A 41,436-nucleotide genomic window follows, 5' to 3' on the forward strand; every position below is an offset into this window, starting at 1 on the left:
ATACGTCCACATAAAGAAATCCCCATCGATGGACATGACGCTCTCCGGTCCCTGAACGGTAAGAACAGGTGAGTACGTGAAGTCCGGTTTGGATGCAAAATACTGTTTGCATTCTTCCAAGGAGATGGATTGCTCCTCGTTATTTTCTTGCATGGATCGAGTGATCCGAAAACGTTGATTCATGAAATATGCCTCCAATTAGAATTTGTGCAGAACCTGTCCCAGAATTTCGATGCCCTTCACAATTTGCTCATCGGAAGGTGTTGAGAAATTAAGTCTGATCGCATTGCAGGGTTCGTTCTCATCGACGAGAAAAGCAGTGCCCGGAACAACCGCTACACCTTCCGCAGCAGCTGTTTTGGCATAATCCAGCATCGGGATATGAGCCGGCAGATCACACCAGAGGAACAGCCCTCCATCCGGTTGAGTAAAGGTAATGGACTCACCCATATGCTCCTGCAGCTTGTCAATCATCAAGGCAGACTTCCTGCGATAAATCGCACGGATACTGCTGATATGCTCTGCATAGTTATACTCAGTCATGAACTTGTGTGCCAGAATCTGCGGCAGCATGGCTGTATGTACATCCTCTCCCTGTTTGGCAACAACCATCTTCTGAACAACCTCGGAAGGAGCCAGAACATAACCAACACGCAAGCCAGCAGACAGAATCTTGGAGAAGGAGCCTACGTAAATGACCAAACCTTCCTCATCCATCGACTTGATCGTCGCTACATCTTCTCCACGAAAACGAAGCTCTCCATATGGGTTATCTTCCAGGATCATGACTCCATACTTCTTGGCAAGATCATAGATTGCCTTGCGCTTCTCCAGGCTGGTGGTAAAACCTGTAGGGTTTTGGAAACTCGGAATGACATAGATCAGCTTTACATTCTGCTCGGTTTGCAGGGCATGCTCCAGCTTCCCGATATCCATACCGTCCGTCTCCATCGGAACGCCGACCAGGTTTGCTCCTGAAGCCCGGAAAGAGTTCAGTGAACCGATAAAGCTTGGGCTCTCACAGATAATCGTATCCCCTTCATTACAGAATACTTTACAAGCAAGTTCAATTCCTTGTTGTGCTCCAGACACGATGAACAGTTCATCCGATGCTTTGCCTGTGTCAAAGCCTGTCTTCAGATGTGTAGTCAATGTATCCCGCAGCGGGGCATAACCTTCGGTAATTCCGTATTGCAGTGCTGTTACCGGGTCCTGTTCCAGAATTGATTGGGTGAATGTGCGAATTGCCTCAATAGGGAACGTCTCCGGAGCGGGATTCCCCGCAGAGAACGGAATTACATTTTGGCCCGAAGAAGCCTTCAGGATCTCACGAATGATGGATGGCTGCAATGCAGCAATCCGGTTGGAAAATGAATAGTTCATCTTAAAATAATGCCTCCCGAATTCAAATCAGACTCTTGTCTCTATAACTACAATTAGATTCTATTATACGAGTATTTGGCAGATTTCTAAACGGTCTCGTCAAAATTGGCAAAGAAACAACAAAAAGAGGCAGGCATAAGCCGCCCCCTACTCCTACGGATTTTACTTTATGGATGTCACTTTGCTGCCATCTATGATCGATGGACATGATTGATTTCTGATAACCGTGTTGCCTTAACCAGATAAGTCGCCAGACCAGGTACCATCCGGGCCAAACCAGGATAGAATTTATTCGTTTTGGCAAAAGCCAGCTTCTGAATTCTTCGTGCACGCCGGAGCAGTCGAGAGAATTCAAGATTGGCTTCTTTCGAATACTCTTGCTGCCATTGCGTAAAGCTGATCTTCCTTTGAAGATACCTGTCAGTCCATTCAGCACACAGCAGTGAGGAACGAAGTGCAATGGACATCCCATCACCACACAGGGGAGGGATCATCAGCATCGCATCCCCAATATGAGGATATTGGGACCACGGTTCAGGAACATTGGATAGATGGAGTGGTGCAATCGAGACCTGTGTTCCTGGAACTGGGCTTCCCTCAGCAAGCCTCGCGGCCAATCTTTCGTTGGTTAGGGATGCTGCCTGCAAAATATCCTCTACAGACTTGCCGCTTCCCCGCACCGTATCAAGTGTCAGCAATGCAGCTACATTTGCGATACCATCCTCAATCGGAGAAATGCCGACATATCCTCCCTTGCAAAAATACAGCTCTACCCGTGGCGGAATGGTGATCCCCCGATAGTGTGATTTGACACCAACATATGCTGTTTTATCCCGCAGCTCTGCTGGCGAGGTCATCCCGCGCGGCTTCTTCGCGCCATGGGCTCCAATAACGGTTTTTGCTCGATACTGAATTCGGTCATTTCCTTGTTTGGCTTCGATTTCATAGCTACAATCATCTAACTGCTGAATGTTGGTTATCGTTGCCTTCGTAACGATCTCAACGCCTGCGGCTGTAGCCTGCTCGTGTAAAATCCGATCCAGCTCATATCGGCTAATGCCATAGGCCAATCCCGGCAAAGGCGCCTCGATCTCCCCTCCCCGAGGCATAATGATCTTGGCATGATCCAGCTTACTCGGCTTTATCTTTTGTTCACTAAGGTTAATCCCCAAATAATCCAGCATCTCCGTTGTCTCAGGCGACATAAATTCACCGCATGTTTTGTGACGTGGAAATTCCTGCCGATCCAGCAGCAGTGTCCGATGCCCTTGCCTGGCAAGCTGCAACGCGCAGGTACTGCCGGCAATTCCCGCTCCGATGACTATGACATCCAATGGTTTAGACACGTAAGAACACCCGCCTTTCATTGTCCATTTATGATAACTGCCTATTGATGTAATGATGCTATGATAACGTCCCATGATGGGGTATCACGACAGAATAGCGGAACAACGGCTTCCATTCATAGGTCAGCGTGTCATGGTTCAACTGCTGTTTCAATTCCCGCCAATCCCTTCCCGTGAAGCCTTTTGCAACAGACAGCGGTCCATCATGACGAATGTATCGATTGCGTGAGATTATTCGAGTGGTTACCCAGACAGCCGCATAAGATATGGGATGCCGATGGATATCGTTAATGACAACGCCATATTTGGAGGCACGCAGCATATGCGAGACCATCTCCACGAGTTGCTTTCCTTCAAAATGATGGACAAATTGCGAGCCGGTTACGATGTCTGCTGAGGCATCCGGCAATTCCTTGACATCGGCACGCCGAACCTTGATTCTCGGTTCATTCCGGAAAAGGTTTCTCGCTTGCTCACATGCCTCCTCTGTCAGATCGACCAGAGTAATCTCCAGCTTAACTCCCTTCTGGTCCGCCCAGCGCAATAACTTCTGGTTCACATCACCTGAACCTGCTCCCACATCAAGAAGGGTCAGCGTAGTTGGACTGCCAATCGCTTTCCATAACTTTTCCACCCCTGCGCGGGTTGGAGCGGGAGCAGCAAATATTTTGTTCAGCCTTCTCAGATGTTTGAGCGCTTCGCTCAATTCTTCTCCCCCCATGGAGAAATCGTCCATCAACTCGTCTTCCTTTGCCCGTACGGAAAGTGTTCTAAAGAAGGACATGATCCCGCTCCTTTACAGCTGTATATTGTGAATGATTTTCTCCAATTAACAATTATCCCCTTAACCAAGCCTTATAATCGTAAGCACTGCGATATGTTATTTTACGAAGACTTCCTCCTTCTCAGAATGCTTAATTCCATTACACTCTAAAATGAATAAATTCGATGCTGCATCCCGAGATAAAAAATAAAGAAGCCGCCAATGAGGCGACTTCTGTTTGTATATGTGATGAACCTGTTAATTTACGTTGGTTCCATCTTCCTTATCCAATTATCTTGATTATTGATGACCAACAATTCGGTGAGGCACATAGGGTTCTTCTAACGATGCTATTTCTTCAGGTGTTAGCTTAATCGAAAGAGCGGCTACACCATCCTCCAGATGCGAAATTTTGGTAGCACCAATGATGGGAGCTGTGACTGGTTCCTTTTGCAGTAACCAGGCAAGTGCGATTTGTACACGAGGAACCCCATGCTTCTCAGCAATCGCGGCAACTTGATCAATGATCAATCGGTCGGTATCTGCAGTTGCATCATATTTTTGCTTTGCAATCTGATCGGTTTCGGAACGATGTGTTTTTTCCTGAGGGTCTCTTGTCAATCGGCCTCCCGCAAGCGGACTATACGGAATCACACCGATTTTCTCAGCTTTACAGAGCGGAAGCATCTCTCTTTCTTCCTCACGATAGATAAGATTGTAGTGATCCTGCATGGATACAAAGCGGGTCCACCCATTTTGCTCAGCTACATGTAACGCTTTCAAAAACTGCCACGCGTACATCGCAGAAGCGCCTATGTATCTTACCTTTCCTGCTTTGACCACATCATGTAAGGCTTCCATCGTCTCTTCAATGGGTGTAGTGTAATCCCAACGATGGATCTGATACAAATCCACATAATCTGTTTCCAGCCGCTTCAGGCTTTTATCTATCTCACTCATAATGGCCTTACGGGAAAGTCCGGCACCATTTGGGCCTTGGTGCATACGACCATTAATTTTCGTTGCAAGTACAATTTCATCTCGATTGGCATAGTCACGTAAGGTGCGCCCAATCACTTCCTCGCTGGTTCCAGCTGAATATACATTTGCTGTATCAAAAAAATTGATGCCTAAATCCAACGCCTTTTTAATAACGGGACGACTGTTCTCTTCATTAATGACCCATAGATGACCTCCAGGAACGGCTGTACCAAATCCCATACAGCCCAAGCACAGACGGGACACATCCAGACCTGTATTGCCAAGCTTCACATAATCCATTTGCGTATTCCTCGCTTTCGGATGGTTTTTGCTACCTTTGCAGATAGCTCTGATGCCTGCATAAGATACACACGGAAGAATAACTATTCTTGAGTATAGTATTAAGCATGAGAAAAAATCTCGCAATTCCCAAATGGCTATAAAACGTGCATTAGTAAACAACACGATGGGAAATGTTCATTATTTGGTAAGCAAGATGATGAATAATGAACATTTCCCTTTTGTGTATGTCACTTAAGGTTTATTTAGCTTACATGTTGTTTTTTTACGGGGTCAAATAATCGAATTCTCAGCAAAATGGATAACAGACTTAGTACCAGGAACAATACACCTCCAAGCACGATGTACTGTGTGCCGATCCCCGAGATGAACAGCCCGCCTACAGCAGTTCCCAAGGTTATTCCCAAATTACCGCATGAAAGGAACAAACCATTCGAGAAATCGGGCGCTTCTGGCGCGGCAGAGGTGATCCAATACTGACCAATTAGATTGCTTATTGCATAACATACTCCCCATAAAATCACGGTTAAAATCATAGGTCCAGTGGATGTGCCCGTCCAAAAGGATAAAAGATATACGATGCCCAATACTACGGGAAAAAGTATAACGGTTTTACGTGTGTTTTTAGAAAGCAGCCTGCCTCCCACCACGTTTCCCACTAGACTGGCTAAACCATATATAAATAACACGATACTCAATGTTTTTCCCGAAATATGAGTGATAGAGCCCAAGTACTCTGCGATGTAACTATTCACACTTGCTGTTGCCGAAGCCATAAGGATCACTGCAGCGATGGCTAGCCAAGTGATACCTCTTTTTAAGATGCTCAATTGTGCTCCATACGCAAGTTTTTCCTTAACAGGCATAGAGGGGATAAATATCCATGTACCCAGAAATGCCAACGCGTTTACGATCGCAATGAATACCATTGCCATTTCTACCGATGTTCCATTCGCGATATAGTTTGTGATTGGTACGCCAAGTACCATTCCTGCGGTGACTCCAAGCATTACTTTAGATACCGCTTTGGGAGCTTCTTCACTGCTTACAGAGGTCGCTGCTACGGTCAAAGCCAATGAACAATAAATGGGATGGAAAAAGCCCGGAATGATACGAGCCACGAGGGCAACGGTGAACGTTGGTGCAAAGATGGAAATAATATTACATACAACAAAAATACCGAGCACGAGTAACATCACTGTTTTACGGTTTATACCGGAAAATAATAAAGGCATCGTAGGACCCGCAATCGCAACAGCGAGTGCAAAGAGACTCACGAGCAAGCCAGCCTTGGAAACACTGACATGAAAATAATCAGCTATTTGAGGTAATATCCCAATGACGCCCATCTCTGTAGTTAGGATGCCGAAAACACCGATAATTAATATATACATAAGTACATGATTTGATTTGACCACAAGCAAAACTCCTTCACTATTTCTGATTCATTCTCTAAACTTACGAATGGCGCAGATAAAAAATAAATGCACAAGAATGTATTTTTGCGCTTATGTGTATTATTATAGAAAGTACGTCTTATCTACAATGACTAAAAGATGATGATTTGTGCATTAGTGCACAGATCGTGGAAATTTGGATACAAACAGAGGAAAGTCAGGTGACTCGAAATGCCCAAAGTGGATCGAAGAATACTCAAATCTCAAGATGCCATTAAAAAAGCGTTGATTGAACTTATGTCTCAAAAGCATTTTGACCAGATTACGATTCAGGATATTTCCGACACAGCGAATGTTAGCCGCAGAACCATCTATCTTCACTATCTGGATAAGTATGATTTACTGGATAAGCTCATCGAGGAACATGTGAACGAACTACAGGTATTGTGTGAATCCGAATCTGAAACGAATGCTACAGATGGGGGAATGAGCTGGTTTGAATACTTTGAGAGCAACTATTTATTCTTTTCAGCTATGTTAACAAGTAAAGGAGCACCCTTCTTTCGCAGCCGTTTTCTCCAATTTGTCATCGAGGATATAAAGAACGGATGGGACATGAATGAGGGAAAAAATCGCGGGATAAGTGAAGATATTTTGCTTCAATTCTTTGCGCCAGCGTATGTGGGAATTGTGGAATGGTGGTTTATAAACCAAATGCCCTATCCACCTCATGTCATGGAAGAACAAGTGAATACGTTATTGGAGCTGAATCTTTCATAAATAAAAACTCACGCTGAACCTTTCTGATATTATAAAAAAAGTCGCCACCAGGGCGACTTCATAACGGTATAGCATTTTCCTCGCTTATAGCGGAGTTAACAATGCTAAGCTATTTTTTTAACATTTGCCCCTGACTATCATTATCATTGGCATTTTCTTTGATATAAATTTCGTTCAGCACGTTAACACGAACGTTGATCTTTTGCTCCAGCTTCGGAAACCACTTGGTTTTCCATTCCTTTAATTTCCCCTCCGACAGTTGGGGTCGAAATATCATGCCTACACCCAATACATCCGATTTAAAAGATTGAACCTTCCTTACCGTTTCATTAAACTGTTGGCTGATCTGTTCTTTCATTTCTTTCTCAATCACCGCGTTACCCTTACTTTCAGGGCTTTCCGTAATCACTACATTGAGAAGAATATCGGTCAGGATGGATGGCCCGTTCTCCGACCAGGAGGTCTTGTGTTTGATTTTGGTGTCTTCAATAAGAACACTCGTGTTCTGAGCCACTTCAATGGTTCCCCCTGAATATTTCCCTTTAAACAAATTAAACAAAAGCGTCTCTTCCTGATTCAGCGTTCCTACCATGCGGTCATCCCGCATCACGGCCGTGCCTTTAAAGGTGAACAAAGTTCGATCGCCGTTTTTGAGCATGGGGATGGCCATGTCTTCCGTATATGAATTCTGGTTTTGATAAGCTTCCCATATTCGGACGATGGATTGATTGGGCGTCCACCCGGCATCCTGGCTAAAAAAGTCGTAGGAAGAAATTTCAGGTGTTGGCGAAATTTGATGATACATCGTCTTCTCAAAATCACCGTCAATAACCCCTACCAAGCCTTTAATCGAGATATCATTCGCTCTCACAGCAAAATTGATGATGTTATCAATCCCCTGCTCTGCGACTTTCCTGTCGATTAGCAATAATCTCAAATGTACCAATTCAATGCTTTTTTCGGAATCCGTGCGAATCAAATCAATGGCTTTACTGATGGATTTCGCTTCTTTGTCAAGAATTTGGGTTTTGCCTGATGCATCGGGTATTTGGAGAATGATCCTGTATTTTTCCGTAGTTCCCTTTCCTATTCCCATGACAACAGGCAGATACTGTTTGTTAATATCCTTTGTATCCCAACATCCCGGGAGTAACATCATCATAGATAGGGCCACAATCAGAGTCTTGATGATGCGCATGTTCATGTACTCACCCTCTTTCGCTGCCATTGCGCCGCGAGGAATACAATGATTGGAAAACCGATAACGCTATAGACGCAAAAGAAAGAATTCAGGTACAGGTATGAATTCAAAGCGTTGACATCCGGTATCATGAGACTGAACACGTACAAGGTGAAGCACACCACGGAGAGAACCCATAATCGATTGATTTTCGGCATAAATAACTGATTCAGCAGGGACACCAGAATCCAGAGTAAAACGGAAACCTTTAGAACACCCAGCGCACTGGAGGCTACCACGTAGAAGCTTGGAAGCCAGTCAAATACAACCCACTCCAAATCAATGGTATCCGATGCCATAAGCATGGGATATTGCAAATGAATTACCGTTTCCTGACCGAATACGAGAAGCGGAACATATATAGATCCCAAAGCAAACACAAATATGATACCAACCGCAGCAGCTGCTTTACCAAAACTAAGCCGTTGCTTGGAGGGAATCATGCCAAGGAATAGGAACCCGGCTGAAATGACCGTACATACATAGAAATCCGAATTGGAGAAAAACGACATTCCACTATCCCAAATCGGAAAAATGTAGCTGATTCTGAAATTCTGGATGCTGATCATCATGGAGAAAAAAATGAATGGCATCAAGAGAATACACAATCCGATGCTCGCCCGAATCATGACCTCGAGTCCCTTCCAAACAGCATAGAAACACAGAACGATAAAGAGAGCTGATGTTGCTACTGGCGGTGTTCTCTGTAGTAATACAGCTTTGATTTCGACAGACTGGAAGTACATAAGCAATAACAGCTCGATATATAGGAAGATCAACATCGGCAGAACGATCAGTCTCGTTACCCATTTGCCCAGTGATTCATTACAGATGTCCACCACTGTTTTCCCCGGAAACTGCGACAACGCTTTTAAGTACATCCATAGAACCAGTAGCTCTGCCAAAAAGAGGATCGTTATGGGTTCCCAGTGTCCTTTTGAAGTCGCAGAGATGATCCGTTCAGGAAAGATGGCAAAGATCGAAGCAAGGTGAAGCAGAACAAACATAGTAAGAATCTGGGCTTTATTCATCCTGAGCCTTTCCTTTCACACTTAAACTTAAGTAGGGAACGGAGCAAGTACTCAACGAGGAAAAATACAATATAATCCAAATCATCGCAGCCTCAAGGCCCCATATCCCAAAGAAGGAACTGATGATCATGACAACATATTTATACATTCGTATACCCGTCGTATTCATATAACCCGCCAGCACAAAATTAGCGATCGCAGAGGCAACAAGAATAATAATTAATAGATTACTGACAAGTTTAGCTTGGACAATGGCTTGACCCAACAGAATACCGCCAATCATGGTTATGGTGGGTCCGATGTTCTTTGGTAGTCGAATCGTGGCTTCGATAATCATTTCCAGAAGCAACATTACCAGCAGCATTTCGATCAACGAAGGATAAGGGACCCCTTCCCTGCTCTTGGCTACCGTGATGGCTAACTGAATTCGCAACAGTTCCGGGTTTACCGAATTAAGCACAATATACAGACCTGGAAGTGTGATAGCCAAAAGTGCACCAATCGCCCGGATGGTTCGTAAAAACACCTGAAATAGATACGGGTAGTTGAAGTCCAACGTTGTTGACCACAAATCCGTTATGATCGCTGGGAAAGCAAAAGCAAACGAATATTGGTCAATCAAAATAACCACTTTTCCGTTCATCATATTCTGTACCATCTCACCCGGTAGCTCCGAAGAGATATACGTTGGCGTTATTGAGAATCTGGGATGCCCCAGTATACTAAGCAGGTCCCTTACCGTATTCAGTTCCTTATCTTTATTTTGTTCCAGCTTATCCCGAATTGCCGCAATGACTTTCGGTTGGGCAACTCCCTCAATGTACACCATGGCAATTTTCTTGGTAGACTGAACCCCTGTCTCTCTGCTTTCGATCACCAACTGGTCGGATATCATTTTTTTTCGCAACAAACCTATATTTTTATCAATATCTTCTGTAAAAGCATCGAACGCGGATTGAAGGGGATTTTCGCTCTCTGGCGAGCTTACGGACCGCGAAATTCCAGGATGTTCCGGTTCAATGACTGCTGCTAATCCTTTTGTGCTGAACAACACAAGTTTTCCATGCAGGAGATTGTTGCATAGTTCGTCCAATGACATGAATGCTTCTTCTTCAAAAGGACTGAACATTTTCAGAAAAGTTTCGTTCTCATTACCACTTGCCGCTTGATTTATTGTGGACAACGTTGTCTGAAGATCGACTAGCGTTTTCACGAAGTATGCTCTGAATTTCTGATTGGCGATAAGCACGTCCTTATTGCTGAAATCCGTGCTCTTTTCGAAACGGTCATAGAGTTGCTTTTCTATATCGTGAAGATCTTGTTCATGGATTCGCTGCAAATTTTACCACCTCTTTTGAAGTAGTATGTCGTTAAGAAAAAAGTTTATTCAGAAATTCACCTTGATTTACACTGTAAATTAGAAGCTTTTGTCTCTCTTTTACTGCGTATAGATCCCTTCCCGGATAATTGTTGCCCAAAATTTTTGAACTGGAAACCAAAATTGAATATAATATTGTAATGCACCAATGGGTGGGAGGATAGGCCATGAATAAAGAGGAACAGGTCTTATTGGGTTTCAGGGACTTATATAACAAGCTGGTTTGGCTTAATAAAGATAAGATGGAAGAAAGTCTCAAGGGGTATAAACCTTCTGAGGTACATTGCATCGAATACATTGAAAAGAATGCAGATTCCAATGTGACAAAACTTGCGGAGTCCTTCTATATGACTCGAGGTGCGATAAGTAAATTAACGAAGAAGCTCATAGAAAAAGGCCTGATCGAAAGCTATCAGAAGTCGGATAACAAGAAAGAAATCTATTTTAGGCTTACAGAACAAGGGAAAGTCATTTATCAAATCCATGAGGACCTGCACAACGAGTTTCAAGAGCGAGATAAAATTGTATTCGAACAGGTAACCGACGATCAGTTTGACAGTATGCTTAACTTCGTGGACAAGTATAATCGGCATTTGGATGCAGAAATAAAGAAGCTGGGTACAGATCTGAAGTCGGAATAAATCTTAATAATGAAAGTTAAACTAAAGGCAGCCGGACTCTATTTGAGAACAGGCTGTTTTTTTATTGTTATTATTTTGTTGACAAGGAAACAAAGCAGTTGTACGATATTAATGTTTCCAAGGAAATAAAATCACGACGTTTGAGAGGAGAATTCAATGTTTAAATCACGATCACATCATACACAGAACACAGAACAAACCATAGACAAACACGCTTTATTATTCGGTCTGATCTCTGTGTTTCTTTGCGGAATAGGCTTCAGTATTATCGCGCCTGTCGTCCCATTCCTAGTACAGCCTTATACAAGCAGTCCAGGAGAACAAGCTATCGTTGTTACGCTGCTGACCTCTGTTTATGCCTTTTGCGTATTTTTTGCGTCTCCCGTGCTTGGAGCTCTGAGCGACAAATATGGCCGTCGTCCATTGCTCCTGGTCTGCCTTTTGGGTTCCGTAATTGGATACTTGGTTTTCGGCATAGGTGGAGCCCTATGGGTACTCTTTGCGGGGCGTATAATCGAGGGTATAACAGGAGGAAGCATAGGTACAATCTTCGCATATTTTGCGGACATCATCCCACCCGAACAGAGAACCAAATACTTTGGATGGGTGAGTGCGGTTGTAGGTGTAGGCACCGTCATTGGCCCGACTGTAGGCGGATTACTCGCCAAGATTGATTATTCTGCACCCATGTATTTTGGAGCCATCATAACTTTGGTGAATGTTATATATGGATTCTTTTTTATGCCTGAGAGTCTTGCCAAGACACATAGACTGAAAGAAATTACTTTGGTGAGACTTAATCCATTCATACAGCTTGCAAACCTGCTTTCCATGAAAAACTTAAACAGACTACTGATCTCAGCCTTCTTACTTTGGATACCCAACGGATCTTTACAGGCCGTTTTCTCACAATTTTCAATGGATACTTTCAATTGGAAGCCTGCAATCATCGGACTTATGTTCTCAATTATGGGTGTCCAGGATATCATCTCACAAGGTCTCATCATGCCTAAGCTTTTGAAAAGACTTAGTGATAAACAAATAGCCATTCTTGGAATGGTTTCAGAAATTATAGGTTACAGTCTGATCGCACTATCTACTTTGTTCTCATTCTATCCACTATTTATCGTGGGCATGTTTATCTTTGGTTTTGGTGATTCGATCTTCGGGCCTTCCTTCAATGGCATGCTCTCCAAGTCTGTCGATTCTAGTGAACAAGGCAGGGTTCAAGGGGGTAGCCAATCTATTCAGGCTTTAGCTAGAATGATTGGTCCTATCATTGGAGGTCAAATCTATGTATCGCTTGGTCATGCTGCACCCGCCATTATGGGTGTGATCCTTATAGCAGCGGCAATACCCGTTTTGTATAAGCGAAAACAAGTAATTATTTAAAATGCCTACTTTCATCAGGCAAGTATTGGATTGATTGGTGGGCAAGACACCACAGAACAGAAAATAGGGTTTCAGAACTTAGGTACAGGTTCTGAAACCCTATTTGTCTGCAGTTCGGGATGTCGAGACAATTAGTCTACCTTTCCAAACTCCAGTACATAGATGGATGAAGGACGTAATGCGTAACCACGCTGCCAATCCTCGGTCAAAACACTCCGTTCTGTGCACTTGATATGATTGGGTTGAAACATGGAGTTGATGTTATTATACGAATCGCTGGTAATCTCATATAAGGTCCCCTCTTCACTCGCATCGAAAACTTGTAAATCCAGCTCAACCGATACTTCCTCCAAGCTTCGGTTCACAATAAACAAGGTGACCCTGCTGCCATCAACATTCGTTCCGGCTACAACATCCAGATCGGGGAGTGCATCCAGCTCTACAGGCGTTTTTTGGTTTGAAGTTACAGAGAATGTTCCACATTCAGCTTCTACAGGTAGGATATGATGAATATCCCGATTCGCGTAAAGCTTTAATACTTCATAGGTTGGAGTTCCATAGATCGTGAGTGGGTGTCCACTCCATCCAGCATGCTTGCCCCGATATTGATCCGCATAGAAATCCCCGACACGGATACATCCCCCAAGCCAACCATTGACCAGATCGGAGAAACTGCCAATTTGCACGCTATCGCTGCAACGAATCATTTCATTCAGATTGGCGGCATTCGCCACGGCTGCTCCAAGGGTATGCTCGTCTGGCAGTCCTTTTCGCACAGTGTTTGGATAGTACATCGTGTTATATTCGGTGATGGCCAGCTTCACATGCTGATGCTTGATGTCGGAATGAATAACCTCCATTGTCTGATGTATATAGTGCCGGGTCCACTCGGGATAACTAGCCATTGCTTTATACCGATCCTCAGCCGGCGTATCCCGATTCATGCCAAAGGGACCGTAGCCGTGATACAAATGTAATGTTAAATAATCGATATACTCCCCTGCCAGAGCAAGCACAGTTTTATTCCAATCCTGCTCGTAATGTCCACAGGCCAGCAATACAATGGAAGGATCTGCTTCCTTCATCGTTTTGGCAAACTGTACGGTCCGCTCCGCAAATTGCTCCGCAGAGCAAGCTCCAACTTGCCATTGCCCCCAAACCTCGTTGCCGATCTCCCAATACTTCACATGATATGGTTCCGGAGATCCGTTCTTCGCCCGAAGAGCCCCCATTGGGGTATCTACACTTCCATTACAATATTCAATCCATTGGGCGGCCTCTTGAGGTGTACCCGATCCATCGTTCACACAAATCAGAGGTTCCACCTGCAGCTCGTAACAAAAGCGGATAAATTCATCCGTTCCGAAATATTTGCTGGTCCATCCTCCCCATGCCTCGTTGTACATGACTGGCCTCTCCAGAATCGGCCCAACGCCATGCTCCCAGTGATAGGCGCTAATGTAGTTCCCTGCAAGTCTCATCATGCCTGCGTTTAGTTCTCTGGTCATCTCTATTATTTCGCTTTTTACCAGAGCAATATGATCCACAGGCAATAAAGACACATGGTCCAGCCAGAGCATTCCCGTGGAGACATGATCGATCCATCTTGGATGCTCTGTCGGAACATACACCCGAATCTCTGCATCTGAACAAGCACGTAGGATCGTCAGCCGTCCTTCATAATCCTGCCAGTTATGGCTGTGCAATTCGATTTTCAACTGACCGAGCACTTCTTCCGTACGTCTATCGACCGCCTCCACCATCAAATACTGGAGTTCGATGGAGGCTCGCGCAACTATACGAACGGTGTAGTCCATAGGCCCTTTCAATGCGCAGCTTTGTGCAATCCCGGCGTACGCTTCATCATCACTAAAGATACGAATACGCTGAGCGCGACCCGAATGTCTGGGAGCCGGGGCTTCCATTGCATATTGCGTATTTCTTCCGTTGGTGTAGGTACTCCAGCTTCCCGATACAGAAGCGCTTGATTCAGCCTCGCTTTCAAAGTCCATATCCTTCAATGGAAATGCAAGCATCGCTTCCATATGGTCTCGGATGTCTTCCACAAAATGCCCAAACAAAAAAGGGTTGACCGTGTGTTCGCTTACACGACTACAATCTATACTAATTCTGGCGTTTGATTTCAACATAAGTCCTCCATCATTGTGGTTGATATGGATTTAACCTTTAATCGATCCAATCATGACCCCTTTAACAAAATGGCGCTGCACAAAAGGATACATCAACATTACAGGCAAACTGGAGACGATAATCACCGCATACTTGATGCTCTCCGCGAGCAAGATTTTGTCTTCCAATCCAAGGCTGCCGTCCACGGCATCGGATTGGCTGATCAGCAGAATTTCGCGCAGTACCAACTGAAGCGGATGCAGATTTTCGTTACGAATATAAATGAGCGCGTTAAAAAAAGAATTCCAATGGCCTACGGCATAGAACAGCACCATCACGGCCAGGATCGGCTTGGACAGGGGCAGGATAATGCTCACAAGCAGCCGCCAATTGGAGCACCCATCCATGTGGGCAGCTTCTTGAAGCTCCCAGGGAATACTCGACTGAAAATACGTTCTCATCACGATCAGATTGTACGTGGCGATTGCGCCGGGAATGATCAGAGCCCACATCGTATCCACCATGCCCAAATTTTTAACCAATAGATACGTTGGAATTAATCCGCCACTGAAGAACATCGTTAGCGTGATAAACACCATGATTACATTACGTCCAGGAAGATCAGGTCTGGAAAGAGGGTATGCGGCCAACACGGTCATGATAATGTTAATCACAGTGCCCACGACCGTATAAAATATCGTATTACGGTACCCCACCCATATCTTCTCGTTGTGCAAAATATTCGTGTAGGCGTCCAAAGTCAGTCCTTTGGGCAATAACCAGACTTCTCCGTTTAATACTTTTGTGGGATCACTGAACGAAGCGCTCACGATAAAAATCAACGGGTACAGGACAGCGATAATAATGATTGAGGCTATGATGTAAATGATTACATCGAAAATCCGTTCATTGGAACTGGCTTGTAATGTCGCCTGCTTGGACATGGGATCTTGCCCTCCTTTACCATAAGCTCGTCTCAGACGTCTTCCGCGCAATCCGATTGACCAGTAAAAGTAACAGCAGATTAATGATTGAATTAAAAAGCCCGATAGCAGCTGTATAGCTGTATTCTCCCTTGAGGATACCTGTCGTATAGACAAACGTTGAAATGACGTCGCTCGATTCCAGATTGATATTGTTTTGCATCAGCAAAATTTTCTCAAACCCTACGTTCATGAAATGACCGATGTCCAGAATGAGCAAAATGATGACGACAGGAGCGATGCCGGGTAGCGATATATGCCAAATTCGCCGCAGCCGTGACGCCCCATCCATCTTGGCAGCTTCATACAGATGTGGGTTCACTCCGCTCAAGGCTGCAATATAGATGATGGATTGCCAGCCCATGTTCTGCCATATATTCGAACTGATAAAAATGGTTTTGAACCAACCTGCTTCCTCAAGAAAACGGATCGGTGTACCTCCGAATGCCTCAATTAGCATATTGACTGGACCCGTATGGGGCGAGAGAAACACATTCAGTATGCCAACGATAACGACCACTGAAATAAAGTGGGGAATATACGTAATATTTTGCAGCCATTTGCTGAAGGTTTTATTGCGAATTTCATTAATGATTAGTGCCAGCAGAATCGGAATCGGAAAGGCAATCAATAAGGAGAACAAGTTAATGGATAATGTATTCCATAGAAGTCTCCAGAAATAATAGGAATCAAAGAATCGTTCGAAGTGTCCAAAGCCTTCCCAGCTGCTGCCCAGAATTCCTTTAGCCGGATTGAAGTTTTTGAACGCAATTTGCAGTCCATACAGAGGGGCATAGTGGAATATCACATACCAAGTGACTGGCAGAAGCAGCATAAGGTACAGGTCCAATCTTTTACCCATTTGCCTTAACAGGCCTGAACTCTTTTTCGGATGGCTTCGTGGCATCGTCATCGTTGTATCGGTTTTGACGCTTTTCATAGGCAACTGCTCCTCATCCATGATGTTTCAGCATTATTTCTGCATCTTGTCAAAGGCATCCTGATACAACTTCTCCAGTTCCTCAACTCTCATCTTTTTGAGCGTGGCCTGGAATTGCTCCCACTTGTCAAAACCGATTGCTCCCACAATAAATTTTGTACTCTGTTCTTCGTAATATTTATCAATATCATTTCGCAGAATGTTGACTTCCTGGGCGGTTTGCTCGTCAAACATTGGAGCCGCATAGCGAACTTTTGGCATGAACGGATCGAGCTTTTGCTGCGCCTCCTGCACCTGAGGTGGATTGATAAAGGAAGCAACCTGTTCACTGATGAGATGTGGCGCGCCTCCGCCGGCATAAGGCGTAATTTTGGCCTGGTTACTGATTTCCTTCAAGAAGTCCTCTTTATAGTAAGGAATACCATCCTTCATCTCGTAATGCTCGCCTTCTCTTCCGAATCGAAGCAGGGTAGAACCCTCGTCACTGTAGAAATAATCAATCCAACGCATCGTGACTTCAGGATATTTATTGACGGATGTGATTGCAAAGGCTCCAAAATCCCTGGCTACTGGCAGAGCCTGACTCTGTAAACGGTCACCTTGTGGACCTTCCAGTGGGGCGATACCAGTATATTGGTCTTTGATCGACAAGAAGTTATTGTTCGTCTGGTCAAAGAAAAAACCTGTATTTCCCGATCCCTGCTTGGCCAGATATTGCGCTTCCGTATGTGAAAATATTTCCTGATCCAACAGCTTTTCCTTATACAGCTTATTTAAGTACATCAGCATTTCTTTATTCTGGTCGCTGCCCATCCAGATACTAACTTTGTCATTTTCAATATTAATGTTATAGCCGAGCTGTGAATCCAATCCGAATGACCCACTCATCGCGTTTACAACAGCCAATCCTACGCGGGCTGTCATCGGAAGTTCATCCTGTTTGCCGTTTCCATTCGGATCACCATCACGGAAGGCAAGCAATACATTGTAAAGTTCTTCGGTGGTCTCCGGCACTTTCAGATTCAGCTTGTCCAGCCACATCTGATTGATCCATTTCTTATCCGTACGCGCCGCACTTAGCGTAACAATACCCGGAATCGTATAAATATGGCCCTCTGGTGTAGTAATGCCTGAGCGAATTTCGGGATATTGTTCCATTAATTTCTTCAAATTCGGAGCATATTCATCGATAAGACCTTCTAGTGGGATCAATTGGCCGGCAGAGCCGTAGCGGATGGCTTCAAGCGGGGAAATACCTGAACGGAACAGGGCATCCGGCAGTTCATTCGAAGCAAACAACAGATTTTTTTTCTCCTGAAAACCATCCGTCTGTGCTTCAATGAATTCCACCTTCACATGGCTTAATTTCTCGTAATCCTGAAAGACCGGCATCTCCTTGAAAGGGCCATTTACGGGTGCAATTCGGGTAAACATCTTGAGATTCACCGGTTCGTCCACAATCGGAAACCCGGTCGTATGAATGTCGTTCTTCGAAACCTCTGGTGAAGCTTCGTTATTGGTTCCACCGGAATTGCATCCAGCCAGCATCAAACTGGAAGCGATCATCATCATGATCATATTTCTTCCCCAGCGTTTGCGCATAAAGTTGTGCCCCCCACAATTCTTTATCACCAACGTAATTTGTAAGCGTTCACGGTTGGTGTGTGCTCATTATAATTCACCGGGCATGGAAGGTAATTACAATAATATGACCCTTTACTCCACATATTTTACGAGTTTAGAGTTCTGCTCTTATCTGCCTAGTTTCCCAAGTGCAAAGTCGGGAGTTTCGTTTCGTTCTTCCTTTTTCCTGGATTGCTCAAATACGCTTGCGGTGTTAAACCCGTTATTTCTTTGAATACTTTGAAAAAGTAGTTGTGTGTCGTAAATCCCACTTGCAAGCTTATTTCTTTAATCGAGTATCGGCCGCTGTCCAGCAGCTTGCACCCTGCGTCAATCCGAACCTGATTCAGATATTCTGAAAAAGTCCGCTGCGTCTCCTCCTTGAATATTCTGCTTAAATAGGAGGCATTCAGGCCGATTACGCTTGCCGCAAGCTCCAATGTGACATAACCGGAGTACCTCTCCAGAATGAATTGGATCGTCTGCGTGACATGGCGAGAATAGGAACCGATTACACGATGTTGATTCAACAAATGAAACAGGCTGGAGAAGAAGGACTGCAGGCCTTGCTCCAGTTCTCTTATCGTTTTCATGCGCCCAAGCTCGCTTCTTGAAGGCAGATTAGCTACCGCTGGATCTGTGGAAGGCAAGCAGGTCCTCCATGCTTTATCACCCGTTTGCATGAGCTCGCTGACAATCATCTGAACCGTATGTGAATGGATAGGCAAGTGGTCTATCGAAGCAATAATAGTGGAAATCAATTGGTTCACGCCTTGCTTGTCAAACCTTTCAATGGATAACAGAAGCTGCTTGTGCTCCTCAATGGTCAGAGAAACTCGTTGACTCTGATCGTTTTCATGTGAATGCTTGTCCGAACATGGACTTTTAACTTGGAGGGTATGGCTTCTGAGCGTTTTCACAGACGAAGATCCATCGAGTTCGTATTCGGCGGAGCAGTAACTGGATGCAAGCTGTGATAGACTGGTGCATATTGGTCCTACTGCGGTTACACTTTGCAGATTCAGGAACAGTTCCAATGCATGCTGAATCTTCCGCAGTTGTCCATCTACCTCACGCTGCATGATGTGCTCGCTTCGTTCCCTGAAAGAAAACACGATAACAAATCGCCCTTCCTCAACGTACACCGCTGTCCGGACATGGATATCACCCAGGTTCTGCTGCATCATATCGACGACCTGCTGAACCAGGCCATTGGTCTGCACGTCACTGTATGACTCTGTCAGCAGCAGGAACGGAACAATCTGTAAAGCTGCGGTTGCATATCTGGACGCATGCGGATACAGATTGTCTTTCTGGGAAACGTCTTCAAACCCGTACGTTGATTTCGTGTTTCTTTTGAGTAAATACAGCAAATAATCGCGCATAACTTCGGGACTCACTTTCTCGGCCATGGCACTCTCGGCGACCTGTTTCTCACGCAACCGATCTTCCTGCTGCAATTCCAATACGGCTTTATTCAGCATATTGAGCAGTGTTGACTCATCCAATCGATGCTTGAGCAAATAATCAATGGAGCCATTGTTCAGACAATCCCGCACATAGTCATAATCGTCATAACTGCTGAGCATAACGGTCTTAACCCATGGAAAACGTTCCTTGATAGCCCGATTGAGCTCTACACCGTTCATTTCGGGCATATCTACATCAATAATGACAATATGCGGTGGCGACTGCTCAATCATCGTTAAAGCAATTAACCCATTATGCGCCTGACCGCATAATTCAAATCCATAGTCAGCCCAGTCCAATAATGTCCATAGATTATGGTGTACTAAGGGTTCATCATCGACGAGTAGCACCTGAAACATGGCTTATATCACCTCTCGTTTGGTATTTTCCATACTTTTCTCCAGTTTGGGGAGCCGAATTTCAGCTTTGGTGTACACCCCCGGTTCACTGCACAAATGGACACCATACGAGTCGCCGTATGTGCGAACGATTCGTTCGTGTACATTACGTACACCCATTCCACTAAAACGTGATGTTTCTCCGTTTATACCCGTACCTTTCAGTAAATACTCCCGTTGCTCCTCCGTGATCCCCTTTCCGTTGTCCACCACATCAATATGGAGATTGCTTCCTTCTTCATACACCCGGATCAACACGAATCCATCCTGTTCCAGCGGTCCGATCCCATGAATAATTGCGTTTTCAACCAGGGGCTGCAGCATCAGCTTCAACACCCGGCAATCCAGCAATGCGTCATCCTCAATTTCGGTAATCATCCGAATCGGCTTCATATATCTGTACTTCATGATGGAGATGTAGTGCTCAACATATGCCAATTCTTCACGTACCGTAAGGAATTCGCTTGAATTACCGAGGACACTTCGCATGAGCTCAATCAACGATCCCGAGACCGCTTCAATGTTTGGCACTCCGTTCATCCTGGCCAGATACTTGATCGTATTGAGCGAATTGTATAAAAAATGAGGATGGATTTGTGCTTGGAGCGCAGTAAGCTCAGCTTCCCGCTTCTCTTTCTCGCTGACGCGGATTCCTTCGAGCAGATCTTTCAATTCTTCCACCATACCGTTAAAGACATGGTACAGTTGTCCTGTCTCATCTTCACTTTTAATCTCATTTTGGGGAAGTGTCAGATTTCCGTCCTTCACCAACATCATCAGTGATTTTAGTTTCCGGATATTCAGGGTAATTCGGGAAGAGACTTGAAGTGAAACGATCAGAACAACGACAAACACAATAATGGACACCTCTGCCAGCAGGTTGCGCAGCTTCACCGATTCGGTCAGCAGAGAATCCATCGGAACCAAAGAAATAGTACTCCACCCAGTATAGTCGGATTGACGGCAAACAACGATATATTCTTTTCCATCAATGTACCGCCTGACCGCTTCACCATCCGTTTTAAATTGCTGATTGATCTCCTTGATTTGCTGATAAGATGGAGTAAGAGGTGAGTCAGTTCGGGTTTCATAGATGAATTGATTTCCCTTGTCCAGCACATAGATCATGCTATCTGTAGTTGGTCTCACGTCATATGTTTTCTGGATAAACTCATAATTAAGATCCACCATGACAAACCCTATGGTCGCACGGTTATAACGAATCTCCCGACCAATGGTAACCGCATCTGATACTCCTGTCTGCTTGAAATATGCGTGCTTTGATCCATTTTGCAGCATGTAATTCATCATTGGCGTACCCAAGATGGTCCTGTCCAGCCAAGGTCCACCTGAGAAAAATACCTTCCCGCTCAGGCCCACCACAGCTATCCGTGAAATATAGGCCTTATAATCGATCAGGGACGATAGAAATTCATCCATCCGCTTCTGTTCCTGAAACCACTCGTAACTGATTTCCTCATTCGGACTGAGCAAAGTGTCAATAACCGTGTTTTTGTTAGTCACCACGACCGTATTCAGACGGTCGATCTCTTCCAGCATTGTGTTCAATGATTCATCTGCCTGCCTTATGCTGTCCGAAACCGAAGTAATCGCATTTTGCGTAATCGTTTCACACATGCTCATATAAACAATGACCGTAATTAAAATAATGGATACTAGGGTAACGGCAATAAAAGCGATAAAAATTTTCCCTTGAATGCTGCGTTTCGGTGAAATCCATCTCTGCAATGTAGAGAGCTTCATTGTGGGAGTCTCCTTTTTCAAGATCCAATAAAAAAGTAAGCGTTCTCCGTACTGGACATGCGTTTGTTCAGGATCAGCTTGAGGTTCTCCGCATCATGATTGGAGGTACTTTATAATAGATTTTGAATGCTCTGGTAAATGAATATAAATTCGGATAACCGAGAGACAAAGCAATCTCCGTAACGGTAGCATCCGTATCCTTTAGAAGCTGTTTGGCCTTATCCATTCGTATTCTCTGCATGAATTTTAACGGAGGCAGTCCAACCTGAGTGGTAAACATATTGGAGAAGTATGAACGATGTACCCCTGCGAAGTCGGCGACCTGCTGCACGGAAATACCCTCTGTTGCATGCAATTCCATGTAATCCATGCATTCATGAATCCAGCCCGCTAGTTCTGTAGGCTGTGCGTAGTTGGTGTCTGGAACAAGGCTGGCTAACAATCCATATACCAACCCATGCAACTCCAGCGATACTGCTGGCTTCCACCGTTCCACACATGCTAATGCATGAATCAGTCGTTCGGACGTTTCCTGGACCTGTGGAGAAAACATCTGTTTGCCAAACGGACTTTCCGGAGTTAAACCAGCCAGCTCCAATAAAGGTTTGACTTTAGGCCCATCCAATGCCAGCCAGTTCATTTGCAGCGGAGATTCCGAGGGAAGCATGTGATAGTAATAGGTTCTGCCAGGAAACAGACAAAACAGATCATTCTTCTGCAGGTCCACTCGCTTGCCATCAAATTCAAGCCTGACCCTACCTTCATGCACAAAATGAAGACTGTAACACTCGATACGTTTGGGGCCAACTCGGTAATTGGATTTGGCTATACTTCGCCCTGCCCGGACTGGCCAGATGTGTTCTTCTTTATCCAAATAACCTGGCTTATAGTAGATGAATTCTGCATGCTCATACTCATATTCCTGCATCGTAGGGAGTTCCCTCCTTCTCCTATTTTGTTTGATCATAACAAAATGACAATAAAAATATAACACCGGGCTATTTTTATAACTCGTTTTTTTCAATATCATCTTACTAGGAGGCGATTACACTTGTCGAGAACACCTAACATTTTGCTAATCACTAGTGACCAGCAGCACTGGAACACGATCGGAGCTTTTCAGTCTGAGATTTCCACGCCCAATCTGGACCGTCTTGCCCGGCAAGGAACAACGTTTGATCGGGCTTATTGCCCAAACCCTACCTGTACCCCTAGCCGTGCTTCTATTATTACAGGTATGTATCCCAGTCAGCATGGAGCCTGGACGTTAGGCACAAAACTGCTTGAAGACCGTCATACCGTCGGAGACAGTTTCCAGGAGGCAGGCTACCGCACTGCCCTAGTAGGTAAGGCACATTTTCAGCCTTTGAAATCTACGGAGGAATACCCGTCGGCAGAAGCGTATCCCATCCTGCAGGATTTGGAGTACTGGAGACATTTCCACGGTCCATTTTACGGTTTTGACCACGTAGAGCTAACACGTAATCATACGAATGAAGCGCATGTCGGTCAGCATTACGCGCTATGGCTGGAAGAACAGGGATGTACGAACTGGAGGGATTACTTCCTTCCCCCAACTGGGACGATGGACCCTTCCGTAACGTATACGTGGCCCATCCCTGAGAAATATCACTACAACACCTGGATAGCCGAACGAACCAATTCCCTTTTGGAGCAATACACCCATGCTGATGATCCATTTTTTCTGTGGGCCAGCTTTTTCGATCCGCATCCGGAATATCTGGTACCGGAACCTTGGGATTCGATGTATAACCCCGATGATTTGACGATTCCGTCGATAACACCTGGTGAGCATGATCGTAACCCACCCCATTTTCAACTGACACAGGAGGAGAATCCGAATTTTGAGCATCTGGTTGAAACCGGCTTCGGCATTCACGGTTACCGTTCCCATCATTATTATGAATATGGCGACAAATCCCGGCTAACGGCGTATGACAAGAAAAAATTGGTCAGCGTGTATTACGGAATGATCAGCATGATGGATAAATATATTGGCAAAATTCTCGATAAGCTGGATGAGTTGGGTATTGCAGACGATACAATCGTCGTTTTCACAACGGATCATGGTCATTTCTTCGGACAGCATGGTCTTCAGGCCAAGGGTGGATTCCATTACGAAGATCTTATCAAAATCCCATTTATCGTAAGATATCCTGGTCAGGTGCCTGCTGCGAAAAAATCAAATGCCATACAATCGCTGGTCGATCTGGCTCCTACCTTCTTGTCCCTTTGCAACATTGCAATTCCGCACGCCATGACGGGCATCGATCAGAAGAAAGTGTGGCTGGGCGCCAAGGAAGCCGTGCGTAATCATGCTCTCTGCGAATTCCGACATGAACCCACGACGATTCATCAAAAAACATATGTCGAACAGCGGTATAAAATCACCGTCTATTACAATCAAACCTATGGTGAACTTTTCGATCTTGAACAGGATCCCGATGAACGTTTTAACTTGTGGAATGAACCTGAGTACACCGAGCTCAAGTCTGAGCTTCTGCTCAAATATATCTGGGCTGAGCTTGGCAAGGAGTCCATGCCGATGCCCCGAATTCATCATGCGTGATGGAAAGGATAAGGGTAGCATCCAAAACCTGAAAGAACAATTTATGTTACTGATCCAGCTTTTTTGGACTTTCTTTTGCATCAGTCCTTCCACATTTGGAGGTGGATATGCGATGCTGCCAATTATTGAACGCGAAGTGGTGAACAAGAAAAAATGGATGCAAGAGGACGAGATCGGTGAGCTTATATCGCTTGCCGGCTCTGCTCCCGGAGGAGTTGGCGTCAATGCCGCTGCGATGATCGGACATCGCCAGGCAGGAATTGCGGGGGCTGTGTCTGCCGTCATCGGCGTGACATGTCCCACGTTTTTGATTGTGATCCTGATCAGCTTGTTCGCCATCCTATTTCGTAACCAACCCAAATTTGAAGCTGCTTTAAAAGGAATGAACGGTGGCATTATTGCACTAATTAGCATGGCAGCTTATCGGACGGCCAGGTATTCTATCTTAGATACAACGACAGCGATAGCTGCCATTGTGACCGTAGCTGTTCTTCTGTTTGCAGGAATCCATCCCCTCTATCTTATTATTTCGGGATTGATATGCGGCATGGCCGTGATTCGGATCAAAAAACGGCTGGGCCTTCAAGTGAAAATGGAGAAGAAGTCTGTAACAGGCAGCTACCCGGAACTGGAATATTACATTTAAGTAAGTCGAATCGGAGCGATTGAGATGTACTGTGACCTGTTCATGATGTTTATACGTATAGGCCTCGTTTCATTTGGTGGCGGTTACGCCGTTATCCCGATCATTCAACACGAGGTAACGGAAAAAGGATGGCTGACAAGCGCTGAATTCCAACAAACCGTAGCGCTGGCCGGTATGGCGCCAGGCTCGATTGCAACCAATGCCGCAACGTTGATTGGTTATCGGACGGCAGGTTATATCGGAGCCGCTGTCTCTACTGCAGGTATGATTTTGCCTTCACTCGTGGTAATTGTGCTACTCTCCGCCTTATTTTATCGGATGCACGACAATTCATGGGTAAAGTCCTCTTTATATGGCTTGCGCCCCGTAACGACGGGACTCATTATCTATGCTGCCATTCATTTTGGATATCCAAGTGAAAACTCAGGCATAAGCTGGGTATGGATTGCGACACTACTTATTAGCGGAGTTTGTTTGTTTCTTCTGCTCAAGTACAAGCTTCATCCCCTTCTGATTCTCAGTGTGGCTGGAGCAGCAGGCATTATCTTATTTTAAATTCACTTTGGCGACGACAGGCTGAATTCACTTCCTTCAATGGTTTTTAAAAGGAGCAGCGATCACAGCATTAGCTGTCCTGGCTGCTCCCCTTCATCTTTATTTTTACAAATGACGCAGATATAATCTGCTCGTTTCCTCCCAGATTTCTCCCGGCTGCAAACTAAATAATCCAGCTTCCTCGGCCTGCATATCCAGATTCGGTGCATTCACAAGATTAATCTGCGGTTCGGGGCAGAAAAACCCTTCTTCCGCATGATTGTTCCAAATCATCCATTGTTTATAAGAAGTTCCCACATCGTAGATCAGGGTCATTCCATTCCTCGTATCCTGAAGCTCCATCCGGTTTCTCCCATTTTGCGGTACAGCAGTATAATGATTATCCATTTCTGCAAAGAACGGATATACCCCGGAGTCACGCATCTGCTCTTCCTCCTGAATCAAGGGCTGAAAACAGGTCGTTGGCAGCATACGTTGATTCAATTCCCATCTGTCTCCAATGGTCAACTTGAGCTTGTAATCACGAGCCGATCCCCCCGAATTAAAGGGAGCGTTAATTGAAGTATGAAAAGCGATCAGGCACGGCATGCAGGAGCTTCCGTGATTGCGAATGCGGACATGCTGCATGAGTCCATCACTGCTAAGCGAGTAGCGTAATGTAATACTGAATTGAAAAGGAAAGCATACGTATATCGGATGAGTTTCATCAACAGTTATGGACACCGAGACATGGCTTTCATTCTCGGTATGCCCATACTCATCCACAACCCAGGGCGTATTATACAAAAATCCATGCAAATGATTGCCTGTTGCATCCTCATTGACCGGAAACTGAAGCGTCTGCCCGTTCCAGGCAAACCGCCCGTCCTCATAGCGATTTGGCGGAAACAGAACCGGGATCCCGTGAATCATGGGTCTTGCCTTGAATGAATCCATCTCTTCCGCTGAAGGTTCATGAAGGAAGCGAAGCCCCCGCTCAAGATCACGATAAGCGACCAGATTACCACCGATCTCCGGTAGCATAACAGCCTCACTGGAACCAAAGCGAAGGTAAATGGCCTTTTCCCCTTGAAAATCGCCTTCCCAGGATCTACTTGTCTCCTTTGTGTTCAACACATATTCCCCTCCTTATTCGCCGGTCGACGATGGATAATGTCCTTCAATAATGGCCCGAATCTGCTCCATCGGCATCTTGGGCTGTCTGTCATACGTCAGCAGACCGTTAATCTCCTGTTCCACGTCCGTCAGCTGTGTGTAACAAAATCCTTCTACAACTGGAGAATCCAATAGCGGCTGTACTACCGCATGCAATCGCTGCGCAAAATCCTCGTCATTTTCCGCTCCGGAGTAACCCCAGCCCTCCCAGTCACTTTTCTTATACCCGATTCCACCGAATTCGGTAATTAATATGGGCTGTCCTTCATAACGATAGTTACCCACGCTAAGCTTTCGACTGCCCGGAAGGGCGTTTACCGCATTTTCACGAGTGCGATAGCGTTCCTCCAGCACCTCTCTTCTCCATTCATAATCATGAATGTTATACAAGTCGGTCTGAACCATCTCCCAGCCATCATTGGAAATGACCGGACGGGTAGAATCCAGTGACTTGGTCAAATAATACATCGACAAGGCGTGATACTGCTGCTCCTTGCTGGTTAGGATGTTCGGAACACCCCAGCTTTCATTAAGAGGTACCCAGACCACAACACATGGATGGTTGTAGTCCCTTTCCAGCGCCTCCTGCCATTCCCTTGTTATCTGGGCGACGTATTGATCCGAGAAATCGTACGCATTCGCCATCTCTCCCCACACCAGCAGTCCCAGTTGATCACACCAGTACAGATATCTCGGATCTTCAATCTTCTGGTGTTTTCTGGCGCCGTTAAATCCCAGTTCCTTCGTTAATTCCACATCACGCCGGATGGCCTCGTCACTCGGTGGAGTCAGATTTCCATCCGGGAAATACCCTTGATCCAGAACAAGCTTCATATAATAAGGACGGTTATTCAAAAACAGCTTACCTTGTTCAATAGAGATTTTGCGCATGCCGAAATAGCTATCGACCTCATCGACAGGCACACCATCCACCAATACAGTGAAATGAATGTCATACAGATTGGGCTGCTCTGGTGACCACAGCCTGCTAAGGCCATGCTCGTTAAAGGTGTGAAGCCCGATGGTACGGGTCTCTGTCCTGCCGCTAATCCGATATTCATCCTCAGACAGCTGCTCTCCTTGATAGGCAATTTGTACACGGAGCCTGACATCCTGTGCGTGCCAATCCCTTGGTTCTGTTTGCTCCCTTTGAAGATGAGCCGTAACTTCGATCTCGTTGCGATCGACATCGGGAGTGAGACGCACCTTCTGTAGATGAACGGGTGTGACAGCTTCAAGCCACACCGATTGCCATATTCCAGTAGTTCGGGTATAGAAAATTTGGGCAGATTGCTCCTGCCAGAACTGCTTCCCGCGTGGTAACGTTACATCCCTGCTATAATCTATCGCTTGTACGGTCAGCGTATTGTTTCCTTCCAGCAGAGCATCCGTAATGTCGGCATGAAAAGGGGTGTGTCCCCCTTCATGCCGAACCACAAGCTGTCCATTGACCCAGACAGAGGCTTCATAGTCCACGGCTCCGAAGTGCAGCAGCAGCCGTTTGCCAGTGAAGCTCTCCGGAATGTCAAAGGTCCGTTTGTACCATACATTATCGTGGAATTCCGGATCTGCAATGCCACTAAGTTGACTTTGAAAAGCAAATGGCACCTGGATTCGGCGGCTGAATGCTCGCTTGCCCTCACTCCATTTTTCCGAACGTCCCTTGTTATCATCATCGAATTCAAATTCCCATTCCCCATTCAAACTCAGCCAATCTTTACGTACAAATTGAGGCCTTGGATAATCCTGTCGTAGCATGATGTTCAGCTCTCCTGTCACCCCAGATTGATTTTACAGATCACTTCCAGTGGCACTTTCGGTTTACGGTCTTCCGTCAACAGACCATTAATCTCCTGCTGCACATCGGTGACCTGTGTATAACAATAGCCCGAGATATAGGGAATGGCTTTGATCGCTTCGGTAATGGAACGGAAACGTTCAATAAAGGCTTCAACTGAGTCCACCTGATTGCCATAACCCCAGCCTTTATCCGATTGGAAAGCAATACCGCCGAATTCACTGATGATAATGGGTTGTCCTTTATAGTGGTAACCTTCAGCAAAAGCAAACTTCCATCGATTGGAAGCAATCTTGTTATTTACGATCAAGTCCTTATCCTGATACCGTTCCAGAAAAGCTTCTCCCGTCTCCACATAATCATGGATTGTCAAAATATCCGATACCGTATGCTCCCATCCGTCGTTGGTAATGACCGGACGATACGGATCAATGGCTTTGGTGAGATGGTAAATGGATTCCGTGAATTGCTGCTGCCTTACCTCGTGACCAATCGTCGGTATTCCCCACGATTCATTAAATGGCACCCAGGTAATGATGCTTGGATGATTGTATTGCTGGGGTACAATTTCAAGCCATTCTTTGGTGAATCGGCTCACTGCCTCATCATTAAACTCGAAGGTTGCTGCCATCTCTGACCATACCAACATGCCTTTTACATCACACCAATACAAAAAGCGTGGATCTTCCAGTTTCATATGTTTACGGATTCCGTTATATCCCATCTCGGCAATTTTATCGATATCCTCAATCAGCGCTTCCACTGAAGGTGGGGTCAAATGGCTCTCTGTCCAATAGCCCTGATCCAGAATCATTCTTTGGTACAACGGAGCATTGTTCAGCAGAATCTGCCCATTTTCAATCGATATTTTTCGCATACCAAAATAGGAATGAACCCGATCGATTTCTTTCTCATCTTCGTACATCACAAACTCGATATCGTACAGGTTCGGTGAGCCCGGTGACCATAACGACTGTTTCCACGGACCTCCTGCTTCATGTTTGACACTAGCTTCCACGGTCATCCAGGGTCTGTCTGGAGATAGGCTAATAGTTTGCACATGCTGACCCTTCAGCTCAATCCGTGTCTCCAAACGTAAGTTGTTCTTGCCTTCGATCCCATTCAATTGAAAGTCCAAACGAATCATATGACGATCGATATCCGGTGTCATCTTAACTGCTTCAACCCTTGCTTCACTCACATGCTCCAGCCAGACACTTTTCCATATCCCGGTACTTTGTACATAAAAACATTCAAAATTGTCATCCACCCAGCGTTGTTTCCCCCGAGGCTGCATCGCGCTCTGACTGTCTTCTACTTCAAGAACAATATTATTCTCCGATCCGTAAGTGATATAAGGGGTAATGTCGAATGAAAACGCTGCGTACCCACCTTCATGTTCACCAACAACCGTTCCATTCACCCAACATTTTGCGCGATAATCCACTCCCTGAAAATGCAGAATGCTCCGTTTTCCTTTTGCTTCCTGGGGAATCTGAACACTTCTGCGGTACCAGACCAGAGGATGAAATGTCTCGATTCCGATACCGCTCGCTTGGGTCTCATAGGTAAAGGGAACCTTAATTTTCGTCCCTTCCGGAAACTGATTCTGGTCGTACCACTTCTCGCTTTCACCCGCCTGATTATCATCAAAACTAAAATCCCATTCTCCATTCAAATCCAACCACTCATTGCGTACAAATTGCGGTCTTGGATAATCCTTGTTGTAAAATTTAGTTGTCATCTTGTTCTCTCCGATCTCCTCTGTATTTGGCTCATAGGCCTGAAAAAATGTTAACCCTTAATACCGGACATGCTGATGCCTTTAACAATCTGTTTCTCAAAAATGATAAACAATATAATGATGGGAACAGAAGCCACTGCATTGATAACCATCGGTTTGACGTAATCTTCTGAATACTGACCCATTAGCGTTGGGATACCCATTGGTAGCGTAAACAGATTATCATCGGTTATGGAAAGGAATGGCCATAAGAAATTGTTCCACGAACCGATAAATGTCAGAATCGCCATCGATGCCATGGCCGGACGTGTCAAAGGCAGCATGATGCTGGTAAAGATTCGCCAAAAGCCTCCCCCGTCAATTTGCACACTCTCCAGCAGATCATTGGGAACCCCATCGAAGAAGCTTTTGAGCACTATGACAGCTACTGGTGAAGCCAAAGCAGGAATAATCAATCCACTGTATGAGTTCAGCAAATGCAAATCCTTGGCTACCTGATAGAGTGGAATAATGGTTGCTTCACCCGGAATCAGCAGCCCGCCAAGAATGAAGAAAAAAACAAATGTACGGAAACGAAACGGTACTTTGGACAGGGCAAATCCAGCCATGGCAGCGAAAATAACAGTCAATACGGTCACAACCACAGCGACGAACAGACTGTTAACCACCCACTGTGACAGCTTTGTCGTTGTCAGAATTTCGTTATAGACGGCAAGTGAATATGGCGGTTTAAACCAGTCTAGGACCGTAATAATCTTCATGCCTTCTTCTTTGATGGAGACCATCAGCATCCACACAAGTGGGGCCGCAAACATAACCGCCATCAACGCAGAACCTGTGCGATATAACCATTTCATCAGTATTCCGCCCCTTTCCGGTTAGTCATCCAGTATTGCAGCGCCGACAGCACCAGCAGGATCACGAATAAAATATAGGACATCGTTGCGGCATAGCCCAGGTTATTGTTCTTGAATCCGGTCTGATAGATTAACTGAATAATCGGACGTGTCTGATCCAGCGGTCCCCCGCCTGTAATGACATAAATCTGCATAAAGACCTTGTAGGAAGCGATAATCTGCAACATGGTAATGGTTTTGGTCAGTGGCTTAAGATAAGGAAGAGTAATCCTCCAAAATATTTGTGTATCACTCGCACCATCCAGCCTTGCTGCTTCATAAATTTCATCAGGTATTTCCTGCATGGCGGAAAGATACAAAATAAAGTTAAATCCGACTGTCCACCACAAGGTAATTACGGTAATAACGACCCAGGCGAGCCCCGTTTCCGTCAGCCAGAATATTTCGGAATTTTGAGGCAATAACCTGACAAGATGCAGGACGGAATTGACGAATCCCGTATAAGGCTGAAATACGAATAAACCCAGATAAGCTGCGACGGCAACGGAGAGTACGCTTGGTATAAAGAAGATGATGCGGTAGAACTTTTGTAAAGACGATTTTCGGTTGGCAATCAAAGCCAGCAGAATCGCGAGTATAATCATGGTCGGTGTACTCAAGAAAACAAAGAAGGTTGAATGCCAGATCGCTTCCCAAACCTCTCTGTCCTGAAAAACTTTTCGGAAGTTATCCAGGCCAACAAAATCCATTTTCTTGATCAACGTCCATTTGTAGAAGGTCATCTCCACACCTTTAATCATGGGCCAGATCGTAAATAAACCATAAATAATTAAGAATGGAAGCAGAAATACCAGCGCTTGCATATCCGCTCTCATTTTTTTGATCTTCATATGCGTCTCCCCTTTGATTGGCACGCAAGCCGGCGATTTCTTGTCTAGAGATGGTGATAACGCAGGCTTGCGTGACCCGTCTTCCTTCTATTCGCTCAGTATTTTCTGAATGGCTGTCTCCATGTTGTTCATGGCATCCGCAGGAGTCATTTTGTTCATCCATACTTCATTCAAAAATTTAAAGGCAGCTTCATCGCGGATTTGTGCATTTTTGGTGGAATGTTTGCTGAATTTAACTACACTCGCAACTTCGGAATAATCACTGCGGTATGGCAGATCCTTGAATTCCTGTTTTTCCAGCACGGATGGCTTGGATGGAATATGTCCGGCTTTCGCCCACACCTGACCATTGTCAGCAACCCAGTCGGCGAAAGTCATCGCTGCTTTGCGTTTAGCCGGGTCCTCATCCTTAGTCAGTGGCAAAACAATGGTATGAGAATCTCCCCATGTTGCTTCCTGGTCGTAGAATTTCGGAATTGGCATAGCACCAAACTCAAGTCCCTTGGTGGATTCCCACGTTCCTGTCGTCCAGACCCCTGTCATGATAATAGCGGCTGTTCCACTTTGAAAATTTTTATAGAAATCCGGATCATTCTTCTTGATATAGCCTTCGGTATAAAGCTTCTGGATATAGTCAGCGGCTTTGATGCCTTTCTCCTTATCAATGGCTGCGGACTTCAGATCATCCGACACTACGTCGTTACCACCCAACTGGGAGTACAGCGACCACCATAAGCGGTAAGGGTCATCATTATTATTGGACAATGCAAACGGGGTCGTTTTGGCAGGCAACTTCTCTTTTAAAGTTTGAAGGAAACTCAAAAATCCGTCAGCCGATTGCTCCAGAATCGGTTTTCCGTCTTCACCAAGCAAGCCTGCATCTTTTAGCAGTTTTTTGTTGTAGAACATGATAAAGGGATGTGTGTCAATGGGGACTGCATAATGTTGACCTTCTACAGTAACCGCATCCAAGAGATTCTGGTTATAGGTGCCCCAATCCACACCTGCATCTGTAGCCGGAGTATCAAGCTCTGTGACAACCCCCTGATTGATCAGATCGGGCAGTCTGGAGGAATGGGAAATCCCAATGTCCGGTCCATTACCGTTACCAACAGCAGTAACGAGCTTCGTATAATACTCGCCCCAGGCCAATTTGGTATTCTTCACTTCAATGTCCGGATGGGCTTTGTTGAATTCATCGACTAATGTCTGCATGTTTGCGCCATCACCACCATCGAACAATGTCCAGAATGACAATGTCACTTTTCCATCACCAGAGCCACTCTCACCCGCCTCATTACTGCCTCCGCTACATGCACTTAACACGGTTGAGAATGAGAGTAATAATGTCAGTGCTAACCTGCCGATCTTTTTTTTCATGCGAGTATCCCCTTTACTCTAATTTGTAGATACAAACGATATAATTGTTTTATTACATTATTACTGTATCTATAGGGGATTATATAAGGGTAATTATCACTTGTCAACGCTTTCAAACACATTTAGTGTAATTATTAAATAAAAAAAGACCTTAGTTACATAATATCTGCAACCAAGGCCTTTCTTCCTCATCTCATTCTAATGAACAGCATAATGTACAGTCATCTTGATATTTTGGTCATAATCTCCAAATTGTCGCCCAAAGAGATTTACGCCTCCCTGATGAACCGCATCCGGCTTCATACCAATCCGCACCCTTAACTTATGGCTGTTTTGAAGGTTAAGCTGAGCCAGATCCACTGCTGAAATTTTCTCCATATCCAGCGTCGTCTTATTTTTATCCACCCGCCATGTCTTTAATAAACCATACTGTGTTGACCATTCAAACCACCACGCCGGGTTGAGCTTTCCGCGCCGATCTCCAAAGTCACCAGGACATGTCCACATACCAATTTCCACACCGTTAATCCATACGGAGATATCGGAAGGCCAATTATGATCATAGTTTGGTGCTTCAGAACATATTTCCATGGACAGTTCCAACGATTCGATTACCGCTTCTGCCGGAATCTCCAGTGGCATCAAATATTCGACATATCCCTTACGAAACCACATAATCTGCGCTCCGACATGCTTCGGATGATAAAAGCTTGCGGGTTCATCCTCACGAATAATCATGCCCTCGCCATTCGCCATGCCGCAAGTGGGTGACACTTCACAATCACTATAATGACCGATAGGCATATCCACTTCGTATACCTGAATATCACCTTTGGGAATTGCTTTCTCCAGATTAAGAGCAATATGAATATCATCGTAATTGCGGCTGCATACCTTCATCGCCCCGCGAGAGGCAGGCAGCAGTTCTGTATTAATCAGCCTTGCTGCTTCCAAAACCTTGATGTTGCTGGCTACTGTGGATACGGGAAGTTTGAGAGCTTCCGCGATTTCAACGATATTCAGATTTTGGGAGATCAATAGTCGGAGAATATCCACTCTAGATCGAGTCGATAACGCATGCGTGACCGTGACCAGCTCATCCGGATTATCAAAACTCAGCTCAAGCATTCGTTCACCACCTCATATGTATTTATAAAACAGGAAATTTAAACGTAAAGTTTAATTCAGTCGATAATATTGTAACAAATCATTTATTTTGTATCAAATTGCTTTTTACTTCATCATTCTTCTTCGTTTTTCATACAATTTCCGGTTAATGTGCGCAAACCAATATGAAAAATCCCTTATATCAGCAAGATAAAGGCCATCGTATCCGATGCCTCTTTTCGCTTGTCTGCGATAAGGGAATGGTAGTAATCCATTATATTTTAAACTTAGCGTTATATTTAATCTTTTTTCGCTGTTGAAAATGCCTTTTTCAGTTTATCACTCATCAAGTGCCAGGCTTCTTCTGCAACAGCCAGATCACCAAAATGCGTGAACCCATGAGGTGCACCCTCGTATTCCTTATGAAAAACCTTCACACCGGCTTGTTTTAACCGTTCTGCATAGCTTCTTCCTTCTGCTGCAAGTGAATCTTTTTCGGCTGTAATGATCACTTCTTCCGTTCCTACAGAAAAACTCGAGCTTGGCTGAAGTGCCGAGCCTGTACCTACGACATTTTCACGTAATTGTTGTACCATTTTGAGTTGTTGATGATGATCCATCATATAACCTCCATTGTTTTTAACTATTCCTACGTCGATATCTTGTATGGGATTATTTCGTGTTTTTCGTAATCAGATCCTGCAAACGGATACTCGAATGGTTGATTTTGCCCATGAATTCATAGATGACGTCCATATTGCTTTTCTGCTCCTGCGTTGTTGCCAGGACGTCTTCAGTCGCTGCGGCATGCTTCTGCGAGATATTAGAAATATGATCCACTTGTTGACGAACTCGATTAAAGATCAGGCTCATCTGATCCGTCATATCCAATTCCTTCGCTATGTATTGATCAATATGCTCAAATGTAGACTTGATATTGTCAAAGCTCTCAAGTACTTGACTGGAGATGGCTTTACCTTCTTGCACTGCTTGACTTCCGTTCGTCGCTTTTTCAACCACAAGCTGTGTCTTCCGCTTGATATTATAAATAATTTCGTCGATCTGTTTAACCATGTTGGAGCAGTCCTGCGCGAGCTTTTTGACCTCATTGGCTACGACGGCAAACCCCGCTCCTGCTTCCCCTGCTCTGGAGGCTTCAATATTTGCGTTTAAGGCCAGCAGGTTAGTCTGATCAGAGATTTGGTTGATTGCTGTCAGGAAGGTATTCACTTCATCCATGCTTTTGTTCAATTCCTCAACGGTCGTCATTGACTCTGTAACTGTGGCATTAATAATAGCCATCTGATTGCCCATTTGAATAATTCGATCCGAGCTTTGGCGAACAACCAGACCATTTTGTTCTGAGATGTCGGCGAGTCGATTTGACATTTGGTTGATCTCAGACATTTTCCCATCGGCCTTGTTTACCTCTTCACTAATATGTGCAATGCTCCCGGATTGATCGCGTATACCTTCCGTCACTTCCTGAATATTCGTGGTTATCGTATTGCTCATATTTTTTAACATACGAATATCGTTATTGCAGCTCGCAATATCCGTGTTCAGCATGGATGTGTTCTCACGAATGACCCCTACCATAGTATCGAGTGCCGTCACAAGCTCTCTGGCTTCCGCTTCCTTGTTAAGAGCAACCTGAATCAGATCTCTGCCGCGTTTACATACAAAATATAGAGCAACGATCGTCAGTTCGATGAACCCAATCGTCATGAAAAAAGTCGAATCATATTGATGATGGCCTGAATAATAAATCACAATATAAGCAATGTTGTACATCGCCCCAAACCCGTATAGCAGAACTCTGTTCAAATAAAGGGAAATGACACATAGAACAACCATGATGAGCATTCCGGCTGCAGGTGATTCAATATATGGCGTCGTACAGGTCAGTATGGCAATCATCAGGACGACCATCGTCAAGACTGGTTTTTTGCGAATAATCAATACGGTGGCAATAGACAGCTCAATTAACAGGGAGCACACGACTTCGAGTTGAACCTCATTGCTGGCAATGAAGAAACAGAATGCTAACAGGGTTAACCATAAAATCTTGACGATAATTTTGTTTATTTTGGTTGTATTGTTTCTAAAAAAGCTGTTGTGCATGATGGTCATGGTTTGTTCCCCCTCAGCGACTTGTGAACTTCTCTTTAATGATTTTTATCAGGATTAGACAGATGTTAAGCAGGATTACATACCATAGTTCCATGTTCATCCCTCCGTTACAGGCTCTTTTTTCTTATGAAGCATCATCCATACCCCGATAAGACAAAACATCACACTGCACCCCATGCCAAAGCAGGCACTCGTGTTTATTGCATGAGGCGAGCCTTCCATCGTCAGCAACGTGGCTTGAGTTACAACAATGGATACCATAGCATCGGTAAAGTTAATCATTTTCAATGTGGAGATCAAGGGATTTTTCAGATGCCGGTTAGCGATTGTTCCGGAAATACCAAAAGCCAGTTTGGTAAAAGCAACGGCGGCTACAAGGTACACGAAGTAACCTTTAAATACAAAAGCGTCACCAAGCAGATACATTCTTAGACAAACCAGCAGATAGGAGATGCCCAGTATACACAACAGAATTCCTCCGCGTTTATAGACTTGAATCTCTAATACATGCCTTTCCTGCGGGGATTCGATTCTTTTGGCTACGTTATATTGATGCAGCACTTGTGCTTTTGCAACACAAAGGATCAGATAATATACCGCATTCGTAATAAACCATCCGGAAAGGAGATATAAACCAAGGCTTAACTTGCCTATGCCGATCAAAGCGTTGATGACAAGAGAGGCAGCGTTAGACATGGCAGCTCGATCTTGCTTGTTTCCGAGGTACTGAACAAAGATTGCCTTAATATCTATCTTCCTTTCCGAATGCATTTTTCTTACTTGGCCAGCAAACCATTGGCCTTCTCGCATACTTCATAGATTTCGTCATACTTCTTGTCAATAAAAGGGGTTACTTTATCTGTCTTTTTCCGCCGAATACCACTGAAACTAAAATACGGAATGATCCAGCCCGCAAAACCGGGAATGGCAAGAATGACAGACAGTGGCAGCATGTTGTCCAGATAGGCAAATACGGAGCCAGCCATACATGCCGTTCCTACGAGACCGATCCCATAGGCAACGATAGAAGCACTCGTGAACTTTGAACGTTCCAACGTTTCAATGTCGGTCACACAGGCTTCAAACTGGCGCTGAAGACGAGTCAGCTCCGCTTTATTGCGGATTTTGCGATCACGCTTGAATTTCATTGTTACGGAACCCACATTCTGAAAGGGCGTCGAGGTGCCTTCCAGCGTCCAGCCAAAATGGGTATAGCCATCGGCATAAACGGACTCGGAATCCTGTTTTACCGTAATGTCCTTGTATTCATAGCCTACGAAATTATGTTCATTTTTGGTTAGTTCATTCATGGTTTTTCAACACTCCTTCAAGTTTTTTTCTTCTTCCTGTATTGGATGTTCCTATCGTAGCGGTAAGTTGTTTATAAGTTGCTTATAAAATGTTAACGAAATATTAATAAGGGCAGCCTGAATTCGGATTTTATCGAATTCAGGCTGCCCTTCTGCATTGCATATCAACGTTTAACTTGTAATTGGACTGTAAATGTCGTGCCCTTGTGAGGTTCACTTTTGACGGATATAACGCCACCTACCAACTCAATAACGCGGAGCGAAAGAGCAAGCCCCAATCCGTTCCCCTCCGCATGATGGGAAGCATCGCCCTGATAGAATTTATCGAAGATATGCCTCATCGTTTCCTCATCCATCCCGCAGCCTGTATCGGATACCATAACCGTGATCGTATCTTCATCCGAACTCTGCTTCAAGGTAATTGTTCCACCGGAGGGTGTGAATTTAAGCGCATTGGAAATCAGGTTGTGCCATACGATCTCCAGCATACTCTCTTCAGCATGAATCATCGCGCGATCCTCAATGTCGACCACAAATTCAATATTTTTTTCTTCCCATGCATTTTCAAAATATATCGCGCAATCCACTAGCTGCCTACATACATCATACGGCTTGGAAGCAGGCAGAATCTCCTGGTTCTCCAGCTTGTTCAGCTTGAGGATGTTGACGACGAGGGTCGCCAGCTTATTGGTAGAGGTAATAATAGTATCCGTATATTCTTTTCGAAGATCGGGTTCCAAATCATCCTGCTGCAGGGCCGTGGCGTAGCCATGAATGACAGACAGCGGTGTCTTGATTTCATGGGATACATTCGATATAAAGTCGTTTTTCAAAGTCTCAATGCTGTTCAACTCCTCCACCATCTTGTTAAAATCCTCAAACATGACATCCACGTAGTTCAGCTTGTCCGCTCTATGAATCGGTTCGAGATATACCGAGAAGTCGCCTTCTGCCACCTGCTTTGCAGCCTCGCTGAGTTTTCGCATAGGCTTATCAAACGTTTTATACCTTTGTCGTGCGGTAACCAGGCAAAAAATGAGACTCACAATGCTCCAATATCCCGAGATTCCGAAAATGTACTGCCACGGCACAACTTCCACCGGTAAATACGCATCATAGATTAGCGCTTGACCCGCCGTCAGGATCGACAGCAAAAGGTAGGTAAGTAGGAACTCTTTCCATGAAAAAAGATGGGACTTGATTCGTGCATCAGGTTTCTGCTTCTTGTTCATTGCAGTACGGCCTTATAACCCAGACCATGTACCGTCATGATCTTGAAATCTTCACAACTGGAGAACTTGTCGCGAAGTTTGACAATATATACGTCCACGGCCCGCAGGCTCGTCTGACTTTCGATACCCCAGAACTCATCCATAAGCTGAGCTCGTGAGAAGGTATGTTTCGGATAGGATAACAATTTATAAAGAATGTTGAATTCCCGGACTGTCACAGGAATTTCTTCGCCATCCACCGTAGTCGTCATATCATTGGCGTCCATGAGCAGACTGCCTACAATCAATTTCTTCTGATGGGCGATATTGGCCCGCCGCAGGAGAGCACCCACACGCAGGACTAATTCGTCCAGGTCCACCGGTTTGACCATGTAATCGTCGATGCCTGCAAGGAAACCTCTTTGTTTGGAGGAAATATCATCACGGGCGGTAATAAAAAGAATGGGAATGGTCTTATTTATGCCTCTTACGGTCTCGGCAAATTCAAAACCATCAATCTCTGGCATCATCACATCGGAAATGAGAAGATCGTACATCTGGTTATACATCAAATCATATGCCTCACGTGGATTAAAGCAGCCTTTGGCCTCGTACCCATTGTTGAATAGATAGGTGCAAATAATTCGGTTGAGTTTGGTATCGTCTTCCACAACAAGTATATGGATCATATAAAAAACATCCTTTCCGGCTGACTGAATGGGGTCATTATAATAAAAAGTTGTTAACAAATTGTTTATGGCGGCGTACACCGCTCTATTATTTTCAATTCATCATTCTAATTCATATCTCTCAAACATCTTGCTAACAACTTGGAAACATCCGTACTTCATGATTGTCCTATCGAATCGTTCATAGGCAGCACCAGCAAATGGGCGATAATCAGTCATAAGGAGTGAAAGTCATGATGAAAGCAGCCATCTATTATGGTAAAAATGATATTCGTGTTGAAGAAAGACCAATTCCGTTCGTAGGTCCCCGAGATGTTCTGGTCAGAAATGTGCGGGCCGGCATCTGCGGCACTGATATTAATATTGTAAAGGCTGGAAAAGGTGACATGGGCATCAGCCTTGGTTCAGAATTTGGACATGAAATGGTCGGTGATATTGTTGAAATTGGCTCAGAAGTTTCTCCAATGATAGAAATCGGAATGAGAGTTGGGATCAATCCCATCACTGCTAAAAAAGCAGGAAGACGCAAATCCCTGGAATGCTCCGGGTTTTCCCAGTATGTATTAATAGAAGACGCCGAGCTTGATTATAATCTGTACAAAATGGATAAAACGATACCCGCAGAAGTCGCTTCACTGATTGAACCGATGAGTGTTGGGCGACACGGCGCTTTCAGTACCAGCCCTGAGCCCGAAGACCACATTGTCGTGATGGGCGCAGGTCCGATCGGCTTGCTGGCCGCTGCCAGTTTGATTGCTGAAGGCATGAAACATGTCTGCGTAGTTGATATGGATGAATGGCGCTTGGCTAAAGCTGCGGGACTTGGGGCTCTAACCGTGAATACAGGTGAAACCACACTTGAAGAAGGATTGATTGGACATTACGGTTCTGTGAACGTATACGGCGTTGACGTCCCAGATGTCGATGTGTTTATTGATGCGGCAGGTGCTCCGGCTTTGTTTGAGAACATGATAAGGATCGTCAAACCTGAAGCCAAAATATCAATTATTGCCGTTTATAAAGCTGAAGTACCGATCAGTTTACATCAGGTCATGTCCAAAGAAGTTCAGATCAAAGGCTCCAGTGGCTACACCCACGAGGATTTTAGCAAGGTGGTGGAGTATCTGACCAGCTTCCAAGAAAAACTGTCCACACTGGTCACTCATGTATATAAGCTGGATAATATTCAGGAAGCCTTTACTACGGCCATTGAAGCCAAAGAAACCGTTAAAGTGGTAATCGATCTAGCATAATATCAAACAGCTTTATTTCTGGAGTGTTGCCTATTGTCATAAAACTTATAGCCTAACACAAGAAATCCGCCAAACATGGCGGATTTTCGTATTATCAGGTTAGCCAGTAATTACTGGTTGGCCTTTTTTTGTGGTCGTTTTACGATGGGGGAAGCCGGGAGAACGTGGCGGTTTTAGG

At 44.8% G+C, this 41,436-nt stretch carries 35 protein-coding genes and 1 pseudogene (1 of these 36 cut by a window edge); 7 read left to right on the forward strand and 29 right to left on the reverse strand.

Annotated features, from left to right (window positions below):
• The 6 genes from CRO25_RS19500 to CRO25_RS19525 form a co-directional block, all read right to left on the reverse strand.
• On the reverse strand, positions 1-183 hold the 5' portion of the coding sequence (locus CRO25_RS19500) for a hypothetical protein (protein WP_079696125.1). Its footprint begins 126 nt before the window's first position; the window shows 183 of its 309 coding nt (coding positions 1-183); the start codon lies at positions 181-183; the stop codon falls past the left edge of the window.
• A gap of 15 nt (positions 184-198) precedes the next feature.
• On the reverse strand, positions 199-1,383 hold the full coding sequence (locus CRO25_RS19505; RefSeq protein ID WP_079696126.1) for a PLP-dependent aminotransferase family protein: 1,185 nt from the start codon (positions 1,381-1,383) through the stop codon (positions 199-201).
• A gap of 191 nt (positions 1,384-1,574) precedes the next feature.
• Positions 1,575-2,729 (reverse strand): NAD(P)/FAD-dependent oxidoreductase, encoded by a 1,155-nt coding sequence (locus CRO25_RS19510; RefSeq protein ID WP_079696127.1) that lies wholly within the window; start codon positions 2,727-2,729, stop codon positions 1,575-1,577.
• Positions 2,730-2,787: 58 nt separating this feature from the next.
• Positions 2,788-3,513 carry an SAM-dependent methyltransferase gene (locus CRO25_RS19515; RefSeq protein ID WP_079696128.1) on the reverse strand — a complete coding sequence of 242 codons (726 nt, stop codon included), beginning with the start codon at positions 3,511-3,513 and terminating at the stop codon, positions 2,788-2,790.
• 279 nt (positions 3,514-3,792) lie between these two features.
• Positions 3,793-4,773: an aldo/keto reductase gene (locus CRO25_RS19520; RefSeq protein WP_079696129.1), complete on the reverse strand. Its 981-nt coding sequence runs from the start codon at positions 4,771-4,773 to the stop codon at positions 3,793-3,795.
• A gap of 245 nt (positions 4,774-5,018) precedes the next feature.
• Positions 5,019-6,191, reverse strand: a complete 1,173-nt coding sequence (locus CRO25_RS19525) for an MFS transporter (RefSeq protein WP_079696130.1) — start codon at positions 6,189-6,191, stop codon at positions 5,019-5,021.
• A gap of 210 nt (positions 6,192-6,401) precedes the next feature.
• Between CRO25_RS19525 and CRO25_RS19530 the strand changes: the two genes are divergently transcribed.
• Positions 6,402-6,950 carry a TetR/AcrR family transcriptional regulator gene (locus CRO25_RS19530; RefSeq protein ID WP_079696131.1) on the forward strand — a complete coding sequence of 183 codons (549 nt, stop codon included), beginning with the start codon at positions 6,402-6,404 and terminating at the stop codon, positions 6,948-6,950.
• Between the two features lie 109 nt (positions 6,951-7,059).
• Here the strand turns inward: CRO25_RS19530 and CRO25_RS19535 are convergent, their stop codons facing one another.
• The 3 genes from CRO25_RS19535 to CRO25_RS19545 are packed head-to-tail and all read right to left on the reverse strand — an operon-like array spanning position 7,060 to position 10,560.
• On the reverse strand, positions 7,060-8,154 hold the full coding sequence (locus tag CRO25_RS19535; RefSeq protein WP_218670786.1) for a Ger(x)C family spore germination protein: 1,095 nt from the start codon (positions 8,152-8,154) through the stop codon (positions 7,060-7,062).
• Positions 8,151-9,221 carry a GerAB/ArcD/ProY family transporter gene (locus CRO25_RS19540; protein WP_079696133.1) on the reverse strand — a complete coding sequence of 357 codons (1,071 nt, stop codon included), beginning with the start codon at positions 9,219-9,221 and terminating at the stop codon, positions 8,151-8,153. The genes CRO25_RS19535 and CRO25_RS19540 overlap by 4 nt, the downstream gene beginning before the upstream one ends.
• Entirely contained in the window at positions 9,214-10,560 is a 1,347-nt protein-coding gene (locus CRO25_RS19545; RefSeq protein WP_079696134.1) for a spore germination protein, read from the reverse strand. Before CRO25_RS19545 ends, CRO25_RS19540 begins: the two co-directional genes overlap by 8 nt.
• Before the next feature lie 206 nt (positions 10,561-10,766).
• Between CRO25_RS19545 and CRO25_RS19550 the strand changes: the two genes are divergently transcribed.
• Positions 10,767-11,240: a MarR family winged helix-turn-helix transcriptional regulator gene (locus tag CRO25_RS19550; protein ID WP_079696135.1), complete on the forward strand. Its 474-nt coding sequence runs from the start codon at positions 10,767-10,769 to the stop codon at positions 11,238-11,240.
• A 156-nt stretch (positions 11,241-11,396) separates the two neighbouring features.
• Positions 11,397-12,632, forward strand: a complete 1,236-nt coding sequence (locus CRO25_RS19555) for an MFS transporter (RefSeq protein WP_079696136.1) — start codon at positions 11,397-11,399, stop codon at positions 12,630-12,632.
• Between the two features lie 131 nt (positions 12,633-12,763).
• On the opposite strand, the gene CRO25_RS19560 is transcribed toward CRO25_RS19555, so the two are convergent.
• From CRO25_RS19560 to CRO25_RS19590, 7 genes are all read right to left on the reverse strand, one after another.
• Entirely contained in the window at positions 12,764-14,779 is a 2,016-nt protein-coding gene (locus tag CRO25_RS19560) for an alpha-L-arabinofuranosidase C-terminal domain-containing protein (protein ID WP_079696172.1), read from the reverse strand.
• A gap of 33 nt (positions 14,780-14,812) precedes the next feature.
• Positions 14,813-15,706 (reverse strand): carbohydrate ABC transporter permease, encoded by an 894-nt coding sequence (locus CRO25_RS19565; RefSeq protein ID WP_079696137.1) that lies wholly within the window; start codon positions 15,704-15,706, stop codon positions 14,813-14,815.
• Positions 15,707-15,722: 16 nt separating this feature from the next.
• Positions 15,723-16,685, reverse strand: coding sequence for a sugar ABC transporter permease (locus CRO25_RS19570; protein WP_079696138.1), 963 nt, complete (start codon positions 16,683-16,685; stop codon positions 15,723-15,725).
• A 33-nt stretch (positions 16,686-16,718) separates the two neighbouring features.
• Positions 16,719-18,287, reverse strand: coding sequence for an extracellular solute-binding protein (locus CRO25_RS19575; protein WP_079696139.1), 1,569 nt, complete (start codon positions 18,285-18,287; stop codon positions 16,719-16,721).
• Between the two features lie 158 nt (positions 18,288-18,445).
• Positions 18,446-20,137, reverse strand: coding sequence for a response regulator (locus tag CRO25_RS19580; RefSeq protein ID WP_079696140.1), 1,692 nt, complete (start codon positions 20,135-20,137; stop codon positions 18,446-18,448).
• A gap of 3 nt (positions 20,138-20,140) precedes the next feature.
• The gene (locus tag CRO25_RS19585; RefSeq protein WP_079696141.1) at positions 20,141-21,940 is read right to left on the reverse strand and encodes a sensor histidine kinase; all 1,800 of its coding nucleotides are present in this window, start codon (positions 21,938-21,940) and stop codon (positions 20,141-20,143) included.
• Positions 21,941-22,013: 73 nt separating this feature from the next.
• Entirely contained in the window at positions 22,014-22,868 is an 855-nt protein-coding gene (locus tag CRO25_RS19590; protein WP_079696142.1) for an AraC family transcriptional regulator, read from the reverse strand.
• A 123-nt stretch (positions 22,869-22,991) separates the two neighbouring features.
• On the opposite strand from CRO25_RS19590, the gene CRO25_RS19595 reads away from it, so the two are divergent.
• The 3 genes from CRO25_RS19595 to CRO25_RS19605 are packed head-to-tail and all read left to right on the forward strand — an operon-like array spanning position 22,992 to position 25,731.
• Positions 22,992-24,530 (forward strand): sulfatase, encoded by a 1,539-nt coding sequence (locus tag CRO25_RS19595; protein ID WP_079696143.1) that lies wholly within the window; start codon positions 22,992-22,994, stop codon positions 24,528-24,530.
• 43 nt (positions 24,531-24,573) lie between these two features.
• Positions 24,574-25,176: a chromate transporter gene (locus tag CRO25_RS19600; RefSeq protein WP_306291821.1), complete on the forward strand. Its 603-nt coding sequence runs from the start codon at positions 24,574-24,576 to the stop codon at positions 25,174-25,176.
• Positions 25,177-25,200: 24 nt separating this feature from the next.
• Complete coding sequence (locus tag CRO25_RS19605; protein WP_079696145.1) at positions 25,201-25,731, forward strand: chromate transporter; 531 nt, start codon at positions 25,201-25,203, stop codon at positions 25,729-25,731.
• A gap of 105 nt (positions 25,732-25,836) precedes the next feature.
• Here the strand turns inward: CRO25_RS19605 and CRO25_RS19610 are convergent, their stop codons facing one another.
• The 13 genes and pseudogenes from CRO25_RS19610 to CRO25_RS19670 all read right to left on the reverse strand — a co-directional run bounded on the left by CRO25_RS19610 (position 25,837) and on the right by CRO25_RS19670 (position 40,005).
• Positions 25,837-26,847 carry an aldose 1-epimerase gene (locus CRO25_RS19610; RefSeq protein WP_256863696.1) on the reverse strand — a complete coding sequence of 337 codons (1,011 nt, stop codon included), beginning with the start codon at positions 26,845-26,847 and terminating at the stop codon, positions 25,837-25,839.
• 12 nt (positions 26,848-26,859) lie between these two features.
• Positions 26,860-28,644, reverse strand: coding sequence for a glycoside hydrolase family 2 protein (locus tag CRO25_RS19615; RefSeq protein WP_079696146.1), 1,785 nt, complete (start codon positions 28,642-28,644; stop codon positions 26,860-26,862).
• Between the two features lie 17 nt (positions 28,645-28,661).
• On the reverse strand, positions 28,662-30,428 hold the full coding sequence (locus CRO25_RS19620) for a glycoside hydrolase family 2 protein (RefSeq protein ID WP_079696147.1): 1,767 nt from the start codon (positions 30,426-30,428) through the stop codon (positions 28,662-28,664).
• A gap of 50 nt (positions 30,429-30,478) precedes the next feature.
• On the reverse strand, positions 30,479-31,285 hold the full coding sequence (locus tag CRO25_RS19625) for a carbohydrate ABC transporter permease (protein WP_062318999.1): 807 nt from the start codon (positions 31,283-31,285) through the stop codon (positions 30,479-30,481).
• The gene (locus tag CRO25_RS19630) at positions 31,285-32,175 is read right to left on the reverse strand and encodes a carbohydrate ABC transporter permease (protein ID WP_076288454.1); all 891 of its coding nucleotides are present in this window, start codon (positions 32,173-32,175) and stop codon (positions 31,285-31,287) included. The genes CRO25_RS19625 and CRO25_RS19630 overlap by 1 nt, the downstream gene beginning before the upstream one ends.
• A gap of 87 nt (positions 32,176-32,262) precedes the next feature.
• Positions 32,263-33,555, reverse strand: a complete 1,293-nt coding sequence (locus CRO25_RS19635) for an ABC transporter substrate-binding protein (protein ID WP_079696148.1) — start codon at positions 33,553-33,555, stop codon at positions 32,263-32,265.
• A gap of 198 nt (positions 33,556-33,753) precedes the next feature.
• Positions 33,754-34,683, reverse strand: coding sequence for a transcriptional regulator (locus CRO25_RS19640; RefSeq protein WP_063565121.1), 930 nt, complete (start codon positions 34,681-34,683; stop codon positions 33,754-33,756).
• 278 nt (positions 34,684-34,961) lie between these two features.
• Positions 34,962-35,174 (reverse strand): annotated as a pseudogene (locus tag CRO25_RS19645) (alpha/beta hydrolase); the annotation flags it as partial.
• Positions 35,175-35,334: 160 nt separating this feature from the next.
• Positions 35,335-36,795: a methyl-accepting chemotaxis protein gene (locus CRO25_RS19650; RefSeq protein WP_256863698.1), complete on the reverse strand. Its 1,461-nt coding sequence runs from the start codon at positions 36,793-36,795 to the stop codon at positions 35,335-35,337.
• 96 nt (positions 36,796-36,891) lie between these two features.
• A complete protein-coding gene (locus CRO25_RS19655; protein ID WP_256863699.1) occupies positions 36,892-37,491 on the reverse strand; it encodes a hypothetical protein in 600 nt (199 codons plus the stop codon).
• An 80-nt stretch (positions 37,492-37,571) separates the two neighbouring features.
• Positions 37,572-38,105: a hypothetical protein gene (locus CRO25_RS19660; RefSeq protein WP_079696151.1), complete on the reverse strand. Its 534-nt coding sequence runs from the start codon at positions 38,103-38,105 to the stop codon at positions 37,572-37,574.
• Positions 38,106-38,269: 164 nt separating this feature from the next.
• Positions 38,270-39,337 carry a HAMP domain-containing sensor histidine kinase gene (locus CRO25_RS19665; RefSeq protein ID WP_079696152.1) on the reverse strand — a complete coding sequence of 356 codons (1,068 nt, stop codon included), beginning with the start codon at positions 39,335-39,337 and terminating at the stop codon, positions 38,270-38,272.
• Positions 39,334-40,005 (reverse strand): response regulator transcription factor, encoded by a 672-nt coding sequence (locus CRO25_RS19670; protein ID WP_079696153.1) that lies wholly within the window; start codon positions 40,003-40,005, stop codon positions 39,334-39,336. The genes CRO25_RS19665 and CRO25_RS19670 overlap by 4 nt, the downstream gene beginning before the upstream one ends.
• 233 nt (positions 40,006-40,238) lie before the next feature.
• Here CRO25_RS19670 and CRO25_RS19675 point away from each other — a divergent pair, with 233 nt between their 5' ends.
• The gene (locus CRO25_RS19675) at positions 40,239-41,258 is read left to right on the forward strand and encodes a zinc-binding dehydrogenase (protein ID WP_256863700.1); all 1,020 of its coding nucleotides are present in this window, start codon (positions 40,239-40,241) and stop codon (positions 41,256-41,258) included.
• The last annotated feature ends 178 nt before the right edge of the window (positions 41,259-41,436 follow it).

It is taken from the genome of Paenibacillus sp. RU5M (assembly GCF_900221055.1).
Lineage (GTDB): Bacteria > Bacillota > Bacilli > Paenibacillales > Paenibacillaceae > Paenibacillus > Paenibacillus marchantiae.

Coding starts and splice junctions, on each gene's coding strand:
- CRO25_RS19660 (WP_079696151.1), bottom strand. CDS start 38,105: ATGAATGAACTAACCAAAAATGAACATAATTTCGTAGGCTATGAATAC.
- CRO25_RS19670 (WP_079696153.1), bottom strand. CDS start 40,005: ATGATCCATATACTTGTTGTGGAAGACGATACCAAACTCAACCGAATT.
- CRO25_RS19565 (WP_079696137.1), bottom strand. CDS start 15,706: ATGTCCAAGCAGGCGACATTACAAGCCAGTTCCAATGAACGGATTTTC.
- CRO25_RS19555 (WP_079696136.1), top strand. CDS start 11,397: ATGTTTAAATCACGATCACATCATACACAGAACACAGAACAAACCATA.
- CRO25_RS19580 (WP_079696140.1), bottom strand. CDS start 20,137: ATGTTTCAGGTGCTACTCGTCGATGATGAACCCTTAGTACACCATAAT.
- CRO25_RS19640 (WP_063565121.1), bottom strand. CDS start 34,683: ATGCTTGAGCTGAGTTTTGATAATCCGGATGAGCTGGTCACGGTCACG.
- CRO25_RS19635 (WP_079696148.1), bottom strand. CDS start 33,555: ATGAAAAAAAAGATCGGCAGGTTAGCACTGACATTATTACTCTCATTC.
- CRO25_RS19630 (WP_076288454.1), bottom strand. CDS start 32,175: ATGAAGATCAAAAAAATGAGAGCGGATATGCAAGCGCTGGTATTTCTG.
- CRO25_RS19520 (WP_079696129.1), bottom strand. CDS start 4,773: ATGGATTATGTGAAGCTTGGCAATACAGGTCTGGATGTGTCCCGTCTG.
- CRO25_RS19620 (WP_079696147.1), bottom strand. CDS start 30,428: ATGACAACTAAATTTTACAACAAGGATTATCCAAGACCGCAATTTGTA.
- CRO25_RS19585 (WP_079696141.1), bottom strand. CDS start 21,940: ATGAAGCTCTCTACATTGCAGAGATGGATTTCACCGAAACGCAGCATT.
- CRO25_RS19515 (WP_079696128.1), bottom strand. CDS start 3,513: ATGTCCTTCTTTAGAACACTTTCCGTACGGGCAAAGGAAGACGAGTTG.
- CRO25_RS19675 (WP_256863700.1), top strand. CDS start 40,239: ATGATGAAAGCAGCCATCTATTATGGTAAAAATGATATTCGTGTTGAA.
- CRO25_RS19615 (WP_079696146.1), bottom strand. CDS start 28,644: ATGCTACGACAGGATTATCCAAGGCCTCAATTTGTACGTAAAGATTGG.
- CRO25_RS19540 (WP_079696133.1), bottom strand. CDS start 9,221: ATGAATAAAGCCCAGATTCTTACTATGTTTGTTCTGCTTCACCTTGCT.
- CRO25_RS19650 (WP_256863698.1), bottom strand. CDS start 36,795: ATGACCATCATGCACAACAGCTTTTTTAGAAACAATACAACCAAAATA.
- CRO25_RS19575 (WP_079696139.1), bottom strand. CDS start 18,287: ATGCGCAAACGCTGGGGAAGAAATATGATCATGATGATGATCGCTTCC.
- CRO25_RS19550 (WP_079696135.1), top strand. CDS start 10,767: ATGAATAAAGAGGAACAGGTCTTATTGGGTTTCAGGGACTTATATAAC.
- CRO25_RS19605 (WP_079696145.1), top strand. CDS start 25,201: ATGTACTGTGACCTGTTCATGATGTTTATACGTATAGGCCTCGTTTCA.
- CRO25_RS19625 (WP_062318999.1), bottom strand. CDS start 31,285: ATGAAATGGTTATATCGCACAGGTTCTGCGTTGATGGCGGTTATGTTT.
- CRO25_RS19655 (WP_256863699.1), bottom strand. CDS start 37,491: ATGTCTAACGCTGCCTCTCTTGTCATCAACGCTTTGATCGGCATAGGC.
- CRO25_RS19530 (WP_079696131.1), top strand. CDS start 6,402: ATGCCCAAAGTGGATCGAAGAATACTCAAATCTCAAGATGCCATTAAA.
- CRO25_RS19505 (WP_079696126.1), bottom strand. CDS start 1,383: ATGAACTATTCATTTTCCAACCGGATTGCTGCATTGCAGCCATCCATC.
- CRO25_RS19600 (WP_306291821.1), top strand. CDS start 24,574: ATGTTACTGATCCAGCTTTTTTGGACTTTCTTTTGCATCAGTCCTTCC.
- CRO25_RS19665 (WP_079696152.1), bottom strand. CDS start 39,337: ATGAACAAGAAGCAGAAACCTGATGCACGAATCAAGTCCCATCTTTTT.
- CRO25_RS19535 (WP_218670786.1), bottom strand. CDS start 8,154: ATGAACATGCGCATCATCAAGACTCTGATTGTGGCCCTATCTATGATG.
- CRO25_RS19590 (WP_079696142.1), bottom strand. CDS start 22,868: ATGCAGGAATATGAGTATGAGCATGCAGAATTCATCTACTATAAGCCA.
- CRO25_RS19570 (WP_079696138.1), bottom strand. CDS start 16,685: ATGAAAAGCGTCAAAACCGATACAACGATGACGATGCCACGAAGCCAT.